44 protein-coding genes (2 of these 44 cut by a window edge) are annotated in these 57,671 nt (G+C 69.8%); 10 read left to right on the top strand and 34 right to left on the bottom strand.

Annotation, left to right across the window (positions count from 1 at the left end; all coding sequences use genetic code 11):
* A protein-coding gene (locus ACFPZ3_RS30575; RefSeq protein WP_379517735.1) for an acyltransferase crosses the window boundary here: on the top strand, positions 1-1,226 show its 3' portion. Its footprint begins 508 nt before the window's first position; only the last 1,226 of its 1,734 coding nucleotides appear in the window; its start codon lies beyond the left edge, outside the window; the stop codon is at positions 1,224-1,226.
* Here the strand turns inward: ACFPZ3_RS30575 and ACFPZ3_RS30570 are convergent.
* Genes ACFPZ3_RS30570 through ACFPZ3_RS30560 form a run of 3 tightly spaced genes read right to left on the bottom strand, consistent with a single transcriptional unit; the run spans position 1,214 to position 6,917 of the window.
* The gene (locus tag ACFPZ3_RS30570; protein WP_379517734.1) at positions 1,214-2,581 is read right to left on the bottom strand and encodes a GDSL-type esterase/lipase family protein; all 1,368 of its coding nucleotides are present in this window, start codon (positions 2,579-2,581) and stop codon (positions 1,214-1,216) included. The two genes, ACFPZ3_RS30575 and ACFPZ3_RS30570, sit on opposite strands and share 13 nt — an antisense overlap.
* Positions 2,572-5,214: an alpha-L-rhamnosidase gene (locus ACFPZ3_RS30565; RefSeq protein WP_379517733.1), complete on the bottom strand. Its 2,643-nt coding sequence runs from the start codon at positions 5,212-5,214 to the stop codon at positions 2,572-2,574. The genes ACFPZ3_RS30570 and ACFPZ3_RS30565 overlap by 10 nt, the downstream gene beginning before the upstream one ends.
* A complete protein-coding gene (locus tag ACFPZ3_RS30560; protein ID WP_379517732.1) occupies positions 5,211-6,917 on the bottom strand; it encodes a glycoside hydrolase family protein in 1,707 nt (568 codons plus the stop codon). The genes ACFPZ3_RS30565 and ACFPZ3_RS30560 overlap by 4 nt, the downstream gene beginning before the upstream one ends.
* Before the next feature lie 135 nt (positions 6,918-7,052).
* Here ACFPZ3_RS30560 and ACFPZ3_RS30555 point away from each other — a divergent pair, with 135 nt between their 5' ends.
* The gene (locus ACFPZ3_RS30555) at positions 7,053-9,101 is read left to right on the top strand and encodes a glycoside hydrolase family 127 protein (protein ID WP_379517731.1); all 2,049 of its coding nucleotides are present in this window, start codon (positions 7,053-7,055) and stop codon (positions 9,099-9,101) included.
* A gap of 97 nt (positions 9,102-9,198) precedes the next feature.
* On the opposite strand, the gene ACFPZ3_RS30550 is transcribed toward ACFPZ3_RS30555, so the two are convergent.
* The gene (locus ACFPZ3_RS30550; RefSeq protein WP_379517730.1) at positions 9,199-9,651 is read right to left on the bottom strand and encodes an ATP-binding protein; all 453 of its coding nucleotides are present in this window, start codon (positions 9,649-9,651) and stop codon (positions 9,199-9,201) included.
* A complete protein-coding gene (locus tag ACFPZ3_RS30545) occupies positions 9,648-10,040 on the bottom strand; it encodes a hypothetical protein (RefSeq protein ID WP_379517729.1) in 393 nt (130 codons plus the stop codon). Before ACFPZ3_RS30545 ends, ACFPZ3_RS30550 begins: the two co-directional genes overlap by 4 nt.
* Positions 10,041-10,143: 103 nt before the next feature.
* Here ACFPZ3_RS30545 and ACFPZ3_RS30540 point away from each other — a divergent pair, with 103 nt between their 5' ends.
* A complete protein-coding gene (locus ACFPZ3_RS30540) occupies positions 10,144-10,908 on the top strand; it encodes a GntR family transcriptional regulator (RefSeq protein ID WP_379517728.1) in 765 nt (254 codons plus the stop codon).
* Between the two features lie 244 nt (positions 10,909-11,152).
* Here the strand turns inward: ACFPZ3_RS30540 and ACFPZ3_RS30535 are convergent, their stop codons facing one another.
* The 21 genes from ACFPZ3_RS30535 to ACFPZ3_RS30435 form a co-directional block, all read right to left on the bottom strand.
* Entirely contained in the window at positions 11,153-12,466 is a 1,314-nt protein-coding gene (locus tag ACFPZ3_RS30535) for a glycoside hydrolase family 28 protein (RefSeq protein ID WP_379517727.1), read from the bottom strand.
* A complete protein-coding gene (locus ACFPZ3_RS30530; protein WP_379517726.1) occupies positions 12,463-14,622 on the bottom strand; it encodes a hypothetical protein in 2,160 nt (719 codons plus the stop codon). The genes ACFPZ3_RS30535 and ACFPZ3_RS30530 overlap by 4 nt, the downstream gene beginning before the upstream one ends.
* A 5-nt stretch (positions 14,623-14,627) precedes the next feature.
* Positions 14,628-15,632, bottom strand: a complete 1,005-nt coding sequence (locus tag ACFPZ3_RS30525; protein WP_379517725.1) for a DUF5605 domain-containing protein — start codon at positions 15,630-15,632, stop codon at positions 14,628-14,630.
* Positions 15,632-17,005 (bottom strand): DUF5060 domain-containing protein, encoded by a 1,374-nt coding sequence (locus tag ACFPZ3_RS30520; RefSeq protein ID WP_379517724.1) that lies wholly within the window; start codon positions 17,003-17,005, stop codon positions 15,632-15,634. The genes ACFPZ3_RS30525 and ACFPZ3_RS30520 overlap by 1 nt, the downstream gene beginning before the upstream one ends.
* A gap of 14 nt (positions 17,006-17,019) precedes the next feature.
* Positions 17,020-18,453, bottom strand: a complete 1,434-nt coding sequence (locus tag ACFPZ3_RS30515) for an ABC transporter substrate-binding protein (protein WP_379517723.1) — start codon at positions 18,451-18,453, stop codon at positions 17,020-17,022.
* On the bottom strand, positions 18,450-19,541 hold the full coding sequence (locus tag ACFPZ3_RS30510; protein WP_379517722.1) for a sialidase family protein: 1,092 nt from the start codon (positions 19,539-19,541) through the stop codon (positions 18,450-18,452). Before ACFPZ3_RS30510 ends, ACFPZ3_RS30515 begins: the two co-directional genes overlap by 4 nt.
* An 86-nt stretch (positions 19,542-19,627) precedes the next feature.
* Entirely contained in the window at positions 19,628-20,683 is a 1,056-nt protein-coding gene (locus ACFPZ3_RS30505; RefSeq protein ID WP_379517721.1) for a sialidase family protein, read from the bottom strand.
* Positions 20,680-21,726 carry an ABC transporter ATP-binding protein gene (locus ACFPZ3_RS30500; RefSeq protein WP_379517720.1) on the bottom strand — a complete coding sequence of 349 codons (1,047 nt, stop codon included), beginning with the start codon at positions 21,724-21,726 and terminating at the stop codon, positions 20,680-20,682. The genes ACFPZ3_RS30505 and ACFPZ3_RS30500 overlap by 4 nt, the downstream gene beginning before the upstream one ends.
* Positions 21,723-22,718, bottom strand: a complete 996-nt coding sequence (locus tag ACFPZ3_RS30495) for an ABC transporter ATP-binding protein (RefSeq protein WP_379517719.1) — start codon at positions 22,716-22,718, stop codon at positions 21,723-21,725. Before ACFPZ3_RS30495 ends, ACFPZ3_RS30500 begins: the two co-directional genes overlap by 4 nt.
* Positions 22,693-23,829, bottom strand: coding sequence for an ABC transporter permease (locus ACFPZ3_RS30490; protein ID WP_379517718.1), 1,137 nt, complete (start codon positions 23,827-23,829; stop codon positions 22,693-22,695). Before ACFPZ3_RS30490 ends, ACFPZ3_RS30495 begins: the two co-directional genes overlap by 26 nt.
* A gap of 6 nt (positions 23,830-23,835) precedes the next feature.
* Positions 23,836-24,834 carry an ABC transporter permease gene (locus tag ACFPZ3_RS30485; protein WP_379517717.1) on the bottom strand — a complete coding sequence of 333 codons (999 nt, stop codon included), beginning with the start codon at positions 24,832-24,834 and terminating at the stop codon, positions 23,836-23,838.
* A 9-nt stretch (positions 24,835-24,843) separates the two neighbouring features.
* Positions 24,844-26,829: an ABC transporter substrate-binding protein gene (locus ACFPZ3_RS30480; RefSeq protein WP_379517716.1), complete on the bottom strand. Its 1,986-nt coding sequence runs from the start codon at positions 26,827-26,829 to the stop codon at positions 24,844-24,846.
* Positions 26,830-26,848: 19 nt separating this feature from the next.
* Positions 26,849-29,191 carry an Ig-like domain-containing protein gene (locus tag ACFPZ3_RS30475; protein WP_379517715.1) on the bottom strand — a complete coding sequence of 781 codons (2,343 nt, stop codon included), beginning with the start codon at positions 29,189-29,191 and terminating at the stop codon, positions 26,849-26,851.
* Between the two features lie 250 nt (positions 29,192-29,441).
* Positions 29,442-30,374 carry a sugar-binding transcriptional regulator gene (locus tag ACFPZ3_RS30470; protein ID WP_379517714.1) on the bottom strand — a complete coding sequence of 311 codons (933 nt, stop codon included), beginning with the start codon at positions 30,372-30,374 and terminating at the stop codon, positions 29,442-29,444.
* Positions 30,375-30,438: 64 nt separating this feature from the next.
* Positions 30,439-31,929: an FGGY family carbohydrate kinase gene (locus ACFPZ3_RS30465; protein ID WP_379517713.1), complete on the bottom strand. Its 1,491-nt coding sequence runs from the start codon at positions 31,927-31,929 to the stop codon at positions 30,439-30,441.
* On the bottom strand, positions 31,916-32,866 hold the full coding sequence (locus ACFPZ3_RS30460; protein ID WP_379517712.1) for a transketolase family protein: 951 nt from the start codon (positions 32,864-32,866) through the stop codon (positions 31,916-31,918). The genes ACFPZ3_RS30465 and ACFPZ3_RS30460 overlap by 14 nt, the downstream gene beginning before the upstream one ends.
* On the bottom strand, positions 32,863-33,825 hold the full coding sequence (locus ACFPZ3_RS30455; protein ID WP_379517711.1) for a transketolase: 963 nt from the start codon (positions 33,823-33,825) through the stop codon (positions 32,863-32,865). The genes ACFPZ3_RS30460 and ACFPZ3_RS30455 overlap by 4 nt, the downstream gene beginning before the upstream one ends.
* Positions 33,815-34,711, bottom strand: coding sequence for a sugar phosphate isomerase/epimerase family protein (locus ACFPZ3_RS30450; RefSeq protein ID WP_379517710.1), 897 nt, complete (start codon positions 34,709-34,711; stop codon positions 33,815-33,817). Before ACFPZ3_RS30450 ends, ACFPZ3_RS30455 begins: the two co-directional genes overlap by 11 nt.
* Positions 34,712-34,836: 125 nt before the next feature.
* Positions 34,837-35,733, bottom strand: a complete 897-nt coding sequence (locus ACFPZ3_RS30445) for a nucleoside hydrolase (protein WP_379517709.1) — start codon at positions 35,731-35,733, stop codon at positions 34,837-34,839.
* A gap of 50 nt (positions 35,734-35,783) precedes the next feature.
* Positions 35,784-37,028, bottom strand: a complete 1,245-nt coding sequence (locus ACFPZ3_RS30440; protein ID WP_379517708.1) for a hypothetical protein — start codon at positions 37,026-37,028, stop codon at positions 35,784-35,786.
* A 20-nt stretch (positions 37,029-37,048) separates the two neighbouring features.
* Positions 37,049-38,476, bottom strand: coding sequence for a pectinesterase family protein (locus tag ACFPZ3_RS30435; protein WP_379517707.1), 1,428 nt, complete (start codon positions 38,474-38,476; stop codon positions 37,049-37,051).
* A gap of 178 nt (positions 38,477-38,654) precedes the next feature.
* Here ACFPZ3_RS30435 and ACFPZ3_RS30430 point away from each other — a divergent pair, with 178 nt between their 5' ends.
* From ACFPZ3_RS30430 to ACFPZ3_RS30410, 5 genes are all read left to right on the top strand, one after another.
* A complete protein-coding gene (locus ACFPZ3_RS30430) occupies positions 38,655-39,920 on the top strand; it encodes an ABC transporter substrate-binding protein (RefSeq protein WP_379517706.1) in 1,266 nt (421 codons plus the stop codon).
* Positions 39,917-40,840, top strand: a complete 924-nt coding sequence (locus ACFPZ3_RS30425) for a carbohydrate ABC transporter permease (RefSeq protein WP_379517705.1) — start codon at positions 39,917-39,919, stop codon at positions 40,838-40,840. Before ACFPZ3_RS30430 ends, ACFPZ3_RS30425 begins: the two co-directional genes overlap by 4 nt.
* A gap of 5 nt (positions 40,841-40,845) precedes the next feature.
* A complete protein-coding gene (locus tag ACFPZ3_RS30420; RefSeq protein ID WP_379517704.1) occupies positions 40,846-41,664 on the top strand; it encodes a carbohydrate ABC transporter permease in 819 nt (272 codons plus the stop codon).
* 21 nt (positions 41,665-41,685) lie between these two features.
* A complete protein-coding gene (locus tag ACFPZ3_RS30415) occupies positions 41,686-42,549 on the top strand; it encodes a nucleoside hydrolase (protein ID WP_379517703.1) in 864 nt (287 codons plus the stop codon).
* A gap of 80 nt (positions 42,550-42,629) precedes the next feature.
* Positions 42,630-43,928: a helicase-associated domain-containing protein gene (locus tag ACFPZ3_RS30410; protein ID WP_379517702.1), complete on the top strand. Its 1,299-nt coding sequence runs from the start codon at positions 42,630-42,632 to the stop codon at positions 43,926-43,928.
* 98 nt (positions 43,929-44,026) lie between these two features.
* On the opposite strand, the gene ACFPZ3_RS30405 is transcribed toward ACFPZ3_RS30410, so the two are convergent.
* On the bottom strand, positions 44,027-45,049 hold the full coding sequence (locus tag ACFPZ3_RS30405; protein ID WP_379517701.1) for a LacI family DNA-binding transcriptional regulator: 1,023 nt from the start codon (positions 45,047-45,049) through the stop codon (positions 44,027-44,029).
* Positions 45,050-45,180: 131 nt separating this feature from the next.
* Between ACFPZ3_RS30405 and ACFPZ3_RS30400 the strand changes: the two genes are divergently transcribed.
* Complete coding sequence (locus tag ACFPZ3_RS30400) at positions 45,181-46,713, top strand: alpha/beta fold hydrolase (protein WP_379517700.1); 1,533 nt, start codon at positions 45,181-45,183, stop codon at positions 46,711-46,713.
* A 33-nt stretch (positions 46,714-46,746) separates the two neighbouring features.
* Here the strand turns inward: ACFPZ3_RS30400 and ACFPZ3_RS30395 are convergent, their stop codons facing one another.
* The 7 genes from ACFPZ3_RS30395 to ACFPZ3_RS30365 form a co-directional block, all read right to left on the bottom strand.
* Complete coding sequence (locus ACFPZ3_RS30395) at positions 46,747-49,707, bottom strand: glycosyl hydrolase (RefSeq protein WP_379517699.1); 2,961 nt, start codon at positions 49,705-49,707, stop codon at positions 46,747-46,749.
* Between the two features lie 92 nt (positions 49,708-49,799).
* Complete coding sequence (locus ACFPZ3_RS30390; protein WP_379517698.1) at positions 49,800-51,620, bottom strand: right-handed parallel beta-helix repeat-containing protein; 1,821 nt, start codon at positions 51,618-51,620, stop codon at positions 49,800-49,802.
* The gene (locus ACFPZ3_RS30385) at positions 51,617-52,384 is read right to left on the bottom strand and encodes an RraA family protein (RefSeq protein WP_379517697.1); all 768 of its coding nucleotides are present in this window, start codon (positions 52,382-52,384) and stop codon (positions 51,617-51,619) included. Before ACFPZ3_RS30385 ends, ACFPZ3_RS30390 begins: the two co-directional genes overlap by 4 nt.
* 29 nt (positions 52,385-52,413) lie before the next feature.
* Positions 52,414-54,321 (bottom strand): DUF8034 domain-containing protein, encoded by a 1,908-nt coding sequence (locus tag ACFPZ3_RS30380; RefSeq protein ID WP_379517696.1) that lies wholly within the window; start codon positions 54,319-54,321, stop codon positions 52,414-52,416.
* A gap of 2 nt (positions 54,322-54,323) precedes the next feature.
* The gene (locus tag ACFPZ3_RS30375; RefSeq protein ID WP_379517695.1) at positions 54,324-55,130 is read right to left on the bottom strand and encodes a carbohydrate ABC transporter permease; all 807 of its coding nucleotides are present in this window, start codon (positions 55,128-55,130) and stop codon (positions 54,324-54,326) included.
* Entirely contained in the window at positions 55,127-56,056 is a 930-nt protein-coding gene (locus ACFPZ3_RS30370) for a carbohydrate ABC transporter permease (RefSeq protein WP_379517694.1), read from the bottom strand. Before ACFPZ3_RS30370 ends, ACFPZ3_RS30375 begins: the two co-directional genes overlap by 4 nt.
* Complete coding sequence (locus ACFPZ3_RS30365) at positions 56,053-57,324, bottom strand: ABC transporter substrate-binding protein (RefSeq protein WP_379517693.1); 1,272 nt, start codon at positions 57,322-57,324, stop codon at positions 56,053-56,055. Before ACFPZ3_RS30365 ends, ACFPZ3_RS30370 begins: the two co-directional genes overlap by 4 nt.
* Positions 57,325-57,485: 161 nt before the next feature.
* Between ACFPZ3_RS30365 and ACFPZ3_RS30360 the strand changes: the two genes are divergently transcribed.
* Positions 57,486-57,671, top strand: partial view of an FCD domain-containing protein gene (locus ACFPZ3_RS30360; protein WP_379517692.1) — the beginning only. 891 nt of this gene lie beyond the right edge of the window; only the first 186 of its 1,077 coding nucleotides appear in the window; the start codon lies at positions 57,486-57,488; its stop codon lies beyond the right edge, outside the window.

Raw genomic sequence — 57,671 nt, 5'->3', positions numbered from 1 at the left:
GGGCCATGGTCGCCGGCAACCCGGCCCGACCGCTCCGCGACCGCCGCACTCCGCGGTCCACCGCGGGTGAGGCGCGTCCCGCCCACGATGAGGTGCTGCCCACAGAGGATGGGGTGCTGTCCACGGTGGGTGGGCCGCGTGCTGGTGCGGGAGGAGATCTGGAGGCGCGGCTGGCGGAGTTCGCCGGGCGGGCGCGGGAGCAGGCCGGGCAGGTGCTGGCGCGCTGCTGGACCGGCGAACGGTACGTGGACCGCCCCGGCGCCGAGCCCACCGTACGGGCCTGGGCCGACGCCGTCGAGATCGCCGACCTGCTGCTCGGCGGCCCGCCCCCGACCCCGGCCCGCGAGGAGATCATCGCCTTTCTCCGCGACCGCCAGGACCCGATCACGGGCCTGGTCCCGGAGATCGGCGCCCCCGGCTCACCCGAAGCCGCCGACGGCGGGCGGCCTGAGCTGGAGGGGATCAGCGCCTACCACATCCTGTCCGTCGGGTACGCGCTCGACCTGCTCGGCACCCGCTTCCAGCACCCGATCCGCGCGGTCTCCGACCTCGCCCCCAAGGACCTGATCGCCATGCTCGACGGCCTCGACTGGGCGCGCGGCGCGTGGACGTCGGGGTCGGTGGTGGACGCGTTCGGCACCGGCCTCTACCGCAACATCGCCGACTTCGGCCTGAGCGGCGAGAACCTGGAGACCCTGTACGGCTGGCTGCTGACCCGGGTACGGCCGACCCACGGCATGTGGGGCGAGCCGGACTCCAAGTCCGGGTGGCTGATGGTGGTCAACGGCTTCTACCGGCTCACGCGGGGCACGTTCGCGCAGTTCGGGCTGCCGCTCCCGTACCCGGAGCTGGCCGTGGACACCGTGCTCACCCAGGCCCGCGACCCCCGCTACTTCGGCCCCGACACCGGCAACGCCTGCAACGTGCTCGACGTCATCCACCCCCTCTGGCTGCTCGGCCGCCAGACCCGGCACCGGCGCGCGGAGGGCGAGGCGTGGGCCAGGGAGCACCTGGAGCGGGCGCTCGGCGGCTGGCAGGCCGAGGCGGGCCTCAGCTTCGCCCTGACCGTGGGGAGCGGCGCGACCCGCACACCTGGGTTGCAGGGGACGGAGATGTGGCTGGCCATCATCTGGCTCCTGGCCGACTACCTCGGCATCTCCGACACGCTGGGCTACCGGCCCCGGGGGGTGCACCGCCCGGAGCCGGCCCTCCACTACCCCGGCTGAGGGATGCGCCGCAGTGAACGCACGTCGATCGCCGCGGCCATCGCCTGGTGGCCCGCGGCGCTCGGGTGCAGGTGGTCGCCGGAGTCGTAGCGGGGCAGCAGGCGGCCGGGGTCAGCGGGGTCACGGAGGGCCACGTCGAAGTCGGCGACCCCGTCGAACACACCGGTACCGGCCGGCCCGCCCGTCGCGCTGCCGTTGTGTTCGGCTCGCCTGTCGGATGCGCGGCTGTCGTGTTCGGCTCGCCTGTCGGATGTGCGGCTGTCGTGTTCGGCTCGCCCCTCGGATGTGCGGCCGTCGTGTTCGGCTCGCCCCTCGGGGGAGACGTTTTCGCGGACGAAGGCGTTCACCGTCTGCCGGGCGCTTTCCCTCTCGGTCGTGTAATACTCGGCGCCGCCGAACGGGGTGATCGTGCCGCAGACGATGCGGACTCCGGCGGCGTGCGCCGTCGCGGCGATGCGACGGTAGGCGGCGATGAGGTCCTCAGCCCGCGCGTCCGCACCGAGGTCGTTCAGTCCCGCCTGAAGGATCACGGTCTCGATGCCCGGCTTGGTCAGCACCTCGGCGGTCAGCCGTTCCTCGGCGGGACGTCCTGTCCCCGCCGCCAGCACCTTCCCGCCGGACACACCTTCGTTGACGACGGCGAGGTCCAGGCGGTGGGCGAGGTGGTCGGCCCAGCCATGTCCGGTCTCCGAGCCGACGCCGGTGGTGAGAGAGTCCCCGAGCGCCGCCACGACCGGCACCGGCTCGGCCGTGACGACGGTGAGCGCGTCCAGCCAGTGCCAGACCGCCACCTCCTCGGTGTACGCGCCGCCACTCTCGTCAGCGGCATGGTCCCCAGGAAGCGACCGGTACCCAGGCGACAAGGCAGGCTCCCACCGGGCGAGCGTCGCTTGGGCGGACGTCGCTTGGGCGGACGTCGCATCAGCGGTCGGCGGTGGGTAGGCCGAGGGTGGTGGGGTGGCCAGGGGTGGGAATGCCGGGGCGGTGGCGCGGTTGCGGCCGGTCAAGGTGCCGGCCTCGCCGCGCACGTAAACGCTCACCGCGAGCCGCTGCCGGGCCTCCACACGCCCAGGCAGCGGATCGCTGAGCACCGTCGCCCCCGGAGCAAGGCTCACCTCGGGTGACCCGCCGAAGGTCACCATCCGGTTCGAGCCCGGCTCCAGCACCGCTCCGGCCCGGGGTACGCCCACGTACACGTGCCCGAACCTCACCACCCGATCCCCGAACGCGTTCGTCAGCCGCACCCGGAGCCCGGTCCCGCCCACAAGAGGGCGCACCACGTTCCGCACCGTCAGGTCGCGCAGTGAGCCGCCGAGTCGTTCGGACGCGGCGGCCCAGGTGGTCGTCAGCCCCATGCCGAAGTGAAGGAGTAACTCCCGGACCCCACCCTGCACACCTGATCGACGGGCGTGCCCGACTCGCGTACCGACGCGGGATCCGTGGTGGGGACGTGCACGGTCGCCTGGGCGCCGGGCGGGATCTGGACCTCCAGCCGCAGCATGCCCCCGTCCAGTTCCCACCGGCTGGCCAACCGCCCCAGCGGCGTCTCGTACGCGGCGGAGGCCCACCGCAGCATCCCTCCGACCAGCGGCCGGATGAGCGGCCGGCGGTAGCCCACCGAGCCCTCCTCCTGCCCCAGCCCGGCGACCCCGCCGTACAGCCAGGCACCGACCGAGCCGAGCGTGTAGTGGTTGAAGGAGTTCATCGCGACGGGCCCGAAGCCGGACTCCTCCGTCCAGCCGTCCCACCGCTCCCAGATGGTGGTGGCGCCACGTTTGATCGAGTACCCCCAGGAGGGGTAGCGGTCGTCGTGCAGCAGCGCGTACGCCAGGTCGGCGTGCCCGTGAGCCGACAGGACAGGACCGAGCAATGCCACCCCGGCGAACCCGGTGGTCAGCCGGCGCCCCCGCCGTTCCAGGTCGGACACCAGGTGGGCGACGGCGGCGGGTACGAGGTCGTCGGGGAGGAGCCCGTGGGCGAGTGCCAGCAGGTAGGCGGTCTGCGTGTCGCCCGTGATCCGCCCGTCCGAGGACACGAACTCGCGGACGAACGCCTCCCCGATGCGGGTACGAAGCCCCGCGTACCGCTCATAGGAGGGGTCGCCCAGCACCTGCGCGGCCTTGGCGGTCAGGTCGGCGCTCAGCGCGAAGTACGCGGTGGCCATCACCTCGCGGGAGGTCGTGACCCCGGCCTGGAGCCAGTCGCCGTAGTGGCTGCCGACCTTGTTCCGCCAGATCAGGTCCGGGTTGTGGCGTTCGACGTGGTCCACCCACCGCCGCATGCTGGGCAGGCTGTCGCGCAGGACGCGCTCGTCCCCGTACACCTGGTAGAGGTGCCACGGCACGACGGTCGCGGCGTCGGCCCAGCCGGGGGCGCCGTTGCGCTCGGTCATGACGTGCGGCACCACGTCCGGCACCGCGCCGCCGACGGCGTCCTGCGCACAGCGCAGGTCGGCGAGCCAGCCGGTGAAGAACGCCGCCACGTCCGCGTTGTAGCAGGCTGTCGGCAGGAAGACCTGCGCGTCCGCCGTCCAGCCGAGCCGCTCGTCCCGCTGCGGGCAGTCGGTCGGCACGGAGACGAAGTTGTCGCGCTGGCTCCACCGGATGTTGCTCATGAGCTGGTTGACCATGGCGTCGGAGGAGGAGAACTCGCCCGCCACCGGCGTGTCCGAGTGCATCGCCCGGCCCACGACGTCGAAGTCGGCGTGGCCGCTGACCTCGACGTACCGGAAGCCGTGCACGGTGAAGCGCGGCTCGAACGTCTCCTCCGGCAGCCCCGCCGCCACGTAGTGGTCGGTCGCCTCGGCCGAGCGCAGGTTCTCGGTGTAGAGGTCGCCGTCGGCGGTCAGCATCTCGCCGTGCCGCAGCGTGACGCGGGCGCCCGGCTCGGCCCCGCGCAACGTCAGGCGGATCCGGCCGGCGATGTTCTGGCCGAGGTCCACGATGGTACGGCCGTCGCGCGCGATGGTCTCGACGGGCATGAGGTCCTGCGTCACCCGTACGGGCTCGGCCACGGACGGCACCAGCACGCTGTGGTCGGTGTCCGCCACCCGCGCGGGAGCCCAGGTGGAGTCGTCGAAGCCGGGCAGGTCCCAGCCGTCGTGTTCGAGGCGGGCGTCGTACGACTCGCCCATGAGCAGGTCGGCGTAGCGCAGCGGGCCCGTCGTCTCCCGCCACCGCCCGTCCGTGCCGATCACCGTACGGGAGCCGTCCGCGTGCTCGGCGACGAGCTGGAGGAGGAGTTGCGGGGTCTTGCCGTACCGCTGGGCCTGCTGGCGGCCGTCCCAGCCGAGACTGCCCGACCACCAGCCGTCCGCCAGCACCGCGCCCACGCACAGCGGCCCGTCCCCGACCAGGTCCGTGACGTCGTACACCTGGTAAGGGACGCGCTGCCGGTAGTCGGTCCAGCCCGGGGTGAGCTCGCCGTCGCCGACGCGGTGGCCGTTGACGCGCAGCTCGTACAGGCCGCGTGCCGTGCAGGCGATGCGGACGGCGGTGGCCGGGCGCAGGTCGACGATGCGGCGGAAGTAGCGGGGGGCGGGGAGGGAGGACGTGCGGATGGTGCGGGGCTCGCGGTCGTCCTTGGGGGGCTCGAAGGGCGGCTCGGTCTCGGGGTCGTGGGCGATCCAGGCGGCGGCCCACTCGTCGGGGTGCAGGACGCCGGTGTCGAACCACGACTGGGCCGACTCACCGTCACGTACCTCGACCTGCCAGGTGTAGCGGGTGAACGAGGTCAGGGGCGCGCCGCCGTAGTCCACGCTCACGTCCTGGCCGTCGATCCAGCCGCTGTCCCAGGCCAGTACGTCCCCGTTGTGAACCTTGACGCGATGGCCGGTGGGGGCGTCGCCGCGCCGGTCCGAGGCCAGCCGCCAGCTCAGCCGGGGCACGGGCACGCCGATGCCCGACGGGGTGGCCAGGTGCTCGCAGCGCAGGTCGTAGGGGGTCAGCTTCTCGGCGGAAGGGGATTCCGCCAGGGTCCAGTGGTTCACCAGGCCCACTCCGTGGCCGGGCGGGCCAGCGTGTACTCGCGCCGGGGTGCCGTGGGATGTGTCTTGCGCCCGCTGTACATCGGCCGTGCCGTCCCCTCGGGGCTGATCCCGATCACGTCGTCGCCGCGCCACCTCACCTGGTACTCGCGGCCCGACGCGATCTCCGTGCTCGTCGTCTCCGGCACGGGGAAGGTGACGGTGACCCGCTCGCCCTTGCGTGGCGCGGGGATCGACAGGTAGCCGTCGGGGGCCCACACGCCGGTCTGGGTGCCGTCGAGGTCGCCGCTGGCCCGGGAGAGGCGGACCTTGGCGTACCCGGCCCAGTCGGGTATCCGCATCCGCAGCTCCGGCAGGTCCTCGTGCACGTCGAGGTCCACCCGGCCCTCGTGAGGGAGGTGGCTGAGCACGGTGACCTGGCGGGTGGCCCTGGTGAGGAGCAGGTTGACGCGGGTCACCCGGTCGTCTGCGGTGACGATGGAGTTCCAGCCCCAGAACAGGCCGCGCACACCGGAGCCGACGCAGCACGCCTGCACGTCGGCGGTGTGGCCACGGCCGAGTTCGATGTCGCAGACGTAGTCGTTGGGGGCGCCGTACCCGGCGAAGGCGCCGAGGACGCGCTCGCCCACCCGTACGTGCGTGCTCCAGCCCGGCTCGTCGCCCGAGGTGTCGGTCGCGGACTCGACCCAGCTCAGGTCGAGCAGCTGCGACTCCACGAGGTGGTTGCGCAGGAACCGCTCCACCACGCCCCAGTACGCGGTGTGCCCCGACCCGGCCAGCGTGGTGCCGGTGCCGATCAGGTCCACCAGGGAGCAGCTCTCATGCTCGTAGCGCTGGTCGGCGAGGTCGCCGGGGGTCCAGCCGAACGCCGTGGCCTGGGTCAGGGCCCAGTCGTAGCTTTTGCGGACGAACGCGGTCAGCTCGTGGTCGCCGGTGTGGCGGGCGTACCGGGCGAGCCCTTCCAGGGTGCCCAGGCGGGTGTGGAAATGGCCGCTGCGGTACGCGCGGGCCGGGTTGAAGCTCCCGTCCTCGTTGTACACGCCGCTCTTCTCGACGATCAGCTTGGCGAACCATCCGCACAGCTCCAGCGCGTCCTCGTTGCCGGTCGCCTGGTGGTAGCGGAGCAGCGGCATGATCAACCGGCCGCTGAACGAGGCGGGGTCGGGGGCCAGGTGCAGCGCGATCGCGTTGGGGGAGGGCCAGCCGCCGGGGGTGTACTCGGAGGCGGGGTAGAACCACACGTCCCGCTCCTTGATCGCGATCCGCTTGAGCGCGGCCACGTGCCGGTCGGCCAGCTTTCTGGCCTCGGGGTCGCCGTCGGAGACGTACCAGGTGGTCAGCGACAGGAGCACGGCGCGCTGGTCGATGAGGTTGGCGTGCGCGGGCCAGTCCCTCTCGGGCCGGGCCTGCCGGTAGCTCAGTCCGTCCGCGCCGAAGAAGCCCGCCAGCCTGGTTCTGAAGCCCCGCTCGACCTCCCGCCACGTGTCCTTGCCCGTCATCTGCCTGGCGAGCAGACTGGCGTCCAGCAGCCGGCCGTGGCTGGAGCCCCAGTCCCAGTCGCCGTGCCGCAACACCGCAGGGCGGGCCAGCAGGTCGGCACTGAAGTACGGAATGCCGCCCATGTCGTCGTCCGGCAGCCCGGCCACCGCGTTCATCGCCAGCTCAGCCCGCTCTTCGAGCAACACCGTGTCAGGAATCTCCGGCATGTACGACCTTCCTCATAGATATTCACACCTGCATAAAGACTCCTTTTAGCCTCCTTCGCCCCGACCGCCCCGTCAAGGTGTCGCATAGATATTCGTATCTTGTTGGATATGTAACGCTGAGGCAGGATGGCTCTTATGAGCGATGATGCGGTGGTTCGGCCGCGCCCTGAGGCGGCAGTGACCTTGAGGCCCGCCGCTGGAGGGCGCATCGAGGGCGGCTTCTGGGGCGCGCGGCAGCGGGTCAACCGCGAGGTAACGATCCCGTTGGGTCTTGAGCGGGTACGCGAGTCCGGCGCCTTCGCCAACCTGGAAGAGGCCGCCCGCGGTGCCGGAGGGGAGCACCGTGGGAAGGTCTTCGCGGACTCCGACGTGTACAAGTGGCTGGAGGCCGTGGCCTGGGAACGCGGCCGGGCCGACTCTCCCGCCCTGGCCGCCGGCTATGCGGAGGGGGCCGCCCTCGTCGCCGCCGCCCAGGCGCCCGACGGCTACCTGCACACCCACACCCAGCTCACCGGCCGCGCACGCTACTCCGACATGGCCTCCGCCCACGAGCTCTACTGCGCAGGACACCTCATGCAGGCCGCCGTCGCGGGCTCGCGCGCCGTCGGAGACGACACGCTGCTGCGCGTGGCCGGGAAGTTAGCCGACCATCTCGTCAAGGATTTGCCCGCCGACGCGCTCGACGGGCATCCGGAGGTGGAGACGGGGCTGGCCGAGCTGTACCGGGAGACCGGCGTGCGGGCGTACCTCGACCTGGCCACCCGCATGATCGACGACCGCGGCCACGAGCGGCTCCCGCTCAAGGGTCACCACGGGCCCGGCATCCGCCAGGACCGCGTGCCGCTGCGCGAGGCCACCACGGTCGAGGGGCACGCCGTCCGCGCCGTGTACCTCGCCGCCGGGGCCGCCGACGTCGCCGCGGAGACTTCCGACCAGGGGCTGCTCGACGCGCTGGAGCGGCAGTGGGCCGACATGGTGGCGACCAAGACGTACCTGACCGGGGGGCTCGGTTCCGTATGGTACGGCGAGCAGTTCGGCGGGCCGCACGAGCTGGCCCCCGAGACCGCGTATTGCGAGACCTGCGCCGGCGTCGGCAGCGTCCAGTGGGCGTGGCGCATGCTCCTGGCCACCGGGGCCGCCCGGTACGCCGACCTCATGGAACGCACCCTGTACAACGCCGTCCTGCCCGGGATCTCCCTGAACGGTGACCGCTTCTTCTACGTCAACGCGTTGCGGGTGCGCGCCGGGGCCAACCCCGACGACCGGCGCGCCGCCGCCCGGGGGCGCGAGGAGTGGTTCGGCACCGCCTGCTGCCCGCCCAACGTGATGCGGCTGCTGTCCTCGCTCGGTCACTACCTCGCGACCCAGGACGGGGAGGGGATTCAGCTCCATCTGTACGCTTCCGGTGCGGTTAGGGCCGGGGACATTCTGCTGGAGGTGGAGACCGACTACCCGTGGGACGGGCGGGTCGAGATCGTCGTCCGGGAGGCCCCCGACCATCCGTGGACGTTGTCGGCTCGCATTCCGTCGTGGGCTGATGGTGCGGTGGTGGAGGGCCTGTCTGGGACGGGCTCGGAGGCGTGGGCAGGTTCGGCTGACGCGGAGGTGGACGCGCGGCTGGGTTCGGCGGAGACGCGGTCCGGTCTGGCGGAGACGCGGTCCGGTTCGGCGGAGGCCGGGCCGGGATCGACTGAGGTGCGGCCGGGTTTGGGGGAGGCCGGGCCGGGTTCGGCGGAGGTGCGGCCGGGGTCGTACCACCGGATCCGGCGCACCTGGCGGCCGGGGGATCGGATCACGCTCGACCTCGGCGTCCGGCCCCGTCTGACCGTCGCCGTACCCCGCCTGGACGTGGCCCGGGGTCAGGTCGCCGTCGAGCGCGGCCCTCTCGTCTACTGCCTGGAGCAGGCCGACCACCCCGGCGTCATCGTGGACGACCTGTGCGTGGCGTCACCCGACCTGCGCGACGGGACCCCGATCAACGGCCTGCCCGCCGAGGTGGTGCCGGTCCTGGCCCGCGGCCGGGTCCACACGCACCGCGAGGAGGACAGCGGCTTCCCGTACCGCACCGCCGCCACACCTCAGGAACCCGAGCACACGGGCCCGGTCGATCTCACGTTCGTGCCGTACTACACCTGGGCCAACCGCGGCGCCGGCCCCATGACGATCTGGGCGCCGATGCACTGATCCCGGCCCCAAAAGCATGGTCCTCGCAACAGGGGCGCTTCGCGCAAAGAGATCTCGGGCTGTGCCATCGGGGGGCACAGCCCCCCGAACCCCCGGTTCACAAGCCGCTTCGCCGATTTGTCGGCCGAACAGCCGAGCTGGGCGAGGATTCCTCCACCGTGAGGACTTCAGCCCATACCGTGGTGCCGAGCAGGCTTGGCCGCGTGCCCCAGCAGGCGGACATCGCCTCGACCAGACACAGGCCACGACCGTGATCTTCATCATCCTCCGATCGCCGGGGACACGGCACGGTCCGCGCCCCCGCGTCGGTGACCACGACGCGCACCAGCCCTGCGCCGATCTCGGACACTTCCACGGCCACCAGACCACCAGGCTCTCTTGAGCGGGTGTGGATCACGGCGTTGCTCATTAGCTCGGTGAGGACGAGACGTACGCGCTCCAGGTCCTGGTGTCCCGCCGCTGTCAGCATCAGCGTGACGTATTGCCGGAGGAGCGGCACCGAGGACGCGTCTCCCGGCACCACCATTTCGGCGAGAAACCGCTCGCTCACTGCACCGCCTCCCCGGCCAAGGAGTGGACGCGCTTATGAAAGGCCGCGAGAGCTGCGACCTTGTCATCGAGAACGAGCACCTGACATCCATGTCGGCGCGTACGCTCGGCAACGATCGCCTGCCTGTTGACCTCGTCGAACACGGCAGCGATCTCGACCCCCGGCCATCTCGCCGACGCGTGACGGTCTCTCCAGGCAAAGACGCTGTCCACTACCTGCGTCCAGAACGCGCCTTCCGCAGCCTCAGAGCTGCCGTATTCGAAGCCCTGCGGCACATTGTCGGAAATGAGAATTACGCCGGGACGAGGCCGGTCGAGAAGATGCCAACGTTCGTCACGCCATCGGAAGGTGAGGCGAGCGCGCGGTGTCGGGTCGTGCGGGATGGGCATCGCGGCTCCAGCAAGATCGTATACTGAGCTGTCGATTTCGTATACGAACTCGCACTCACGTGTACGCTCTTGTCAAGCGTTATACGAGAACTGGAAGGTGGCTGTGGCGGAACGGGAACCTGCCTACGAGCGGATCGCTAATGAGCTCCGCCGAAAGATCCGCTCCGGTGATCTGCCCCCTGGCGCCCGCCTTCCTTCCCATCGCCTCATAGCCGAGGAGTACAGCGTCTCGGACATCACCATTCGCCAGGCCATCGATCTTCTCCGGACGGAAGGACTGGTCGAGACCAAACGCGGGTCAGGCACCTCGGTGCGGCCACGCCCGGCGATCCGCCGCATATCCATGGACCGTTACCTGGCCGACAAGGGAGCCCAGACGATCCCCCAGACGTCGTTCACCAGGGACCAGGGGATCGCCTGGTCGCAGTACAGGCTGGACAAGCGGTTCGCGTGGATCGAGGCCGACGAACGATTGGCCGGGCTGTTCGATGTGCCGGTCGGCACGCGCGTACTGGAGCGGCAGTTCGTGTTCTATGCCTCCGGCGTACCGAGTCAGTTGAGCCGTTCGTGTCTGCTCGCCCGCGATGTCGAAGGAACCCCTGTGGCCGATCCTCACAACGAGCCTTGGCCAGGTGGCAATATCGGCCAGCTCCGCTCCCTGGGCATCGAGGTCAATGGCGACATCGTCGAAGAGACCGCCGTTCGCATGCCGACGCGGGAGGAGACGGAGCTACTCGGCGTCGGCGCCGGCACGCCCGTGTTTTCGATCACTCGCTTGATGTTCTCCCACGGTCGCGTCGTGGAGGTTGCCGACCCGATCGTGATCCCGGGTGATCGTGCCGTTCGAGTCGATCGGATCTCGATCTAGGCGTATCGCGTGATCTGGTTGCGTCTTTTGAGCGCGGGCGCAGCCACCGAAACCTGGTTGTCGGGAGGCCATGCGTAGCGGGCGGGCCAGATACACGCACTTCAGCAGCATGTCGCCACTGGGATCGCCGCGCACCACGAACGTCCTGCCGCATCGGTTGGGCAGTTTACGGAGCTGTTCGAGCTGAAGCCCCGATGTCTCCGCGACCCACCTCACCAGCATGTACGAAGCCCCTCCGCAGCGCCTATGTGACCTCGCCGACCGCGACGCCCGTGACGGAGAGGCCTTCCACGTCGCTCACCACGTTCGCCCGCTGCACTCGCGCGAACGAGCTGTCCCTGATCGAGATCCCGCGCAGCGGCTGCTCGGGATACCCCCGCAGCAGGTACGCGCTACGCGTGCGATCACTGCGCACCCCCGCCACGTGGATGTTGCGGATCGGTGGCGGGTCGTCGCCGTTGTGCCCGTCCCCGTGGTAGAGGTCGATCGACACGGCCTCCTTGGTCAGCTCGCTGATCTCGACGTCCTTGACGAAGACGTTCTCCACGAAGCCGCCGCGCACCGAGTTCGTCTTGATGTAGAGCCCGAAGTACAGGCCGGGACCGCCCCACCGGCAGCGGCGCACGAACACGTTCCTGATGCCTCCGGTGGTGTCCGTGCCGATGGCGACGGAACCGTACCGATAGCGCATGTCGCAGTCCTCGATCAGAACGTCCTCGCACGGCACCCCCACCCGCCGCCCGTCAGGGCCGCGCCCCGCCTTGATGGCGATGCAGTCGTCGCCGACGTCGAACACGCAGCCGGAGATGACCACGGACTTGCACGACTCGGGGTCGCAGCCGTCGTTGTTGGGCCCGCGCGAGTAGATCGAGACGTTCCTGACCAGCACGTTCTCGCACCGTACCGGGTGGATCTCCCACATGGGGGAGCGTACGATCCGCACGCCCTCCACCAGCACGTTGCGGCACAGGTACGGCTGGATCATGTTCGGCCGCAGGTAGTGGCCGGCGCCGAAGACGCGCTCCTCGACCGGCACCCCCTCGACCGCCATGCGCTGCAGCTCGGCCCAGTCCTCATCCTCGTACGGCGTGCCCTCCCGGTAGCCGAACTCGGGCGTGCCCACCCAGGGCCACCAGTGATCAGGACCGGCGGCGCCGTCGAGCGTGCCGCTCCCCGTGATGGCGATGTTCTCCTGGCCGTAGGCGTAGATGAAGGGGGAGTAGTTGTAGCACTCGATCGCCGAGAAGCGGGTGTAGACGGCCGGGAGGTAGTCGGCGGGGTCGGTGCTGAACAGGATCGTGGCGCCCGCCTCCACGTGCAGGTCCACGTTGCTGAGCAGGTGGATGGCGCCCGTCTGGTACGTCCCCGGCGGCACCCGTACGTGCCCGCCGCCCGCCTCGTGGCAGGCCAGGATCGCGGCGCGGAACGCCTCGGTCCACTTCTCCCCGTCCCCGTAGGAGGTGAGGTCGAACCAGCGGTCAGGGAACTCCGGCGGGCGAACCCGGGCCCGGAGCTCGTCGGCGTACCGCCAGGCCTCTTCCTCGGTCTTGAAGCTCATGACACCTTCCTCATGCGCAGCGCGTGGTAGAGCGGCAGGGCGATCACCCACGACGGGTTCCACGTGTTCGCCTCGCCCTTGCGCTGCCAGTTGGTCTGGAAGAAGCCCTCGCCCTGCTCGCCCGGCGTCTGGAATCCCCAGTCGCCGGGCTCCTGGCAGATGCCCTGGCCCATGGCGTGCAGGATGCGGTCGGCCTGTTCGGCGTAGTGGGTGCGGCCGGTCCGCAGGCCGAAGTCCCGTAGCTCGGAGGTCGGGAAGAACACGTCGAGGTGGTGGTTCTGCACGCTCACCGATGGCCAGCCGGCCGCCTTGAAGCCGCGGCGCTCGAACGTGCTGCCCGTGTCGAACTCGGGCGACCACACGTACACGAAGGTCAGCAGCCAGTCGGCCGCCACCTCCGCCCACTGCGCGTACATCTCGCGCCCGGTCAGCTCATACAGCTCGTACGCGGCCAGGAAGTAGTACATCCCGGCCTCCTTGTCCTCCCCGGAGGCGTCCAGGGTGGCGTGCGCGAACGGCCGCTCGAACGTGGTCGCGTGCACCCGGTGGTAGCGGCTCAGCACCTCCTCGGCGCGCATCAGCCAGACGCGTTCCCCGCTCAGCCGGTACGCGCCCAGCATCGCCTGCACGCATGCGATCCCCGCCGCGGTGACCATCGAGCTGACCGCGGCGCCCGTCGGGGTCCAGCCCAGCGGGACGACACCCTCGGGCAGCCGTGAATGCCAGAAGAGCGCGGCGGCGTCCTCCACCGCCTCCTGCCACTCCGGCGGCGTCTCCAGGCCCGCGTCCCTGAACTGGAGCGTGAGCGCGGCCAGGTCGGCGATCGTCTCGCCGTGGGCGCGGCTGGAGACGAAGTCCGCGTCGTCCCTGCGGAACATCGCCCAGGTGCCGTCGTCCACCAGGTAGCGGGCGTGGCGCAGGCCGCGTACCGGGGTCGTGCTGCCCTCGACGTAGAAGTCCGCGGCGCGGCGGGCGCGCTGGAACCGCTCAGACCCGCCGAGGAGGGCGTCGCAGCGGGCCAGTTTCATGCACTGGCCGGTCCACCCGTACAGGTACGAGCGGGGCCGGCCGTGCCTTGTGCCCTCGTAGGCGAGGTAGCCGTCGCCGTTCCAGCGCGAGTCCATGGCCGTCGTCTTGAGCCGGATGATCTCGTCGCGGGTCAGCGGTCTGGCGCCCTCGTCCTGGTACAGCTTCGTGTGCACGAGCTGCCTGAAACCGAAGCCGCGCGGCTCGACCGGGCCCCAGTCGAGGGTGTGCCGGGTGGTGATCGACGCGCCGGGGGCCAGGTCGCGGTAGCCGACCGGCAGGTCCGCCACCTCGGCCTTGCTGACGTAGCAGACGTCCGGCTCGCCGTCGAACATGATCACGCCCGTCATGGCCGCCACCGTGAGGCCCGGCAGGATGCCGAGCGAACCGTAGGTGACCTTGCCGTCCCGGTCGCGGGTGGCCTCCGGATGGGCGAACAGGCTGACGTACCGGTCGTCCCAGGCGGCGTTGACGGCGGGGATGGGCAGGCGGTGCTCCTCGCCGACGAATCCGACGCGGGGAACCTTGCGGTTCGGGTCGGACGAGGGGTTGCCGTTGTACAGGACGCCGGGCATGGTGACGTGGGCGTCGTCGGTGGGCAGGGGCAGCAGCAGCCCGGCCGCCACGTCGGTGATCTCGGCGTCGGAGTCGTTGCGCCACGTGGTGGTGAGGGTGAGCAGCCCGTCGGGGGAGAAGGCCAGCTCCAGGTACGCGCTCAACGCCCCGGCCAGCGCCGTCACCACCAGGGTCCCGCCCATCCCGCCGGCCTCGCCCTGACTGTCGGCCTCGCCCGTTCTGTCGGTCCTGCCCTGACTGTCGGTCCCGCTCTGACTGTCGGTCCTGCCCTGACCGCCGGTCCCGCCCTGACCGGCGGCGCTCTCCTGACGCAGGTGGACGGTGCCGGGCTCGGCGGGCGTGATGCGCCACGGGCGGCCCGCCGAAGCGGTGAGCAGGCCGCGCAGGGGCGCCCGGAGGTGCGGGCCCTCGGCGCCGCGACGGCCGAGCCGCACCTCCGGCCCGCCGGGGCCGGTCGTCACCTCGACGACCTTCCCGCCGGGCTCGGAGATGGCGGCCAACACATCTGCGGCGTCGATCCGGTCGCTGGATCGTTGGTTCGGTGATTCGCGCACCGATGTCACGGCAGCCGCCGCAGTCGGATGGCCTGGCCGACCGTGCCCGGCAGCGAAACCGTCACCGTCTCGCCCTCCTGCACCTCGCACCGCGTGACCGTCATCTCCCACGTGTCGATGACCTCGACCTCGTACCGCCCGGCGGGCACGTCGTACTCCCGCTCAGGAAAGCGATGCTCCCCGCAGAACTCCAGGTAGAACTCGCCGGGAACCTCCAGCAGCGGCGCGTCCCGATCCCGGTACCGGGCCTCGGCGGGCGTGGTGGCCAGGACCTGGCGCAGCAGGTCGAGCCGCCGCACCGCGTCGCCGACCAGGGTGCCGCCGTCCGACGACCAGGTCAGCCCCTGGTCGTCCGCATAGGCCTCCCCGTGTGTCACGTGACGCCGCCGCACCGCCCCGTCCCACGCCAGGTTCACGACTTCCGCAGCGGTGAGGCTCAGCCACGGGTCGGCGGCGTCGCCTTCGTACCCGCACATGTCCATCCGCACCGGCTTGTAGTGGTCCCGCGTCTGCATCCACGCGTCCCGAGGGCTGCGCGCCCGCACACTGCCGTGCGTGAACGATCGCCGCCACAGCAGCGGCGACCCGGCGTCCACGGTGATGGACAGCGGGTGGTGCCCGGGGTCCTCCTCGGCCACCAGGCCGGCCAGCCGCACCCAGTCGTGCTCCGACAGGCCGGGAAACGCCAACGGGTCAGCGGAAAGGGACCACCACACGTTGGGGTAGGCGGCCAGCCGTGGCACCACCTCGGCCACGTACCGGGCCGCCGACTCCACGTCGGTCACCCCTTCGCCGGGATGCAGGAGCACCAGCTCGGCCGTGACGCCGATCGCGCCCAGCTCCGCCACCCGCTCCTCCAGCGAGTCGAGCGAGCATCGGGTGGCCAGCGCCGCCATCCGCACCCGGTCGAACGGCGAGGACTCCAGCGTGGCCAGCGTCTGCGCCCGCCGCTTGTCACCGTGCAGGTGCCAGCCGAGCGCGGTGGTCGCCATCCCATCGATCATTGCCATCAAACCCTCGTCATCCGCAGTGCCAGGTAGGGCCTGCGCGGCAGCCCGACCCGCACCCGGTCCCGGTGCACCCCCTCCACGGGGGTGATCGTCATGTTCCAGGCGTCGATCAGCTCGACCCCGTACTCGGCGTCCCCGGGCAGCTCCACGGTGACCGAGGCCGCCTGCCGCCGCCCCAGGTAACGCAGCGAGACGCCGTCCCGGCGAGCCTCCATGATCTGCCGCAGGAAGGCGATCCTGGCCGGGCTCTCCCCGTAAAGGCCGCCGCCGTTGCCGATCCAGGCCCGTTCCTGGTAGCCGGCCAGCGACTCGCCGTGCCCCACGTAGCCGCCGCGGGACATGCCCTCCCAGAACCGGTCCACCATCTCCTCGCCGGTGACGTTGCCCCAGCGTTTGCCGATGTTGCCCTCGTAGGAGATCTCGTCGATCACCACGGGCTTCGGGCAGTCCCGCAGCCAGTCGGAGGTCAGGGTGGCGTCCCAGTGCTGCACGCTGTGGTGGGTCACCCAGGGCTTGGCGTTGTCCCACAGGGTCGCGACCTCGTACATGCGGGTCCCGTTGTGGATCGAGAGCAGATGCTCGTACGGGTCCAGCCGCTTGATCGTGTGCAGGATGTCGTCCCAGTCCGCGACGGTCTTGGACTTGTTGAAGTCGTACTCGTTGGCGGCCGACCACCACACGTTCCGGTAGGCCGCCAGACGGGCGATGACGTGGCGCAGGTAGGCGTGATCGACCTCGCGGCCCATGTCCTCGATGCCGCGCACGCCGCCGTCGTAGGGGTGGAAGAGGATCACGTCCGCCTCGATCCCCAGCTCCAGCAGGTCCTGGATCCGGGCTTCGAGGTGGCGGAAGAACACCGGGTTGAACCGGGTCTTGTCCAGCCCGTCCGGGTCCTTCCCGGCGAACGGCACCTCGGGCGGTGACATCGGCCCGGTCGGCAGCACGCACATGCGCAGCTTGTTGAACGGCGAGTCCGCCAGGGTCGCCAGCGTCTGCCGCTCGCGCTCCTCGTTCAGGTCGTGCGTCCAGTGGTACGCGGTCGTCCCGAACGGCAGGTAGGGAGTCCCGTCCGCGTACTCGAAGTCGATCCCCACGGCCCGCACGGGCCCGTGGTTGGCCGGAGAAGCGGCCGTCACGGAGAACTCTCCGGTCAGGCCGTCCAGCTCAGTCACATTACTGACGGTGGTGTAGCTCCACGGACCCACCGCGTCCGGCATGAACCGGACGCGGTAGACGCCGTCGCCGTCGTAGAAGCCTTCGGCCTCGACGATGCGATTGCGGAACTGGTACCGGGCCGACAGGCGAACCTCAGCGAAGGGGTTACCGTCGGACGGCCCGGCCAGTTCGATCTCGTGGACGCCCCAGCGTTCCACGATGGGGGACAGTGTTACCAATCCTTCCCGGAGGCGGCCTGAGCCTTGATGTAGTTGGGGATGTCCTGCTGCTGGGAGAGGGCGAGCGCCTGCTCGGGCGTCCCGCCGTCACGCAGGATGTGCTGGCGGTAGACCGACCACAGCGGCAGGTCCCAGTACTCGGTGTTCTGGTAGTTCGAGATCGCGGCGTTCTCGCCGTAGTAGACGGCCGAGGTGTCGATCTTGGCCAGCTCGGGGATGGCCTTGCCGAAGCTCTGCACGACCTTGTCGGTCTGCAGGACCGCCTTGACGCCGTGGCTGGAGAGCTCGGTCTGGCCCTCCTCGGAGACCAGCCACTTCACGATCTGCAGCGCCTGGTCCTTCTTGGCCGAGGACGGCGGGATGAACGCGGCCCGCGTGTTCGGCTGGTAGATCGTCTTGGAGCCGCTCTTGAGCGCCGGGATCGCGCTGACGCCGATGTCGACGCTCTTGGCCTGCTCCGCGAAGGCGGCCTCGTCGCCGTCCTCGATGAACAGCTCGCTGCCGGCGTACATGCTCAGCCGCGACAGCGTGTCGACCGCCATGGCCAGGTGGCCCGGCTGGCTCATGTCGCCCTTGAAGAAGTCGGTGACGGTGGTGAAGTCGTTGCGCGGGATCTCCAGGAAGCGGTACAGGTTGTCCACGTACTGCTTCCAGGCGTCACCGCTGATGTCGACCTTGACCTCTTCGGGCTTCGGCTCCTCGCTCGCGGTCGGCTGGAACGGGTAGAGACCGGCCTGGTTGAAGTCCAGGTACTGGTCAGGGTGCTGCATGTAGCCCTTGTAGTGATCCAGGCCGTCGTCCCTGGTCAGCTGCTTTGCCTTCTTGTACGCCTCGTCGTACGTCATGCCGGGCTTGGGGTACTTCACCTTGAACTTGTCGAAGATCTTCTTGTTGTAGAGCAGCACGTGCTCGTCGATGAACAGCGGCACGCCGTAGATCCCGCCGTCGGAGCGCGACTTGGTCAGCTCCACCGCGGCCTTGTTCAGCGTGTTCAGGTCGATGCCGGCCTTCTGCAGGTCGGGCGTGAGGTCACCGACCCAGCCCATCGGCTCGAGGTCGCGGTCGATGCGGTTCTTCGGGTCCTCGATGATGATGTCCGGGGTGACCCCGGCCTTCTTGAGGTCCTCGTACCGCACGGGGTAGTCCCACGTCGCGTACTTGATCTTGACGTCGGGGAACGCCGCGCGCAGCTTGTTGCCGATGAGCTCGTCGAAGACCCTGGTCGCGGCTCCCTGCTCATCCGCGACGGTCGCCTCGAGCGGCTTGTAGTTGGCCGCGAAGATGAACAGCTCGTCGTCGCAGACGCTGAACGGCAGGTTGTACTTGTTCCCCACGTCCTTACAGGCGGCAGCCGAGGCGTTGGCCGGGACGGCGGTGACACTCAGTGCGAGCGCCAGCAGAGCTACACCACGAACCTGGTTCCTCATGAGTTCCCCTTAGCAGGCGCGTAACTGCACTGACGCACGACATTCCGCCGGACGCCGTTCTTGAATTCGGTGATGGTGTGCTCGGGCCAGTTCGACAGCAGGCCCACGGAGTCGCGGAGATATTCCTCGTTGAACACGACGTGCCGAATGTTGTTGCGGTTGTAGGAATACACCATGTGAATGAAGCCGTCAGCGCTCTGCGTCAGCACCGGATAGGTGAACTGCGGCCCCGACTGCGCCTCCACGTCCACGGTGTTCGCCCACGTGTGCCCCTTGTCGGGCGAGAGGGAGAGCCGCATGGGGGAGCGGTGCTCGACCCAGGGGTTGTAGGCCAGCACGAGGTTGCCGTCGGCCAGCTTCAGCGTGGCGACGCGCGAGTTCGGGTTGCCGATGGGCTCGGCCACCGGCGCGCTCCACGTGCGGCCGAAGTCGGTGGACTCGCTCCGGTAGATCGCCTGGTCGCCGGTCCTCAGGTACGCGACCAGCCGCCCCGGCTCCACTTCGGCCACCGTCGGCTGGATCGAGCCGTTCGGCGTGCGGATCCAGCTCCCGGTGTCCTCCGGGTAGGCCTTCCACGTGCTCATGTCCTGGCTGAAGACGTAGAACCCGGACCTGGACTCCGACTCGTCGTAGATGGGCAGCAGCACCTCGCCGTTCGACATGCGGATCGGGTTGGTGCCGACCATCCACCCCCACTCCTTGCGGATGTAGGCCGGGTCGCTCCAGGTGTGCCCGCCGTCGTCGGAGGTGATCAGCCGGATGGGCGCCTGCTCCCAGCCGTGTCCCTCGATCGTCACGAAGAACAGGTAGAGGCGCTTGCCGTCCGACCACAACACCGGGTTGCCGTCGGCCTTGCCCGGCTCGTCGAACACCACTTCGGGCTTGGACCAGGTCTTCTTGCCGGCCGCCAGCCGCGACATGTAGAGCGCCTGGTCGGGGGCGCCCTCCGAGGCGCCGCCGTAGTAGACGGTCAGCATGTCGCCCTGCGGGGCCTGCGCGATCGCGGCGGCGTGCACCTTGGGCACGTTCGGGTCGGGGGCGGCGACGTCCTGGCGGCAGGCGTACGCGCCGGTCGGCTCTACTTTCACATTGTCGTCTTGGTCACCGGCCAGGTACGACGGCACGGCCACCGCCGCGGCCAGAGCGCCGTATAAAATGCTCTGCCGGATTTTCATCATGCGCCAATCTGTAGATACTTGATGGTCTTCCGCAGATAGGAGAAGGCGACGTCCAACCGTCCGTCGCCGCCGTCAATGACACTCGGATACGAATATCCGATCTCGTTCTGCCAATATTCGGAGTCGGAATCCTGCAGGACCCGCCGATGCGGCCAGTTCGCGCCGCCGTCCTCGGAGAGGGCGACGACCAGCGGGGTGCGCAACGCCTTCTTGCGCCGTTCCCCGTCCTTGGTCACCCATCTGAACTGTTCGCGCTCCAGGCTCGCGTCGTTGTAGACGAGCGCGAGCCGGCCGTCGCCGAGCCTCGTGAGCTGGACGGAGGAGTTGTTGTTCGGCAGTTCGGTCCGCTCGGGCGCGGACCAGGTGCGGCCGTCGGAGGAGGTGGAGGAGTAGATCCGCCTCGCCAGCCGGTCGCGGAACATCGCCAGCAGCCCGCCGTCGGGCCGCCGCGCGATCGTCATCTGCACCAGGTCGGCACTGTCCGGGACCTGGTGCTCGTCCCAGGTGCGCCCGCCGTCGGCGCTGATCTCGACGACACTGCGGTCGCCCGAGGCGCCGCAATGGTAGGCGGGCAACATCCACGTCCCGTCGTCCAGGTAGAGCGGCGGGTTGCGGATGAAGGTGCCCGGCTCGGACAGCAGCACGCGCGGCTCGCTCCACGTACGGCCCGCGTCGGCCGAGGTGCGGGCCACGACGTGCGCCGTCGTCTGGTCATAGGGCTCCATGGAGGTGTGCAGCAGCCAGATCAGCCCGTCGCCTGGCTCGAACAACACCGGGTTCTGCTCGCTGCGCTCCGGGTCGGAGGCCACGAGCAGCGGCTGCTCCCAGCCGTCGCCGGACAGCCGGGAGACCACCACGTTCGTGCCGGGGTTGCCTTCCTCGGGACCGCTGAACCAGGTGCACAGCAGCTCGCCGCCGCTCGTGCGCAGCAGGTTGGCGGCGTGGTTGTCGGGCCCGTGCGGCGCCGGCAGCAGCGCCTCGCGGGCGCCGGGCAGCACGGCGGACGGGCGGACGAGGCCGTCGAAACGCGGGTCGGATCGCACGTCGGTCATGCCGTCACCTCTTCGATACGGGCGTCGGGGTCGGGGACTCCGCGCAGGTCGAGCTCCTCGGCGAAGTGGCAGGCCACCTGCCGCCCGTCGACCTGCCGCAGCGGCGGCCGTTCCGTACGGCACGTGTCCTTGGCGTACACGCAGCGAGGGTGGAACGGGCATCCGGCCGGCACGTTCGCCGGGTCCGCGATGTCGCCCAGCAGCTTGATCCGCTCGCGGTGCCGCTTGGCCGCCGGGTCCGGATCGGGCACCGCCGACAGCAGCGCCTCGGTGTAGGGGTGCCGGGGCCGCTGGTAGAGCTGCTCGGTGGGGCCCTGCTCGACGACCCGGCCCAGGTACATGACCGCGACCTCGTCCGCGACGTGCTCGATGATGCCCAGGTCGTGGCTGACGAACAGGAAGCCGAGCCCGGACTCCTCCTGCAGGTCCATCAGCAGGTTCAGGATCTGGGCGCGCACCGACACGTCCAGGGCGCTGACCGCCTCGTCGGCCACGACCAGCCGGGGCGACAGGGCCAGCGCCCGCGCGATGCCGACCCGCTGCCGCTGGCCGCCGCTGAAGGCGTGGGGATAGCGGCCGGCGTACTCGGGGCGCAGGCCCACCCGTTCCAGCAGCTCGCCGACCCGCGCGTCGATCTCGTCTCTGGTGCCGTACTCGTGCACCCGCATCGGCTCGCCGATGATCTCGCGCAGCGTCTTGCGCGGGTTGAGCGACGAGTGCGGGTCCTGGAAGATCATCCGCACCTCGGCCCGGTACGACTTGAGCTCCTTCTCCTTCAGCCCCGCCACGTCGATCACCGAGCCGTCGGGCCGCCGGTAGAGCATGCGCCCGCCGGTCGGGTCGTGCGCCCGCACGATGCACCGGCCCAGCGTCGTCTTGCCGCAGCCGGACTCCCCGACCAGGCCGAGCGTGGTGCCCGGCGCGATGTCCAGATCGATCTCGTCGACCGCCTTCACCGCGCCCACCTGCCGGCCGAGCAGGCCGCTGCGCACGGGAAAGTGCTTGGTCAGCCCCTCGATCCTGAGAAGGGGTTCCGTGCTCACTTGACCTCCTCGTACAGCAGGCAGGAGACCTCGCGGTCGTCCACCGGGATCAGCTCCGGCACCACCGCGTCGCACCGGCCCTCCATGACGCGGTCGCAGCGCGGGTGGAAGGTGCACCCGTCCGGCCGCGCGTACGGCGGCGGCACCATGCCCTTGATCGCCGTCAGGCGGGAGCCCTTGGCGCGCCCCAGCCGGGGCATCGAGCGCAGCAACGCCTGCGCGTAGGGATGGCGGGGGGCGGACAACACCTGCTCGGCGGTGCCGTACTCGACGACCTTGCCCAGGTACATCACCGCCATGCTGTCGGCCACCTGCGCCGCCACCCCGAGGTCGTGCGTGATCAGCATGATGGCCATGCCGAAGTCGTCCTGAAGGTCCCGCAGCAGCTCCAGGATCTGCGCCTGCGTGGTCACGTCCAGGGCCGTCGTCGGCTCGTCGGCGATCAGCAGGCTCGGCCGGCACGACAGCGCCATCGCGATCATCGCCCGCTGCCGCATGCCGCCGCTCAGCTCGAACGGATAGGCGTCCACCCGCCGCTGCGGCATGGGGATGCCGACCCGGTCGAGCATCTCGATGGCGCGTTTGCGGGCGGCGGCCTTGCCGACGTTCTCGTGCAGCCGGACCGCCTCGACGATCTGGCTGCCGATCGTGTGCACGAGGCTCAGCGAGGCCATCGGCTCCTGGAAGACCATCGCGATGTCGTTCCACCTGATCTGCCGCAGCAGCTTGGTGTTCGCGCCGACCAGCTCGACCGGGCCGCTCTCGCGGTGCAGCGTGATCTTGCCGCCCTCGATCTGCCCCGGCGGGTCCACCAGGCGCAGGATCGAGCGTGCCATGACGCTCTTGCCGCACCCGGACTCGCCGACGATGGCCAGCGTCTCGCCCTTGCGCACCCGCAGGTCCACGCCGTCCACGGCGGAGACCACGCCGTCGTCCATGAAGAAGCAGGTGCGCAGGTCCTCGATCTCAAGCAGCACGTCGTCTGCGCGCACGGCGGCTCACCTTCCTGTTCCCGTACGGGTCCGCGGCATCCCGCAACCCGTCACCGAAGAAGTTCATGGCGACCACGACGATCACCACCGCGACGCCCGGCGCCAGCAACCACGGGGCGTTGGCCACGACGCGCACGTTCTGCGCGCCTTCCAGCAGCACGCCCCAGCTCACCGCGGGCGCCTGGAGACCCAGGCCGAGGAAGCTCAGGCTGGTCTCGCCCAGGATCATGCCGGGGATGGCCAGCGACAACGAGGCGATGATGTGGCTGGCGAACGAGGGGATCATGTGCCGGAAGATGATCGACAGCCGGCCCACGCCGTCCAGCCGGGCGGCCGTGACGAAGTCTTCCTCGCGCAGCGACAGGAACCGGCCGCGCACGTCCCGGGCCAGTCCGGTCCACCCGATCAGCGACAGCAGCACCGTGATGGCGAAATATCGGGTCAGCGGCCCCCAGTCGGTGGGCAGCGCGGCCGACAACGCCATCCAGAGCGGCAATGTCGGGATCGCCATCAGGAACTCGATGACGCGCTGCACGATGTTGTCGACAGCACCACTGAAATATCCGGATATGCCGCCTATCAGCATGCCGAGTAAGAAGCTGGCCAGCACTCCCACCAGCCCGATCGACAACGACACCCGGGCGCCGTGGATGAGCCTGGACAGCAGGTCCCGGCCGTTGGCGTCGGAGCCCAGCAGGAAGAACGGCTCGCCCTTCTTCACGGGGCCGATCAGGTGGATGTCGGACGGGATCAGGCCGAGCAGCGCGTACTCGTCGCCGTGCACGAACAGCCCGACCTCGGAGACCTTGGCCGGATCCTCGGTGTAGGTCTGCGCGTACGACGTCGGGTCGCGCTCGGTCTTGTACCCGTACACGTGCAGACCGTGCTCGCCGGAGAGGTGCAGGACCTGCGGCGGCGCGTACGTCAGCGAGGTGTTCGCCGTCGAACTGGACATCGGCGCGAAGAACTCCGCGAAGATCGCCACGAAGTACACCGGGATCAGGATCGCCGCGCCGATCATCGCGAGCCGGTGCTTGCGGAACTGCCGCCACATCAGCCGCCACTGCGGCAGCGTCCCTACTTCCTTCGTCGTGGGTCGCCTGAGAAACATGTGGCGCTACTCTCTCTTGTACCGTTTGCGAATTCGCGGGTCCCACCACGCCAGCGCCAGGTCGCTCACCACGGTCCCGACCACGGTCAGCACGCTGAGGATCATGACGAAGCTGCCGACCAGGTACATGTCCTGGTTCATGACGCCGCTGAGCAGCAGCGGGCCGCCGGTGGGCAGGCTCATGACGACCGAGACGATGGTCTCCCCGCCGATCAGGCCCGGCAGCAGCCAGCCGATCGTGCTGAAGAACGGGCTGAGCGACATCCGCACCGGATACTTCAGCACCAGCTTCCACTCCGGCAGCCCCTTGGCCCTGGCGGTGTGCACGTAGGGCCGGTAGAGCTCGTCGAGCAGGTTGGCGCGGGTCACCCGGATCATGCCGGCGGTGCCGGAGACCCCGATGACCACGATCGGCACCCACAGGTGGCCGAGCAGGTCCAGGACCTTGCCCAGGTTCCAGGCGGCGTCCTGGAACTCCGGTGAGAACAGCCCGCCCACGCTCGCCCCGAAGTAGCGGAACCCGATGTACATGAGGATCAGCGCCAGCATGAACTCGGGGACCGCCATCCCGATGAAGCCGAGGAAGGAGAAGCCGTAGTCACCGATGGAGTACTGCTTGACCGCGCTGTAGATACCGATGGGGAAGGCGATCGCCCACACCATGAGCAGCGAGCTGACCGACAGGAGCGCCGAGAGCAGCACCCGCTCGCCGATCAGCGTGGAGACCGGCTGCTTCCAGGCAAACGATTGACCGAAGTCACCGTGGAGAACGATGGCGGAGATCCAGCGCCAATACTGGACGAGGAGCGGGTCGTCCAGCCCGTAGCGCAGCCGGAGGTTGGTGATCTGCGCCGGAGTGAGGCTCTCTCCGCCCGCCTGCGCGTTCGCGATCACCGTCGAGACGTAGTCGCCCGGTGGCAGGTTGATGATGACGAACGTGACGATCGAGATCGCCCACAGCGTCACCACGACGTAGACGAGGCGGCGGCCGAAATAACCCAGCACGTCAGCCCCTCAGAAGGAGTACTGCTCGGGCATGGTCGGCCCGGGAGTCACCTGCGCGCCGGCCATGGAGTCGGGCACGTTCTTGACGGTGTTGGAGACGATGCCGTACTCGTTCGGGTACGAGCTGATCCCGATCGCGTAGAACTGCTCCTTGGCGATGCGCACGACCTCCTTGGCCGACTCCAGCGCCTTGTTGAAGTCCGGCTCGTTGCGCATCGTGGTGAACGCTTCGAGCTGCTTGCGCACCTCCTCCGGCGGCTCCTCGCCGTTCTTGCCCTTGCTGCCGTACCACAGGGCCCAGCGGATGGCGTAGCGGGCGCTGCCGGAGTTGCTCGGCACGTAGTAGTGGTCGCCGCCCGTGCCGGTGACGATGTCGAAGTCGCTGCACGTGTACGTGGACGCCTCCGGGTTGTTGCCCATCGTGCGCTCGGTGTAGAGCGTGGCCGCGACCGGATCGACCCGCAGCCCGACCCCGACCGCGTCCCAGTGCTTCTTGACGAACTCCAGCGCCTGCACGTGGTGCGGGTAGTCCGTGTTGGACATGATGGTGATGGTCAGCGGCTTGCCGTCGGGGCCCAGGCGCTTGCCGCCGGCGTCCTTCTTCGTCAGCCCGGCCTTGTCCAGATACTCGTTGGCCTTGGCGACGTCGTACTCGGTGTGCTGCTTGGCGAAGTCCGCGTCGTAGAGGGCGTTGCTCTTGGAGGGCGCGGCCTGCCAGGGCTCGCCCTGGCCCGCGTAGACACCGTCGATGATCTCCTTGCGGTTGATCGCGTACGACAGCCCGATGCGGAAGTCCTTCTTCCTGTACAGCTCGCGCAGGTCGTCGTCGGCGATCGTCTGGTTGAACTGGATGATCATCGTGTTGCTGAGCCGGCTCGGCACGTCGAAGATCCGGTACTTGCCCTTGGCCGCGTTCTGCGCGACCAGGGGTTTGTTCTCCGGGGTGTTGAAGTTGCGGAGCTGCAGGTTGAGCTCGCCGTTCATGAGCTTGAGCAGCTCCACCTCGACGTCGCCGAGGACCTCCGATCGGAACCGGTCGATGTAGGGGAGCTGGCGCCCCTGCTGGTCGACCTTCCAGTAGTACGGGTTCCGCTCGGCCACCACCGCCGTGCCGCTGCCGAGGGCGTTGCTGATCTTCCACGGGTGCAGCGTGGGCATGTCGGCGTTGTGCGGGACGTCGTTCTTGTTCATGAACAGCTGGGTCCAGTCCTCCAGCTGCTGCTCCTTGGCGAGCTTGTCGGCGTCCGGGTTGTGCTTCTTGTGGAACTGCTTGAGGTAGTGCTTGGGCAGCAGGAGTCCGCTCGCCCCGCCACGCTCGAAGGTGGAGACCGCGATCTGGAACAGCAGGCCCGCCTTCGGCTCCTTGTAGAGGTAGCGAACGGTCCGCTCGTCCACCTTCTCGACCTTGGCCTTCTCGGTGAGGCTGCCGTTCTCCAGGAAGAGGTCGTAGATGCCGGTCGTGTGCAGGTCGTGGTAGGTGGTCACGTCCTCGAAGGCGAAGATCATGTCGTCGGCCGTGCAGGGCTGCCCGTCGGACCACTTCAGGCCCTCACGCAGCTTGAAGACGTATTCCCGGCCACCGTCCTTGACCTCGAACTCGGCCACGTTCGGGATGATGTCGTCCGGGCCCTTCTGCCCGTTGGTGCCGGGCTTGAGGCGGACGAGGGGCTCGTAGGCGAGCGTGTAGTACAGCCAGTCGATGTCGTCCTCGCCCACCATGGCCGAGCTCCAGCTGCCGCCGTACGCGCCCGGCTCCTTGAGCGGGGTGACGACCAGCGGGTTCTTGGGCAGGCGCTGCTCCAGCGGCGGCAGCTTGCCGCTCTTGACCAGCGCGGCCAGCGCCGGCGCCTCCTTGGCCGACAGGTCGGCGGCCTGCGCGGCGCCGCCGCCCGTGTCGGGGCTGGTGTCGAGGAAACTGCAGCCGCCGGCCGTGGCCAGCATGAGCAGTCCCCCGCCGCGGAGCAGGCTCCTCCTCGTCAAAGGGTGCTGTGTCATTGGTGCTCCGTTTCCGGGTCTAACGATTGACCTTGACCTGGCTGAAGGTCGCCGTGGTGTAGACGTGGACGCCGTTCGCCTCCTGGTTGCCGTCCACGGCGAAGCCGACGTAGAACCTGCCGGTCCGCATGACGATGCGCTCGTAGCCGATGCGCTCCCAGTTGAGCGAGTTCTCGGAGAGGAACGCCTCGAACTCGGTGTCCCCGCCGGTCGGCAGGCTCCGGCAGACCAGGCGCAGCCAGTACGGCTTCTCGTCCAGCGGATCCTCGCTGGTCGCCGGGTACACGCCGACGCTCGGCGCCGTGCCGTTGGAGGCGACTCTGATCGCCTTGGCGCGCTTGTGGGAGCCGTCCTCGTTGCTGGCCGAGTATCCGATGCCGGCCATCATGAACGGCGAGTTGGGCTCCAGGTCCTGCCGAACCATGATCCCGGACACGGCGTCGATGTGATTCTTGCTCACGCTGTCCACCCGAGCGGTGATCTCGAGGACCTCGCCGCGCTTGCTGAACCCGACCGCCTTGTAGGCGAAGTGGAAGGAGTCCTTCCACCCGGCGATCTTGCCGGACCCCTTGATCGTGAACACGCCGTCCTTGAGCGCCGTGTTGCCGGGGATCGGCACCTCGCCGATGTCCTGGACCTGCCACCCGGAGTGCGTCCTGGTGCGGTTGACGTGGATCGGCACCAGCGAGGAGGTGGTGGCCGAGCCCGTGCTGTCGATGGCCCTGGCCGTCAGGAAGTAGGTGCCGTCGGTGACGCCCGTCCAGGTCGCCTGGTACGGCGCCGCCGCCGACTCACCGATCAGCTCGTCGCCGTGGAAGAACTCGACCTTGGCGATGCTCGCCCCGTCGAGGGCCTTGGCGTCGGCCGTGATCGTGACCGGCTGCTTGTCCTTGTTCGCCGCGAACACCTGGTCGATCTTGGGGGAGGTGATCGCCACCTCCGGGTTGTGAGCCCCGGCCCGCTGGATCGAGTTCAGGTACCGCTCCAGGTTGGTGTACCCGTCGCCGCCGACCGTCTTGGCGTCGTCGGCGTTGTTCGGGTCCAGCCCCTGCGCGGTCTCCCACTCGTCCGGGATGCCGTCCTTGTCGGTGTCGGCCGGCGCGGCCACCTCGGACGGTAAGGGCAGGAAGCCGCCCACGTCCTTCTGGGAGTTGATGTGCCGGCCCGTTCCGTCGCGCGCCTCGGTGACCAGCCGGGCGTCGATGGCGTCCCGCCGCGGCAGAGTGGCCCCCGCCTGCTCCAGGACGCTCGCGTACGCCTGCTGCGGGGTCTGCTCGGTGATGCCGTTCGCGAACTCCACCGGCTGCGGCAGCAACGTGATGCCGCCGACCGGGTAGGTGATGCCGAGCGTGTTGTCGGCCGTGACGTCGGCGTGGCCCACGATCTCGTTGCCGCTGAGGTGCCACTGGCCGAACCGGCCGGGGGCCACGAGCTCCCTGGCGATCTTCGGCAGCGTGTTGGGGCCCGGCTTGTAGTAGTTCCCGACCAGGTTGATGCCGTTGGACCACTCGCCGCCGTAGCAGGAGGTGATGCCGTGGTTGTAGATCACGTTGTTGCGGTGGTCCACCAGCAGGCTCATGCCCTCGGTGAAGCTGAAGCGCGGGTTGCGGGCGTTCTCGTGGATGAGCAGGTTGTGGTGGTAGGTGATCGTGTCACCGCCCCACAGGCCGCCCATGCCGTGCCGGCCCTTGTCGTGCACCGAGTTCGTCAGGCCCTCGGAGATGATGCACCACTGCACGGTCACGTTGGTGTTGCCGTAGACGGAGAAGCACTCGTCCACGCCCCAGCTGAAGGAGCAGTGGTCGATGATGATGTCCTTCACCGCGCGGGCGCCGAACGTGTCGATCGGGGTGCCCATCACGTCGCCGCCGCGGAAGCGCAGGTAGCGAAGGATGATGTTGTTGCCCTTGATCTGCGACTCGTTGCCGGTGACGGTGATGCCGTGGCCCGGGGCGGTCTGGCCGGCGATCGTGAGGTTGGACCCGGTGATGTCGAGCCCGCCCTTGAGCTTGATGTTGCCGGCGACGCGGAAGACGATCGTGCCGTCCGACTTGGCGCAGGCCTCGCGCAGCGAGCCCGGCCCGTCGTCGTCGAGGGTCGTCACCTCGTAGACGGCGCCGCCCCGGCCGCCGGTCGTGTACATGCCCGCGCCCTCGGCGCCGGGGAAGGCCGGGATCTTCTTCGCCGCGGTCGCCTGCGTGCTCGGGGCCGGCGACGGTGATGGCGTGGGCGCCGAAGCGGCGGCGGCCTCACCCGCCTGCCCGGCCAAGGCCACGGCGGGCGTGGCTAATGCCGCCGAACGCACGAAAGTGCGGCGGCTGAATTCTGATTGCTGGGGATCGAAGCCAAGGGCCTCGGTCATCGAACGCTCTCTTTCCGCCCCTGGAATAGGCAGGGCTGTGCCAAAGCTCGGCACACTCCGGACCACGCTGTCGCTTGATGAGAATTTTTATTCAGCCATGAATGGAGTGGATTCATCACATCGTGAACGACCCGCATGTCAGTGTCAAGAGTGGTTTTCGGGAGATGACGCCCAAGTAAACTCTCAGGGCCCGTCCAGGAACGGCGAAGGCCGCCGTGCGGCACGCACGACGGCCTGGAAGAAGCGCGGGTCAGTCCTTGAGCAGTTCCTCGGCCACGCCCACGTCGGTGATGAGCGTGTTGACCCACCCGCCCTTGAGCGCGGCCCTGATGGCGGCCGTCTTGCGCCGCCCCCCGGCGATCGCGATGCGCCGCGGCACCCGCAGCAGGTCGGCGGCCGCGATGCCGAGGATGCGCTCCTCCAGCGGCGAGTCGATCAGCCGGCCCTCGGCATCGAAGAAGCGCAGGCACACGTCACCCACGGCGCCGAGCCCGCGCAGCGCCTCCAGCTCCTCCTCGGAGATCGCGTTGCCGCTCTCCTGCAACAGGGGAGAGGGGTTCAGGCTGCCGATCCCCACCAGCACGGTCGTCAGCCGCGACCACGCGTCCACCACCTGCCGCACCACGTGGTCGTCCGACAGCGCCTGCCGCGCCACCGGCGAGCCGACCAGGCCGGGCGCGGGCAGGAAGACCGGCTCGGCGCCGGTCAGGTCGGCCAGATGGGCGGCCAGCCTGGTCGCCTGCACCTGCGCGGAGCCCTTGCCCACACCGCCGATGAGCTGCACGACCTCCTCGGCCACCCGCACCGGGCGGCGCTGCATGGCCTCCACCGTGGCCAGCAGGCTCGCGCTCCACGAGGAGATGCCGAGGTGCTCGCCGCCGATCAGCGTGGCGTCCAGGTAGGTCGCCCCGGCCGAGCCCAGCGCGGCCACCACGTCGTGGTTCTCGCCCGCGGCGTCCACGACGATGATCTGCTCCACGCCATATTTGCGCTCCAGGTCCTCCTCAAGCAGCGCGTGCACGCCGCTGGGCACCACGACCACCGTGCGCACGATGCCGATCTCCGCGGCCTCCTTGAGCAGCCGCGACACCCGCGGCTGCGAGATGCGCAGCTGCGCGGCGATCTGCGGTTGCCGCACGCCGTGCTCGTGGTAGAGCCGCGCGACGCGCACGAGCAACCGCATGCGCTCGGACTCCTGACCGAGCCGGCGACCGCCGAATCCGGTGCGGCCCCTCTCGAACTGACTGTCAGCTCCCACGATCGCTGGCCTCCGCTTCGGCTCCGCCGCTCCTGCTGGTCCGGTGGCGAGCCCGGGCCACTGCCGAGTGCCATTCTGCTAGCGCGCGGCTGCGCTCGCACACCGGCAGAACCGGTGTGTAGCGCCGGCCGTGGCGCGGCAGCTCGGACAACTCCCCGCGGGACCAGACACCGCCGGCCACGCCGGCCAGGTGAACGGCCCCCAGCGCCGACAACTCCGGCCGCCGCGCGACCCGCACCGCGCGGCCGGTCACGTCGGCCTGCCACTGCATGAGATCGGCATTGGCGGTCGGCCCGCCGTCGGCCAGCAGCTCCTCGACGGGGCCCGCCACGCGCTCCATGGCCGACACGACGTCGCCGACCTGCAGACCGATCGAGTCGACAGCCGCCCTCGCCACATCTTCCCTACGACTGTCCAGGCCGAAGCCCGTCATGATCGCTTCTGCCCGGTCGTCCCACCACGGTGCGCCGAGGCCACCGAACGCTGGCACGATGTGCAGCCTACCCCGGCGGCCACGCGTCGCGAGCCGCGCCAGGTCCTCGGGCTCCGTGCCCAGAACACCGGCCAGCCAGGCGATCGTCGCGCCGGTGGACAGGATGTTGCCCTCCAGCGCGTACGCCGGCGTGCCGTCCTCCCAGCCGATCGTCAGGCATAACCCCTCGGCCTCCGCCACGCCGGGGTCCGCCAGGCCCATCACCGACGAGCCCGTGCCGTAGGTGACCTTGACCCGGCCCGGCCGCCCCGCCGCGTGCGCGTACAACGCGGCGTGCGAGTCGCCGAGCACCGCCGAGACCGGCACCCCGGCCAGCGACGGATGCAGCCCGCCCGCGTCGGCGTGCGTCCCGGTGGACGGCACCACGAGCGGCATCGCCTCCGCCGGCACGCCGAACAGATCGAGCAGCTCCGGGCTCCACGTCCGCCGCCGCACGTCCAGCAACTGCGTACGGGAGGCGCAGCCCACCTCGGCCACGTGCCCGCCGCCCAGCCGGTAGAGCAGCCACGAGTCCACCGTGCCCAGGCAGCAGCCGCCGCCGTACCGCTCGACCAGCCAGGCCGCCTTGGCCGCCGAGAACATCGGGTCCAGGGGCAGGCCGCTGATCCGGCGTACCAGAGGGGCCGCACCGTCGGCGGCCAGCCGGGCGCACAACTCGGTGCCCCGGCGGTCCTGCCAGCTCACCAGCGGTCCCAGCGGCGCGCCCGTGGCACGGTCCCAGGCGAGCACCGACTCGCGCTGCACGCTCAGGCCCACGGCCGCGATCCTGCCCGGCGGCGCCCCGGCCAGGCAGCCGGCCACCGCCTCCAGGATGCCGCGCCACAACTCCTCGCCGTCCTGCTCGACCAGGCCCGGCTCTGGGTGCCGCCTGGCCAGCGGCGCCGAAGCCTGTGACACCAGCTCGCCCGAGGCGTCCACGAGGATCGCCTTGGTCGCGCTCGTGCCCTGGTCCACGCCCAGGACGAGAGGGCCGCTAGGCGTGGTCAAGGCCCAGCACCTCCAAGGCCGACCTGGCGATCCCGTCGGCGGTGAGCCCGAAGTGCTCCAGCAGGAACTCGGTCCCCCCGGTCGGCGCGAACGTACGGGGACCGAGCAGCCGCATCGGCACCGGCCGCGTCTCCAGCACGACCTCCGCCACCGCCGCCCCGAGCCCGCCGGTGGGCACCGCCTCCTCGGCCGTCACGATCGCGCCCGTCTGCCGGGCCGCCGCCATGATCTCCTCCCGGTCGAGCGGGGAGATGGTGGACATGTTCACCACCCGGGCCTGCACCCCGTGCTCGGCCAGCAGTTCCGCGGCCTCCAGCGCCCGGCTCACCAGCGTTCCCGTGGCCACGATCGTCGCGTCCACGCCCTCGCGCAGGCGGGTCGCCCGCCCGTAGGTGAAGGCGGCGCCGCCCTGCGGCGAGACGTCCGGCACCGGGAACCTGCCGATCCGCAGGAACACCGGCCCCACCATCTCGGCCGCCCACTGGATCGCCGCGCGGGTCTGCGCGGGATCGGCGGGCACGACGACCGGCAGGTCCGCGATGGCGCGCAACCACGACAGGTCCTCGGTCGAGTGGTGGGTCGGCCCGAGGGCCCCGTACGAGAGGCCGGGGCTCATCCCGCACAGCTTGACGTTCGCCAGGCTGTAGGCCACGTCGGCCTTGATCTGCTCCAGCGCCCGCGCCGTCAGGAACGTCGCCGCCCCGCACACGAACGGCACCAGCCCCGCGTTGGCCAGCCCGGCGCCGATCCCCACCATGTCCTGCTCCGCGATGCCCACGTTGATGAGGCGATCGGGGAACTCCTTCGCGAAGCCCGTCAGCTTGCTCGACCCCACCGAGTCGTTGCACACGGCCACGATCCGGTCATCGGCGCGCGCCAGCCGGACCAGCTCCTCGGCGAAGGCGTCTCTACAGTCGTGCGTCTGTTCGAGGATCACCGCAGTTCCTCGAGCGCCAGGCGGGCCTGCTCGGCGTCCGGCACCTTGTGATGCCACTCCACCCGATCCTCCATGAACGAAACCCCTCGCCCCTTCACAGTCCTGGCGATCACGCAGCGCGGCCGGCCCGCGCCGTGCGGCGCGGTCACGGCGTCCAGCAGCGCCAGGTGGTCGTGGCCGTCCACCTCGACCGCCTCCCACCCGAACGCCCGCCACTTGTCGGCCAGCGGCTCCAGGTCGTTGGTCGCGCTGGTCCGCGCGCCCTGCTGAAGCCCGTTGCGGTCCACCACGGCCGTCAGCGACGACAACCGCCGATGCCCCGCCGTCATGGCGGCCTCCCAGTTGCTGCCCTCCTGCAGCTCGCCGTCGCCCAGCACCACCACGGTCCTGGCCGCCGACTTGCGCAGCGCCAGGCCGACCGCCACGCCGACGCCGACGGGCAGCCCGTGCCCGAGCGGGCCCGTGCTGGTCTCGATGCCGGGCACCGCCCTGCGGCTCGGGTGGCCGTTGAGCGGCGACATCGGGGCCGCGAACGTGCTCAGCTGCTCCGCGGAGAAGAAACCGCAGGTCGCGAGCGTGGTGTAGAGGGCGACCGAGCAGTGCCCCTTGCTCAGGATGAGCCGGTCGCGGTCCGGCCAGTCCGGGTTGGCCGGATCGACGCGGAGCACGGCGCCGTACAGGGTGGTCAGGATGTCGGTCACCGACAGGTCGCCGCCGGTGTGGCCGAGGCCCGCACCGGTGATCGTGGAGATCACGGTGCGCCGGATCCCGCCGGCCAGCGCCACCAGCGCGGCGGCGGTGGCCGGACGGTCGGCGTGCGCCAGCCGCTCCCGCAGCCGCCGCCACTCGGCGATGGCGTCGTGGTCGGGGAGCAGGCCGGTGACCCTCCGGGCGGGCGGCGCGGCCGTGCCCGCCGCACCGCCGACGGCCGCCGTGATCGTCGTCTCGCTAGGTCGCACGTGCGATCCCGATCGCCGACCAGAGGAGTTGCTGCGCCGCGAGGGCGTCCTGCCGCTCCTGCGCGTCCTTGAGCGCCTCCAGGTCGATCCGGTCGCACACCTCTTCCAGCGCCCGGATGGTCCTGATGCTCTGCGACAGGGCGCGTACCGGGTCCTCCCTGAACGGGAACTGGTCGAGCAGGACCGGTGCGCTCCACCCGATCCGGCGCACGGCCAGCAGGTACTCGATCGTCTCGAACAGGTGCACCGACGCGACCGGCAGGTCGTCGTCCCAGCCGCGCCAGTTGTCGTTCAGCTCGACCGAGACCAGCTTGCCGCGCCGGTGCACGAGCTGCACCGCCTCGGCCGGCGTCTCATTGGCCAGCAGGGAGTGGCCGAAGTCCATGACGATGCCCACGTTGGGCTGCCCGGACTCGTCGATGGCCAGGAGCGTACGGGCCGCGTCGGCGAGCGTGATGCGCACGCGCGGCTCCTTGGCCTTGTACTCGATCGCGAACCGCACGTCGGGGTGCGCCGAGGCGAGGTCGCGGATCGCGCCCACCGTCAGCTCCCACAACTGGGCGTAGTCGGCCTGGCCCGGCAGGTCGAAGCCGTCCTGCCCCGGCCAGAACTTCACGTAGTCCGCGCCCAGCTCACGTGCCACGGCGACGGCCTCGTGCACGCGGTCGGCGGCCTGGCGGCGCACCTCGGGGTCGGGGTTGGTGAAGGCCCCCTTGACGAACTCCCTGGTGTACAGGTGCGGCGTGATCGCCCTGGCCCGCAGCCCTCGCTCGGCCAGCGACTGCGCGAGGTCCGACGCCTTGGAGATGCCCTCGGCGAACGGCACGTTGATGTCCAGGCAGTCCAGCCCGTCCACGGACGCCGCCATGTCCAGCATTTCCGTCATCGACCTGGTGGGCCCGTAGCCGTCCGTCGCGTACCTGTCGACGATCTGCCCGAATGCCCATATACCAGCGCCGAACGTCAGCGCACTCATGGTGCATCGCCTCCTGTTTGATGGGGGTGGTGGGTCTAGTGCCCGGCGAAGGCGCGCAGCTTCGCGAAGAAGTCCTCGTGGATGAAGCGCGCGTCGATCGAGTCATAGGTGCGGATCGGCCGGTTGGCGACCGAGAAGTCGAGCGTGCCGTCGTAGCGGAAGTTCGGCGCCGGCCGCTCCACCCAGGTGCCGCAGTCCGGGTGCAACATCAGCCCGATCGCGGGGGAGTCGCCGAGCACGCGGAACTCGATCGACCCGCCGTGCTGCCGCTCGTTCCACTCGACGAGCTGGCGGACGAGGTATTCGCCGATCTCGCCGTACGGCGCGACCTTCGCGTCGAGTTCGGCGTAGCCGACGGCCATCATCCGGTACGTCGGCGCCGGGATCTGCCAGACCTTGAGCGCCGAGGAGAAGACGATGTTGGCCGCCACGATGTCGTTGGACAGATTGAACTCGGGCCGTCCGTCCTGCGGGCCCCTGCCGTCATATCCGCCGCCGCCGATCCAGATCACGGTCACGTCCCGCTCGGCGATGCGCGGTTCGAGCATCAGGGCCGAGGCCATGTCGGTCAGCGGGCCGAGGAAGGCCACGTAGAGCGGCTCGGCCACGTCGCGCATGGCCTCCTCGACGATCAGCTCGACGCCGTCGGCGCGGACCGGGGTGCCGGCGTCGGGCAGCGCGTACGGCACGCCGTCCGCCACCGGCACCTGGCCGTCGAGCTTCATCAGCCGCAGCAGCAGCTCGATTTCCGCCCGGCTTTCCTCCAGGCCCTCCCTGGTGCGCCGGTTGCCGAAATGCGCGGGGATGAGCCCGCGAATGTCCAGGCTCGGGGAGAGCAGGGCGTGCACGATGGCGAATTGGTCGTCCGCCTCGTTTTTCGCATCGGTGTTGACGATCACTCGGCGCCGATGGGAAAACGTCCTGCCCGCCATGCGATTCTCCCTACTGAATATCTATTCAGTGATGTATCTATATTCCGATATTAGGTTGTGACATTTGCGGTGTCAAGATCCCAGAGGATCACGGAGAGGGCGTGCGGGGAGATGGTGTGGTCGTCGTGCGTGGCGTCCTCCAGCAGGTCCCACCGCCCCTGCTCGGGCCGTCCACCGGCCAGCAGCCGCACCCGGTCCCGCAGCGGGGCCTGGTAGACGCGGTGGCTCACCCCGTTGAAGCAGCACTCGTCGAACCGGTTGAGAATCTGGAGCTGCCCCCGGTTCTCGCCGATCGAGGCCATCACGTACATGTCGAGGTAGTCGTCGGAACTGCCGGAGTAGAAGCCCGGCAGCGCCGCCTTCGTCTGCTCGAAGTCGCCGATCGTGGGGCTCGGCTTCGGCGAGGCCGGCCGCAGGAAGAACGGCAACGACCCCGCCACCGGGTAGCTGCGCGTGACACGCGGGTCGAGCGCCGGGTAGACGGTCGTCGTCCAGCCGCCGCCCGACAGCCCGATCATCTCCACCGAGGCCGGCCGATAGGTCTTCTCGGCGTGGTTCAGCGTGATGGTGAGCGGTTCGAGGAAGAACGTCAGCGCGGAGAACCCCTCGCTCTCCCAGGCGGGCAACTCCTTGTGGGAGGGGCCGGGGAGCATCTGACCCGGGTTCTTCGGGTCCTCGATGCCCTGCGCGTTCCAGTGGAAGAACGGCATCGCGTACACCATGACGCGGTAGCCCCGGTCGAGCATGGCCTGGGCGACGCGGATCATGCTCTCCGGGGGCTCGCCGTGGCCGTTGTGGTAGAGCGCCAGGCGGCGGTTCCAGCCCTTGCGGGGGAGCAGGTCGTACACCTTGGCCGTCACCTGGTACTTGAGCGGGACCGTCAGCAGGTCGATCCTGCGCACGCCGGTGAGGTCCTTCAGTTCGGCCGGGGCCGGCACGCCTGTCTCGACCGTGGGCAGCGTCGCAGGCCGGCCCGCGCCCTTCCAGATGTAGTCGATCATGAGCTGGCGCCGGGGCTGGATGTCCTCGGCCTTCGCGATGCCGATCAGCGGCTCGATGTCGACGCCCGCCACGGCGGGCGGGAGGGTCTTGTACTCGGGGCCCATCTTGGCCGCCGACTCCTGGTTCACGGGGGCCACGGGGCGAGGGGCCGGCTTGCCCCCGTGCGCCGTCGTGGCCACCGTCGCCGCCGCTGCCGGAGTCGCCGTCGAGCCCGCGACGAGCGCGGCGCCGATCCCGCCCAGCACGCCGCCCAACATCGTCCGCCTGCTCGCGCCCGCGTCCACGTCCGTCATTTCGTCACTCCGTCCGTTCTTCAAGACTCCGGATCCCAGCCGCCCAGAACGAACGCGGGGTCGCTCCACTGCGCGGCCTCGGCGTCCGTGAGCTGGCGGGAGCAGGGCAGCCGTTGCGAGGTGTCGATCGGCTCGCCGTCCAGGTCGGTGCTCTTGTACTCCCAGAACGAGGCCGACTGGGCCTGCGCGCAGTCGTTCGGATCGATCTGCCAGCCCACCGGCGCCACGTGGGCGTCCATCTTGGTGTCGATGAACATGGCCTGGCTGTACAGGAACCGCCACACCGCGCTGCGCCCCAGCACCACGGAGGCGTCCGGCACCCCGGCCGCCCGGGTCAGCTTGGTGCGCACGAACACGTAGCCCGGCCGCGTGTTGTCGCTGCGGCTCTGCGAGATGTAACCGCCGTTGGTGGACTCCAGTACCGAGTCCTGGATGAACACCGTTCCCGTGCCCCAGATGAAGTCGGTGTCGCCGGCGATGTGGCTGTCGGTGACGAAGCCCTTGCCCTGCAACCGCAGCGTGTCCTGGTTGCTGAGCAGGTCCACCCGCTCCAGCGCGATCCGGTCGTTGTTGCCGCGGAACGCCTCGGCCTGCGAGCCGCCGTCGGGCGTCGTGTTGTGCACGGTGAGGTCTTGGAGGCGGAAGTCGGCCGCGTCCACCCCGAACGCCTGCCGCCAGCAGTTGTGCCGGTCGGACTCGTCCAGCACGCGCCGCGGGCACAGGTCCGCGGGACCGCCGTTGCTCAGCGCCTTGTCGCCGTTGCGCAGGTCGTTGTTGGGGTACTGGATCACGGTACGCCCCGCGCCGGCGCCCTTCACGGTGAGGAACGGCCGGTCCTCGCGGACGTAGACGATCTCGGTGTAGACGCCGGGCCTGACGTCGATGGTCACCGGCCTGGTGTTGCCGGTGGGCACGGCGTCGATGGCGCCCTGCACCGTGCAGAAGTCCCCGGTGCCCTTGGCGGCGACCGTGAGGCGGCGGGGGTCGCGCGGCGCGTGCTTCCTGGTCGTGAACCGCCAGTCCTTGACGCCGTCCCAGCCGGGGAAGACGCCTGGGTCGACGGTGACGCGGTATTCCTGGCCGTACTCCAGCTGGTGGTGCGGATAGACGGAGGCGGTGTTGCCGTCGATCATGATCGATTCGTACGACCAGTCGTGCGGCAGCCCCGTGTCGGAGATCGCACTGCCGATGTTCTTCTTGTCCGTCTTGGCGGTGGCCGCCTCGACGCGGTCGGCGAGCGACCCGTCCTTCTTGCGGATCTCGATCGCCCCCTCGGTGCCGAGGGTGGGCGGGGAGCCGGGGAAAGTGATGGTCAGGGGCGCGTCCACGCAGGTCCCGCCGCCTCGTTCCGGCACCGAGAGCCGTGGTCCGGCCTGTGCCGTGGCCGTGGCCGGCGCGCATAAGGCCAGCGCTGCCGCCGTCACGAGAACCGTGATCGTTGCCTTCACATTCGGCCTCTCTTGAGCGAATGGATAGTTGGCTGTGAATATATATGTAGACCGCCTAACAAGATCGGTCAAGACCTGTGAGCCTTGTACGCATGCGCGGGTTCGTGGCATGCTGTCGGCCAGCTCGGGCGGGTGACACGTGTAGACCCGGGCCTGACCTGGTCAGAGGAGCAAAGCCATGAAGAAACGCCTGGCCCTCGTGAGCCTCCTGGCCGTGCTCGCGACCGGCTGCGGAAGCGGCGACGCGGACACCGACACCCTGAAGTTCCTCGGCCCAGAAGATCCCAAGACGTTCCAGCCGGTCATCGACGGGTTCCGGGCCAAGCACCCGGGAGTCCAGGTCGAGTACACGCAGATCCCGTTCGACCAGCTCAACAGCACACTCCAGCAGCGGCTGGCCGCCAGGGACACCACGATCGACGTCTACACGGTGGACCAGCCACGCGTCTCCGCGCTGGCCGCCCGGGGGTTCCTGACGGACCTGAGCGACTGGAAGGACCGGGTCAAGCAGGCGGCCCTGCCCGCCCAGTACGACGTCAACGAGCGCGGCGGCAAGCTCTGGTCGGTCCCCATCTGGACCTCCGACCAGTTCCTCTACTACAACAAGACGCTGCTCAAGAAGGCCGGAGTGGCCCCGCCGCCGAGCGACCCGGCCAAACGCTGGACGTGGGAGCAGACCGTCGCGGCCGGTAAGGAGGCCCAGGCCAGGGGCGGGGCGCAGTGGGCGCTCATCCCGGAGCAGATCGAGCAGTACTACCAGCTCCAGAGCCTGCCCGAGTCCCTCGGCGGCGGGTCCGGCATCACCGGGCCCGACATGCTCACACCCGCGCTGACCACCGACGGCTGGGTCAAGGCGATGACCTGGTACCGCGACCTGTTCGCGGGCGGGCTCGCCCCGCGCGGGGTCGGCTCGTTCCAGACCTCGCCGCTGTTCACCGAGGGCAAGGTCGCCTTCCTCGCCGGCGGGCCATGGGACGTCGGCACGTTCGCCGCCGCCAAGGACCTGGACTGGGGGGTGGCGCCCTACCCGTACTTCGCGGGGGGCGAGCAGGTCACGCCGACCGGCTCCTGGTCCTGGGGCATCAACCCGGCCTCCAAGAACCAGCGGCTCGCCCGCCAGTTCCTCGAGTACGCCGCCCTCGACCCCGAGGGCAACCTGCTCACCACGAAGGCCACCACGATCATCCCGTCGAACCGGGCGGCCTTCGAGAAGTACGTACCCACCCTCGACGCGCTCGGCGGCGACAAGAGCAAGGGCGCGGGCGAGATCCTCACCTACGACGCCGACCACACCGCCGTCGCGCGGCCCCGGTCGGTCGGATACATCCAGTTCGAGGACATCATGACCAAGACGTTCGCCGACATCCGCAACGGCGCCGACCCCAGGACCCGGCTTCAGCAGGCCACGCAGGAGGTCACGACCGCCTGGAACCAACTCCGATGAGCACCCTGTCGAACCACCGCGCCGTCACCGGAGCCGCACCCGCCACCAAAGCCCGCACCAGGGTGGGGCGCCCCGTGCTGGTCTCCCTCGCCTTCCTCGCCCCCGCCCTCGTCGCGCTCCTCGTCCTCCGCCTGATCCCGGCGGGCATCGCCTTCGTGAGCAGCCTCAACCACACGAGCCTGCTCACCGGCCAGACCAGGTTCGTCGGCCCGCGCAACTACGCCACCCTCTTCGCCGACCCGACGTTCCTGCAGAGCGTCCGCGTCACCCTCCTGTTCAGCCTGATCGTCAACCCCCTGCAGATCGCCGCCGCCGTCGCCCTCGCCGTCCTGTTCACCAGGCGGTTCGCGGGCGTGCGCGTCCTGCGTGTGCTGGTGATCCTGCCGATCGCCGTGCCCCCGGCCGTCTCGGCGGTCATCTGGAGCGTCGCCTACCGCCCGGACGGCCTGCTCAACTCCTTCCTCACCGTCCTCGGCCTCCCGCCGCAGCCCTTCCTCACCTCACCCGGCCAGGCCCTGTGGGCGCTGATCGTGCTGCTGTCGTGGATCGGCGTCGGCTACTGGATGATGTTCCTGATCGCCGGCATCCAGGACATCCCGGCCAGCCTGTACGAGGCCGCCGCCATCGACGGCGCCTCGGCCTGGCGCAGGTTCTGGCATGTCACGCTGCCCCTGTTGCGGCGCCCGCTGGCGTTCGTCCTGGTGGCCGACACGGTCTCGAACTTCCTCGTCTTCGCCCCTGTGCAGATGCTGACCAACGGCGGCCCCCAGGGCTCCACCAACGTCACCATGTACGACATCTTCACCCGCGCCTACACCGTGGGCGACCTGAGCCTGGCGCAGGCCGAGGTGATGCTGCTGGTGCTGCTCGTGCTGGCCGTGGTCATCGTCCAGTTCCGCCTCCTGCGCGGGAAGGACTGAGCCCCGTGTCCAGACGCCTCTACACCCTGCTCGCCACGCTCATCGGCCTGGCCTTCGCGCTGCCCCTGCTCTGGGCGTTGTCCAGCTCGCTGCGCGGCGGCTCGGAGATCTTCCAGCACATCTCCCGCCTGTCCTGGGAGACCTTCGTGCCCGGGGATCCCACCCTCGCCAACTACGCCGCCCTGGCCACCGGCGACTTCGGCCGCTCCATCCTCAACTCCATCCTCGTGGCCCTGGTCACGGTCGGGCTCGGCCTGCTCATCTCGGCAGCCGCCGCGTTCGGGCTCTCCGCACTGCGCTTCAGAGGCCAGGGAGCCCTGTTCGCCATCGTCGTGCTCAGCTTCCTCATCCCGTTCGACGCGATCGCGATCCCGCTCGCCACCCTCTTCCGCGACTGGGACCTGACCAACACCTACGCCGGCCTCATCCTCCCCGGGCTGGGCCACGGCCTGGCCATCTTCCTGCTGCGCCAGTTCTTCCTGGCCATCCCCGGCGACCTGGTCGAGGCCGCCCGCATCGACGGCCTGGGCTGGTTCGGCGTGTTCGCCCGCATCTACCTGCCGCTCTCACGGCCCGCCCTGGTGAGCGCCGGGCTGACGCTGTTCATCTTCCAATGGCAGTCGTACGTCTGGCCGCTGCTCATCGGCACCGACGCCGCCCACCAGCTCGGACCGATCGCGCTGGCCAACATGCGCGGCCAGTTCACCATCGACTACGGCCAGGTCTTCGCGGGGTCCATCGTCCTGACCGTCATCCCCCTGCTGATCATCCTGCGCTTCCAGCGACACTTCACCCAGTCCATCGCGACCACCGGCCTCAAGTAGCAGCCTTTCAGAAAGGTCACCATGCACGTCATCTTCGACACCGACATCGGCACCGACGTGGACGACGCGCTGGCGCTCGCCGTCCTGCTCGGCTCGCCGGAGGTGGACCTGCTCGGCTGCACCACCGTGTACGGCGACACGCTCCTCCGCGCCCGCCTGACCAAGCGCCTGGCCCGCCTGGCCTCCCGGTCCCTGACCGTCCTGCCAGGCTCCGCCGAGACCCTGACCTCACGGGAGGTCTGGTGGGCCGGGCACGAGGGCCGGCTGTTCCCCGACCTCTCCTCCGAGAAGGCGGATGAGGGGGACGCTGTGGCGTACCTGGTGGACCAGGTGACGAGCGCGCCCGGGGAAGTGGACGTCGTGGCGGTCGGGCCGCTCACCAACATCGCCCGTGCCGTCACCGCCGCGCCGTCCTTCGCGCGGGACGTCCGGCATCTCTGGATCATGGGCGGCCGCTTCGACGACCCCGCCCCCGAACACAACCTCAAATGCGACCCGGAGGCGGCCGCCGTCGTCTTCGGCTCGGGCGCCCCGATCACGGTGACCGGCCTGGAGATCACCACGACCGTACGGATGGACGCCGACGACGTGGCCGCCATCGCCGAGGCCGGGCCCCTGGGGGAAGCCCTCAAAGCGGAGATCGAGCAATGGTGGCGGTTCTGGAAGTCGGAGTGGAACTGCCCCCACGACCCGATCACCGTCCTGACGATGCTGGTCCCGGAGCTGTTCGCGTTCAGCCCTGAGGGCCGGGTCGTGGTGGGGGAGGACGGATCCAGCACGTTCGAACCAGAGGGCGGGCGCACCCGGATCACGACCTCCGCCCCGGTGCGCCAGGTCGCCCAGGAGATCGTCCGCCGCATCGCCGCCACGGGGCAGGTGAGCTGAGCGGCCGTTACCGCGCACCTTGGCCGGTCTCCGAGGGGATCATGGCATCGACGACCGCGCCTTGTGTCTACAGTCGGCGTGTGAAGTTCGACGATGACGCGGCAACGGTACGGATGACCGAGGCGGAGGCCCAGGCCAACCTGCGGGCCGTGCTGCAGCTCTGCGTGGCGGGAAAGTTGCGGTGCGGCGAGAAGACGCGGCGGCCGGGCGCGGCGACGGTGACGGCCGTGGCCTCGGTCCTGGCCGAGGGTGACTTCTACGCGGGGGAGGCGATCGCGGCGTTCGCCTGGCCGCTCTTACTGCAGGCCGGCGGACTGGCCACGCTGACAGAGGGCAAGTTGCGGTTGACCGTACGCGGGCGTGCGGCACTCACCAAGCCCACCGCGGAGACCATCAGGGATCTGTGGCGACGCTGGGTGGGCAACGCGCTGATCGACGAGTTCAGCCGGATCGAAGAGATCAAGGGTCAGCGCGGCAAGAACGTTCTGACCGCGGTGAAGTCACGCCGGCAGAAGGTCGCCGCCGCACTGAGGTTGTGCGAGCCGGGCGAGTGGGTGGCGATCGACGACCTGTTCGCTCTGATGCGCGGGCACGGGCTCGATCCGGTGATCGCGCGCAACGCACGGGCGATGTGGAAGCTGTACCTCCTGGACCCGCAGTACGGCAGCCTGGGATACGACGGCTTCGGCGACTGGCCGATCCTTGAGGGCCGCTACACGCTCGCCGTGGCATTCGAGTACGCCGCGACGCTCGGCCTGCTCGACGTGGCCTACGTCGAGCCCGAAGGGGCGCGAGAGGACTACCACGGCAACTGGGGATCCGATGACCTGGAGCGGCTGAGCCGCTACGACGGGCTGCGAGCCATCCGGCTCAACGGCCTGGGCTCCTACGCGCTCGAGCTCAGCGACACCTACGACGCGCCCGAGACCACGACCGACCGGACGCTCAAGGTGCTGCCGAACTTCGACGTCGTCGTCACCGGCACCCTGCCGCCGGTGGATCGGCTGACCCTCGACGCCTACGCCGAGCAGACCTCCGACCGCGTCTGGACGCTGTCGGCCCGATCACTCCGGGAGGCGCTCGGCAAGGGCGACGACCTGGAACGACTGCGGACGTTCCTGGCCGAGCGGAACGGGCAGACACTGCCCGACACCGTGGCCACGCTCCTCAAGGACGTGGAGCGCCAGGCCCGCCGGGTACGGGACCGGGGACTGGTACGCCTGATCGAGGCCGACGACGCGGCGACCGCGGCCCTCGTCGCGGGCGACCGCAAGGCCGGCAAACTGTGCCGCCTCCTTGGCGACCGTCACCTCGTCGTGTCCCCCGAGAACGAGGCCGCCTTCCGCAGAGCGGCGAAGTCCCTCGGCTACGTCCTGTAGACGAAATCACTCGCGTAGGTCGCGGATGCTCCAGGTGGCCGTCCACTCATGAGCTCGGACAGGTCGTCACCGACGATTCCGGCCACCTGCTGCCGGACCTAACCACGGCCCCGGGGTTCGGGGCAGCCGCAGGAGCCGCGGGGCACCAGGGTGGCGGAGAAGATCTTGATGAGGGGTGCCGCGTTCTCCTGCTCGATGGCTCCGACCAGGGTCTCCGTGGCGTGGCGGGCCATCTCGTCGATCGGCTGGCTGATCGTGGTCAACCCCGGCACCGTGTACGCGGCCTCCCTCGCCCCGTCGAACCCCACCACCGCCACGTCCTCCGGCACCCGCAGCCCGAGGTCGGCGGCGGCGCGCATGGCGCCGATGGCCTGGTCGTCGATCGAGGCGAACAGGGCCGTGGGGCGGTCGGCCGAAGATCGCAGGAGGCGCAGCGCGGCGTCGTAGCCGCCTTCCAAACTCAGCTCCCCCTCCGCGACCGGCCCCTCCCCGGTGAGCCCGGCTTCTCTCAGCGCTCGGCGCCGGCCTTCGGCCCTGAGGCCGACGGGGGTGATGTCCAGCGGGCCGCCGACGAAGCCGATGCGGCGGTGGCCGTGTTCGAGGAGGTGACGGGTGGCCTGGTAGCCGCCCTCCTCGTCGTCAACCGCCAGCCGGGAGAAGTGCGGCGGTGCGGAGTGGTCGATGGTGACCACCGGGACGCGGCCGCGCATCTCCTCGGCGCGGTCGGGCGAGACCGGGACCCGCATCAGGACCAGCCCGTCCACCTGATGCTCCATGAAGCGCCGCACATAGCCCTCCGCCCGCGCCGGGTCCTCGGCGGAGTTGCCCAGCAGCACCGAATAGCCCCGCTGCCAGGCCACCTCCTCGCAGGCCCGGGTGAACTGGCCGAAGAATGGGCTGGTGCCGCCCGCGCTGTCGGAGGCGATCACGCCGATGGTCCACGTACGCCGTGAGCGCAGCGACCTGGCCACCGCGTTGGGCCGGTAGCCGAGCTCCTTCACCGCGGCCAGCACCCGCTGCCTGGCCGCCGCGGAGACGGGCTTGGGCCCGTTGTTCATCACGTAGCTGACCACGGCGGGCGACGTGCCCGCCAGGCGTGCCACGTCGTTGCGCGTCACCACGCGCGTCTCACCCCGGCTCTCACGCAGACAGCTTACGGGCCTGCCCTCACCCCTTGGCCTACCGCTTTTCCGGCCTCCTCGGCGGCAGCGGAAACGGCAGGGAAACAACCACTGGGCTATCGATGGTCCGCATGACGTACAGAACAGCACTGACAGCGCTGGCGCTGGCGGCGGGGCTGGTGGCGCATCCTTCCGCGGTGAGCGCCAGCCCGACTGGGCCCGCCGTGGAGTGGAAATCCTGCCCGGCCTACTCCGATGAGGTGATCAGGAGCCTGGGCGTGACGGAGGAGCAGGTTCCGGCCTTCCACACCCTGATGAAGCGTCTGGAGTGCGGGACGGTCAGTGTCCCGCTGAATCACCGCGACCCCGGCGGGCGGGAGATCGACATCGCGGTGACTCGGCTGGCCGCCACGGACGAGGCCAACCGGCTTGGCTCCGTCGCCGTCCTGCCCGGAGGGCCGGGAAACAGCGGATATCTGGACCCGATCATGCGGTCCGCGCTCAGGAACGAGGAGATGGGCAAGCTCAACGAGCGATACGACATCATCGGCTTCGACCCCCGCGGGGTGGGGTACAGCACCAAGGTCGCCTGCCCGTCCCCGCTGGGAGGCCCGCAGCAGCCGGGCCCGCTGACCAAGGAGACGGCCAGGAAGATGCACGACGCCCAGGTCGCCGCCAACCAGAAGTGCGGCAGCTCCGACCCGGCCTTCCTCGGACAGCTCACCACCGACAACGTGGCCAAGGACCTGGACCTGGTACGGACCGCGCTGGATGAGCGCACGCTCAACCTGCTCGGCTTCTCCTGGGGCACCTATCTGGGCGCGGTGTACCGGAGCCTGTTCCCCGGGCACACCGGGCGAGTCTTCCTGGACAGCGTGGCGCCGCCGTGGACCCGTTTCGACAGGCACATCAAGGGGAGCGCGGAGGCGGCCGATCGCGACTTCGGGCGCATGGCCGCCTGGCTGTCCCACCGCGAGGAGACCTACGGCCTGGGCGCCACCGCCCGGCAGGTGCGCGAGCAGGTGGCCAAGATGGTCAGCGCGTACGACAGGAGCCCCAAGACCTACACCGACCTGCAGCGGCCGATCGACGGCTCGGCCGTCGCCGACCTGGCCATCCGGAACTCGACCGAGTGGGCGCGCGCGGGCAAGGCGCTGTCCGAGCTGCGGACGGCGGAGGGCGCCACCGCCCCGCCCGCCGTCAAGGAGTTGCTGGGCGCGCCAATGGATGGAACGCCCGTGCCCGGCGCGCCCGAGATGCTGAACAGGACCATGAACTGGGCGGTCGCGTGCAACGAGGACAGCAGCCGGGCCGGTTTCGACGCCTCCTGGCGTGCCTACCGGCAGCTCCTGAAGCGCCTCCCGGCGACCGGCCGGGCCTGGCGACCGGCCGATATGTGCTCCGGCTGGCCGCTGCCGGCGCAGCCCGGCACGCTGAAGCGGGTCAGCGGGTCACTGGTGCTGGCCGGGCACCTGTATGAGTTCATGTCCGTCTACGACTGGACGCTGCAGACCCGCCGCGCCATCGGCGGCACCGTCTACAAGGTCGCCGACGACGTGCACGTCTCGACCACCCGCGTGCCCGAGTGCGCCGCCGACGTGGTGAAGTACTTCGAAACGGGCCGGATCGACGCAGGTTGCCCGGGCATGAAGGTCACGGGCTGACCAAGGAGGCGGCCGGTCCGTGCTCAGCGGACGTTACCGGACCTGGGCCTCCCCGTACGGCACCAGCCTGACCGGGCCGAGTAGGCCGTACGGCTGGCGGGCCAGTCCGGCGTACACGGCCGGGTCCGCCACCCTGAGCCGGTTGCCCAGCGGCGTCGCCACCTCCACCTCGATGGTGTTGGTGCCGCGTCTGAGGTATGGGCCGAGGTCGATGACGGGGTGGATCTGGTCCACGGGGTCGAGGCGCCGGTCGTTGACGGTCACGCGGCAGGTGTCGGTGACCTCGCCCAGCTCCAGGTAGGCGCCCGTCCCGTCCAGTTCGACCGTGGTGGTGTAGGAGCCGATCCCTGACGCGTCGGCCAGCTCAGGGATCTCCGTCCAGGGGAGCAGCCGGTCCAGGGTCACGGAGTGCGTGGTCTTCGAGGGGGACCGGTCCTCCACCCGCAGCCGCCACGAGGAGAGCGGGACGGGGGAGGGGACGGGGCCGATGGCGGTGGTGAACGTGCGGCCGTCGGAGAGGGTGGTGGTGTAGGCGCCGGAGCGGGTGGCGCGGATGAGCAGGCGGCGGCCGGAGAATCTGGCGACGTCGGCGTCGGTGTCCGTGACATGCGCCCGCCGGCCCGCCTCGTCGCCGAACAGCCCGGGGCGGCCGATGGCCACGAGGTTCGCCTGGCCCGGCTGGAGGGTCACGCGCAGGCGGACGCCCTCGCCGTCCTCCGCGTACCGCGCGATCCGCGAGGCCCGTCCCGTCCAAGGGTCGAGGAGGTACGGGACGCCGTCATGGGCCGTGCGGGCCAGTGTGACCTCGTGGTCGATGGGGGTGACGGGCGGTTTGGCGTTCTCCTGGTGCTTGCCGTTGCACAGGTAGTAGTAGTCCACCTCCCCGTCCACGCGGCGCATGGTGAGCAGGGTGGACGGGGTGGCGTACCGGATGTCGGGGTGCACCCCGAGCGAGGCGAGGGCGGTGGGCACGTCCGCCGCCGCCGCGACCGTCCGCACCGTCGGCTCGGCCAGCAGGTCCGCGAGGAGGGCGCGGAGCCGTTCGTTGTCGCCGTCGCGGGCGACACCGGGCACCGAGGCCGATTCCCAGGCGCCGAGCAGCACGATGGGCAGGCCCGCCCGCGCGTACTCCAGCAGCCGCCCGGCCGTGGCGAGCGTCATCGTGCATTCGGAGGCGTAGAAGCGGTCGCCCTCCACGAACACCGCCTTGTAGGCGGGCGACCCCAGCCGCCCGCCTCTGACCCGGGCGCCGGGCAGGTCGAGCAGGGGGCCGCTGACGAACTGGTGGGTCCAGCCGCTCGGGATGCCGCTCGCGGTGAACCAGGCCGCGCCGATGCCGGTCTTGGTGTAGCCGGTCTGCCGGAGAACGGCCACATCGGCTCGCGGGGCACCCTGTCGCATGATCAAGTGAATTCGCGCGAAATATCCGGCAATGTCGTTGATGTGGTTCCAGGTGGGCTGGCGCGGGCCCCACGATTCCGAATAGCCCACCGTCCCGTTGTACGGCGTGAACGCCGCGAACCCCGGCCACGCCGCCCCGGGCGCGCTGGCGTACGAGAAGCCGTGCAGCACCGTCTGGTTCAGGCCCGCCGCGTAGGCTCCGCCCATCGTGCGCAGCAGCTTCTTCCAGGTCGTCGTGTACGCGCCACCCTGGTACGCCCCGGCCTCGCAGGACAGCACCTCGTGCCCGGCCATGTCCCGGCCCCCGGCCAGGCAGCGGTAGTCGTCGAGGTTCTTGAAGCCCAGCGACTCGCCCTCGGGCACGTCAAGGATGGCCGCCGCCTCGATGGCGTCGGTCTGCAGCCCGTACGGCTGCGCCCGCAACCGCAGCCCGAGCGAGTGCGCCCAGTCGCGCACCATCGTGAAGTGGTGCTGGTTGAACAGCTCGGAGACGGTGTCCCAGTAGTCCTTGCGGGCGTGCCGGGTCAGGACGGGGTCGAAGGCGAAGACGGGGTCCTCGTCCGCGAGGACGATCACCGGGAGGAAGGGCGCCAGCGCATACCCGCGCCGGCGCTCGAACTCGGCGGGCAGGCCGGGAGTCCAGGGGAGCGCGTCGCTCTCGATCTCGATGGAGTCCTCGAACAGCGCCCCGCCCGCGCGCCGCAGCAGCTTGCGGATGGCGGGGGTGAGCAGGTTCGACTCCCAGAAGTCGATCACCGCCTGGGTGCCCGCGCGGCTGAAGTGGTCCACGACGTACGACTCGGGCGCGGTGTGCGGGCCCGACTCTGGGCGCTGGCCGGAGCCGCGCTGCCAGTAGGAGATCAGCAGCCATTCGCCCTCGTCGGGCGCGGTCCAGGTGATCGTTGCGCCGGTCACGGGAACGTTCACGACGGAGGCGGGGTCGAGGCCCGTCTCGTCGCGGGTGTTGTTGGCGGGGTCGATCCTGGCGGCCTGGACGAGGAGCAGCTCGTGCTCGGGATGCCCGGCGACGGCCGGTGGCGGCACGGGGCCGGAGTAGGCGCCCGCGACGGTGACGGATCCGTGGGCCAGCTCCTTGGCGGCGGCCGGGCTGGACGGGGTGATGGTGGGGACCGCGGCCGGCCAGGAGGGGCCGATCGTCAGGTCGATGGTGATGCCACGTTCGGCGGCCTGGTCGAGTGCGGCTTCGACGGCGGTGTTCCAGGCGGGGGTGCCCCAGCCGTGGCCGGCCGGGTCGAGCACGGACTTGTCGCGGATGCTGTGGTGGACGGCCGCGATCTCCGCGCCGCCGAAGCCCGCGTCGGCGAGCTGGTCCACCTCGCGCCGGATCTCGGCGGGATCGACGTGCGCGTCGGGCCACCACCACCGCACCATCGGCCGCACCTCGGGACGCGGCCGGGCGAACCAGGCGGCTGAGGGCCGGGAGGCGGTGGAGGCCGCGGCGGCGGCGCCGCCGAAGGAGACCGTGGCGGCGGCAGCGGTCGCCGCGCCAAGCGCGAGAAAGCCACGGCGGGTGTGCGTGGGAGGGAGGTCGGTGTGCGAGGAGGGGAGGTGAGGGGGGTGGGGGAGGTTCACGGGCGCTCCAGGAAGCCGGTCCTGCAGGGGGGATCGCCGGTTGGTCGGGGCGCCGGACCACCAGGCCCGGCGCCCCGGTCAGAGGGGGCAGCTCAGGAAGTGCTGCCCGGGATCGGGTACGGGAACGCGCCCGTCACGCCGATCTTGTCGTACTCCATCTTGGACTTGTCGAAGCCGTCGGCCCAGTCGGCGTTCGTCACCTCGTTGCACTGGTACGCCTGGTAACTCTGGTCGCTGGTCTTGCCCACCTCGACGTTGGAGATGGCGAAGCCGCAGCCACCGGCGTCCATGTGCACACCACGCGTGCCGGAGTCCGGCATCGCGCCGGCCGGGTCGTTGATGACGTCGCCGATCACCATCTGGTCGACGTAGTTGTCGATCGGGTGCGGTTCGACGTTGTGCACGCCGTAGGTGTAGAAGGCGCCCATGTCACCGCTGTCGAGGCCGGCCTCCTCCAGGCGGATGTAGGAGAAGCGGTTGTTGCGGGCGTAGTTGTCCGCGTTCGCGATCTCGGGGCGGACCTCCAGGCTGATGCCGTAGCGGGCGCTGTGCTTGACCACCATGTTGGTGACCGTGTTGTTGCCGGTGCTCATCAGCTCCAGGCCGGACGCGTCACCGGGGACGAGCTCGCCGACGTGGTAGATGTAGTTGTTGCTGAAGGTGTGGTGCCCGGAGATGTCCCCTTCGCCGGGATAGCCGCCCTCCACCTTGATGCCGTCGCCGCCGATGTTGTCCAGCAGGCTGTCGGCCACCTTGACCCGCTCGTTGGCGAAGAGCATGAAGATGCCCGTGAAACCGCTGTCCGAGATGTGGAGCTTGGTCAGGTCGATGTCGCGGGTGTTCTCCAGCGTGATCATGCCGAACCTGTTGCGCGGCAGCTCGATCTGCCGGTCGTAGACCGGGTACTTGTGCGCGACGCCGGAGTCGCCCGAGTCGTTCCACCCGTAGCGGTACCAGTCGACGAAGTCGGAGTACTGCAGGGACAGCCCGTCGAAGGCGAGGTTCTGCACCCGGTGCTCGGGCGAGGAGCCCTTCATCGAGATGAGGGTCTTGACGGTGGGCGCCATGACCTTGTCGATCGAGGTCTTCGGCCAGTAGTAGACCTCGCTGTTGGCGAAGTCGAAGTAGTACTCACCCGGCTGGTCGAGGAAGCGCAGCGTGTTCTGCAGGAAGTAGCGCGAGCCGCTGCGGCTGTTGACCAGGGCGAAGCGGGAGGAGTAGTTGAAGGTGAAGAAGTTCTTGCGGAAGTCGGCGCCGCCCAGCGGAATGGTGTCGCTGAACCAGCTCCACGACCCGCCCGACCAGACGACGATCTGGGCGTTCTTGTCGAAGTCGGCGTCCCACTCGACGGGGACGTCCTTGGGGTCGAAGAACAGCCAGTTGTGCTGGGCCATGTACTCGCCCTCCGGCGTCACCGAGAACAGGTACGGCGACCAGAGGGAGTCGCTGGTCCTGTTCGGGTAGCGGGCGGTGGTGGCGCGCGCGCCGTCCTCGAAGAGGGTGTAGAAGTTCCGGTCGACCTTGGTCTTGTAGATGTTGTCCTTGTACTTCTCCCAGCCGGTGAGCGGCTTGGCGCCCAGCAGGCGGGCCTTGCCGGGGCCGTCCGCGCTGCGGTAGGTGATCTTGTGGCCGTTCTGGCCGGAGTCGGCCTCGGTGAACTCGATGGTCTTGTCGACCACGTAGTCGCCGGCCTTGACGTTGACCACGACGTCGCAGTTCTTGATCTTCTTGGCTCTGAGCTGGTCGCGAGCCTGCTCGATGGACTTCCACGGTTTCCTGGCACTACCGTCGCCCTTGTCGGTGCCCGACGGGGCGACGTAGTAGTCGCAGGTCTTACCGGCGGCCGCTGCCTGCGTCGGTACTGTCAGACCGCCCAGCAGTAAGACCACGGCGCCTATGGAGCGGAGGATCACTGGCTCTCCTTAATGTCCCGCCACCGTTCGTACTCGGCGCGGGTATCGGGGGTGAGTGGGTAGTAGTCGGAGAGGGTCGCGCCCTCCTCGATGCGGGCCCGGCTGAAGCGCTCCCACTGCTCGTGGTCGGCCGCGGCCTCCAGCACCGCATCGGCACGGCGCAGCGGCACCACCACGGCGCCGTCGTCGTCGGCCACGCACAGGTCGCCGGGCAGCGCGAGCGCGCCGCCCACGGCCACCGGCACGTCGTACGCCCACGGGAACAGCTCCGCCTGCGAGGCGTAGTGAGGCGTGGAGCCCGTGCTCCAGATCGGCACGCCGAGCTCGCTCACCCGGGGGGAGTCCCTGATCCGGCCGTCCACGACGATGCCGGCGCCGCCCCTGCGCTTGAAGTAGCGGACCAGCATGTCGCCGAAGCAGCCGGTGTACGCGCTGCCGTAGGCCTGCACGACCAGCACGTCACCGGGCTGGATGTCCTCCAGCACGTGCCAGAGGGCCGTGTGCCGCTCGACGTACTCCTGGCCGAGCCCGGAGGCGATGTCCTCGCGCTGCGGCATGAACTGCAACGTGCGCACCCGGCCGGCGATCTTCTGTCCTTGCGCGATGGGACGCGGCCCCTCGATGAAGGTGCGCCGGATGCCCTGCGCGTGCAGCTTGGCGCAGGCGGTGGCCGAGCTGATCCGGGACAGCCCCTCCACGAGGGCGGGATCCGGTTCGGCGGGCAACTCCCCGCGAACGGGCAGATCCCAGATGGCGTCGTCCATGTAACTCCTCAGTAGAACTGGGTGCGGTGTCAGAGGTGCTGGTGCGACGGCGGGCGGACGCGCGCGGTCGTGTGCAGGTCGAGCCGGATGCGGCGGCCGGGCGGCAGCTCCACCAGCAGGCGCGGGCCGTCCACCGTCACCTCCTGCTCGGTCTCGGTGATGGTGGGTGAGGTGTAGCCGCGCGGGTCGCCGGGGTAGTCGTCGCCGCTCGCACGGGAGACGACCGCGCGGTCGATGCGGTCCTCGCCGAACTGGCCCGCCTGCACCACGACCTTGCGGGTGCGGCTGAGGCTCAGGTTGACCAGCTCCACCGAGGCGCCGTCGGGGCGTACCGAGTCGACCAGCGCGGCCACGTCCTCCGGCAGTCCTGGCCGGTCGCGGTCGGCGTCGAAGTAGGCCAGCCGGGTGGGCAGCAGACCGCCGTTGTAGAGCACCTGCGGGGTGCCGGTGACGAGTTGCAGCAGCGCCTCGGTGACCACGGGGTTCAGCCGCTGCCAGTGGTGCACGTGGATGGTGGCCAGGTCGGCCTCGTCCGCGTCGATGAGCGCCATGCGGCGCTGCACCTGGCCGAGCGCGGTGGTGAGCATGCGCTCGGGGAAGGCGGGGTTGACGCCGCGCAGGTACTCCAGCCAGGGCGCCTCGTGCCCGGCCTCCTCCTTGTTGCGGAAGGGCCGCACGGTCGTCCAGTCGTAGCCCGAGCCGTCGCGCACCCGGTCGAGCCGGTCGGAGTCCGCCGTCCCCTGCGACATGTGCCAGAGCCAGATGGGCAGGCCGAGCTGCGGCGGCTGGAAGTCGAACCAGCCCTGGTCGTCGTGCCGGTTGGGCACCAGCATGGTCGGCTTGCCGGCCTCGTCGCCCAGCTCCGCCAGCCAGCGGTCGCTGATGCTCATCTCGGTCTCGGTCACGGCGGCCTGGGTGGCGCGGCCGTACACGATCTCCAGGGGGTCGCGGCCGATCGCGAGGGCGGCGTCGTCGCCGGTCAGCAGGTGGGCGTTGACCGCGGCGACCGCGGCGGCGGCGCCGACGCTGTAGAGGCCGTGCGGCCACTGCCAGCCGTAGTTGCCGCCGTACCAGCGGCCGCCGTGCAGCTCGCCGACCACGCCGGACGGGCCCACGTTGTCGGGCAGGATCCCGTCGTTGGCCTCGGCCCTGCGCTGCCAGGCGTCGATGTAGCGCAGCGCCCAGTCGCGGTAGCGGTCGTCGCCGTCGTACAGCCAGGCGTTGACGGTCAGGCTGGTCGCGGCCAGGTTGACGGCCACGTCGCCGCGGCCGATGCGCTCGCTCATCGCCGCGCCCATGCGGGCGGCGTTGTGCGGGTCGGCCAGGTCCTCCCACTGGGTGATGCCCGGCAGGTCGCGCAGCGGCAGGCCGAACGGCCGCATGCTGGTCAGGTCCGTGTGGTAGGAGGCCCACTCCCACTGCAGGCCGTAGCGGGGGCCGCCGCCGCCGTTGTGCGGGGCGCGGATGATGTCGTGCTCGGCGTCGTAGTTGGCCGAGCCGGGCAGGTACAGGTCGGCGAAGCGGCGGGCGCGCTCGCGGAAGCGCTCGTCGCGCGGGTCCGCGGCGCAGATGCCGTAGAACAGCAGCATCGACTCGCCCTGGTGGAACCAGTCATAGCCGCGCTCGTACTCGTCCACCAGGTAGCCCAGCTCGGTGAGCTGCGTGGTGACGCCCTCCCAGTGGTGCTTGGCGGCGTCCAGCAGGTCGTCGGCGCCGCCGAGCTGGTAGAGGGTGGGCCAGTTGAAGAACGCCTCGTAGAAGTCGTCGGCTCCGTCCCGGTCGGCGGCGGGCCCGTGGTAGACCAGCCGCCCGTCCGGGGCGCAGTAGCGGGCCGCGAACGCCCGCCAGGCCTCGTCGAGGGCGTCGAACAGCCGGCGCTCCAGCACCGCCCAGGCCGGCGGCACACCGAGTGGCACGGTCGCCTTGATCTCGCGCATGTTCACCCTTTCGTGGCCCCTGCTGTGAGGCCGCTGATGATGTGCCGTTGCATGAAGACGAAGAAGATCAGCAGAGGCGCGATCGCCAGCAACAGCGTCGGGAAGACCACCGTGTAGTCGGTGGAGTACTGGCTGACCGCCGCGTAGACGCCGGTGGTGACGGTGTAGAGACCGCTGCCGGGGCCCAGGATGATCTGCGGGTTCACGAAGTCGTTCCACACCGAGAAGGTGTTGAGGATGATCATCGTGGCGACCGCGGGCCGCATCAGCGGGAAGACGATCTGCCAGAACGTACGCAGCCGGCTCGCCCCGTCCACGGCCGCCGCCTGGTCGAGCACGGAGGGGATGGTGGCGATGTAGCCCGCGTACAGGAAGATCGAGAACGGGATCGTGAGCGTGGTCTCGAACAGCACGAAACCCTGGATGGTGCCCATCAGGCCGAGCGTCTTGAGCACGTACACGACGGGGATGACCAGCACCTGGCCCGGGATGAACGTGCCGGCCAGGAAGAACAGCATGAGGACGCGGAAGCGGCGCTTCGTGCTGCGCGCGATCACGTACGCGGCCGGGGCGGCCAGGCCCACCGACAGCACGTTGACGGCCACCACGAACAGCAGCGTGATCGCGTAGCCCTTGAACACGTTGAACTGCGGGTTCGTCAGCGCCCTGCCCAGCGGTTCGAGCGTCAGGCCGCCGAGGCCGAAGGGGTTGGCCAGGATGTCCTGCTGGCCCTTGAACGCGTTGGCGGTCAGGACGTACAGGGGGATGAGCATGAAGGCGACGGTCGCCCAGAGGAACGTCTTCTTCACTGGTGCACCGCCAGCTCGCCGCGCCTGCGCAGCTTGGTCACCACGAAGGCCAGCACCGCGGTCACGATCATGAGGATCACCGACTGCGCCGAGCCGAAGCCGAGGCGGGCGTCGTGGAAGGAGTTCCAGAGGATCAGGTAGGCGACGGTCTGCGTCTGCCCGGCCGGGCCGCCCGCCGTCAGCGAGACCACCAGGTCGTACGTCTTCAGCAGCGTCACCAGCGACAACACGATGTTCACGGTCACCGACGGCCCCAGCGCGGGCAGCGTCACGTTCCTGAACACCTGCCAGCGCGTGGCCCCGTCGATCCTGGCCGCCTCGATCAGCGAGTGCGGCACCGCCTGGAGGCCCGCGAGATACAGCACCACGTTGACGCCGAACCCGGCCCAGACCAGGACGGCGATCATGGTGACCGTGGCCCAGGTCGGGTCCGACAGGAACGGGATCACCTCGGCGCCCCAGGTCGTGATCAGGTTGTTGACCGCGCCGGTGGTGCCGAGGATGGCCGACCAGAGGAAGCCGACCACCAGGGCGCTGAGCACGTGCGGGTAGAACAGCACGATCCGGAAGAACGTGTTCGCCTTCGAGGCGCCGTTGACCAGGAGGGCGAAGCCCAGGCCGAGCAGGTTCAGCCCGGCCGTGCCCGCCGCCGCGACCAGCAGGGTGACCAGCGAGGCGCGTCGCAGCTCGGGGTCGCTCAGCAGGGTGACGTAGTTGTCGGCGGCGACGAAGGCCGGGTTGGCGCTGAAGCCGTCCCAGTCGGTCAGGCTCAGGTAGAGGGCCAGGACGACCGGGATGATCAGCATCACCACGTAGAGGATCGTGGCGGGGGCGACCATCAGGGTGTTGGCCAGCCCGTCCTGGCCTCTCCTGCGCTCCCGTATCGGGGGTTTGACGACGGGGGGCGCCTCTCGGGTGAGGGTCATGATCGTCCGGCCAGCCAGCGGTCCACGCCCTCGGCCACTTCCTTGGGGGACTTGCCCACGTACAGGCCCTGGACCTCGGTGTTCCAGGCGGCGTTGAAGCCCTTGGGGAGGGTGGCGTCGCCGTATCCCTCACCCTGGGGGACACCCTGCGGGGCCTTGTCCAGGATCTCCTGCACCTGCTTCTCCAGCGGGGAGAACTCGCGCTCGACGCCGGTGCGGAAGTTGCCGTCCTGCGCGAGCTGGCTCTTGACCGCCGCCGGGTCGGTGACCAGCCACTGGACGAGCTTGAGCGCCGCGTCCTTCTGCGGGGTGGACTTGAGGATCATGTACGGCGCCGCGAGCGTGGCCCCCTGCGGGCCGGGGTAGGTCTGGCCCTTGTCGACCGGGGCCGGGAAGACGCCGATCTCGAAGTCCTTCTTGGCCTTGGCCTCGGTGGCGGTGAACCAGCTGCCCATCACGTACATGCCGGACTTGCCGGTCAGGAACTGGGTCTCGGCGTCGGCGTACTTCATGCCGAGGGCGTTCTTGTCGACGTAGCCCTTGTCGATCCAGGTGCGGTAGCGCTCCAGGTAGGGCAGCAGCGACTCGCCCGCCTTGATCTTGCCGCCCTTGACGTCCTGCTGCCAGGCGGGGTGGGTCTGGGCCCGGCTCGGGTTGGACAACTGCAGGAGCTGCAGGCCGGTCAGGAAGTCGCCGCCGGTCTGCAGCGGCAGGTAGCCGGCGTCCTTGAGCTTGCCCATGGCCGCGTCGAGCTCGTCGAACGTGGCCGGCATCTCCTTGATCCCGGCCTTGTCGAAGGCGGCCTTGTTGTAGAAGACCAGCGACTGGGCCTGCACGCCGACGCCGACCGAGTAGATCTTGCCGCCCAGCTTGGCCTGCTCGGCCAGCGGCGTGTCCTTCGTCCACGGCTGGTCGGTCAGGTCGAGCATCTGCTTGGCCAGTGTCTCGTCCGCCATCAGCGTCTCGACCACGTCGGGCGCGTTGCCGGCGGCGAGCTGCTGCGGCAGCGTGTCGGCCACGCCCTTGCCGGTCGGCGCCTCGATCTTGACGTCGATGCCGGGGTTGGCCTGCTCGAACGGCTTGACCAGGCCATCCCAGTACGCCTGGGTGAGGTTCGGGCTGATGTTGACCAGCATCCGAACGGTGGCCTGGCCGCCCTCGCTCTGCTGCGCCTGGGAGTCGCCGGCGAAGCCGCCCCCGCCGCAGCCGGTGAGCAGGAGAAGACAGCCGAAGGCTGACAGGGCGAGGGATGAACGGGGGGAACGCATCGCACCTCCAAGGGGGCGAGATCTGCGACGCCTTTTAATGGGTCGATACTCGATTAGCGATTATTTAATACGTTGGTCACATGGGCCCGTCAAGGGGAAACGTGACGCTACAAATATGTGTCCAGCGGATTACTGAGTCATAAGTACGTTAAGGTGGGCCTGTGGCTGGACACGAAGACGACAATCGGCTGATATTGGGTGCGGAGGAGCTCTCCACCCTGCGGGAGCAGGCGGCGCCGGAGCGGGGCGGAGGCCTGGCGCTGCGCAGCCGCATCGTACTGGCCTGCGCCGATGGGCTGAACCGCAAGGAGATCGCGACCCAGCTCGCGGTGAGCCCGGCGACGGTC

It is taken from the genome of Nonomuraea insulae (assembly GCF_042656245.1).
The sequence above is the reverse complement of the archived record's forward strand: the minus strand, read 5'-3'. Positions and strand labels throughout refer to the sequence as shown.

Excerpts from the sequence above, each read along its gene's own strand:
- ACFPZ3_RS30425 (WP_379517705.1), top strand. The coding sequence starts at position 39,917 with ATGAGCACCCTGTCGAACCACCGCGCCGTCACCGGAGCCGCACCCGCC.
- ACFPZ3_RS30535 (WP_379517727.1), bottom strand. The coding sequence starts at position 12,466 with ATGAGCTTCAAGACCGAGGAAGAGGCCTGGCGGTACGCCGACGAGCTC.
- ACFPZ3_RS30545 (WP_379517729.1), bottom strand. The coding sequence starts at position 10,040 with ATGCCCATCCCGCACGACCCGACACCGCGCGCTCGCCTCACCTTCCGA.
- ACFPZ3_RS30560 (WP_379517732.1), bottom strand. The coding sequence starts at position 6,917 with ATGCCGGAGATTCCTGACACGGTGTTGCTCGAAGAGCGGGCTGAGCTG.
- ACFPZ3_RS30505 (WP_379517721.1), bottom strand. The coding sequence starts at position 20,683 with ATGACCGACGTGCGATCCGACCCGCGTTTCGACGGCCTCGTCCGCCCG.
- ACFPZ3_RS30470 (WP_379517714.1), bottom strand. The coding sequence starts at position 30,374 with ATGCGGTTGCTCGTGCGCGTCGCGCGGCTCTACCACGAGCACGGCGTG.
- ACFPZ3_RS30380 (WP_379517696.1), bottom strand. The coding sequence starts at position 54,321 with ATGCGCGAGATCAAGGCGACCGTGCCACTCGGTGTGCCGCCGGCCTGG.
- ACFPZ3_RS30490 (WP_379517718.1), bottom strand. The coding sequence starts at position 23,829 with ATGTTTCTCAGGCGACCCACGACGAAGGAAGTAGGGACGCTGCCGCAG.
- ACFPZ3_RS30525 (WP_379517725.1), bottom strand. The coding sequence starts at position 15,632 with ATGGCAATGATCGATGGGATGGCGACCACCGCGCTCGGCTGGCACCTG.
- ACFPZ3_RS30445 (WP_379517709.1), bottom strand. The coding sequence starts at position 35,733 with ATGGCGGGCAGGACGTTTTCCCATCGGCGCCGAGTGATCGTCAACACC.
- ACFPZ3_RS30430 (WP_379517706.1), top strand. The coding sequence starts at position 38,655 with ATGAAGAAACGCCTGGCCCTCGTGAGCCTCCTGGCCGTGCTCGCGACC.
- ACFPZ3_RS30515 (WP_379517723.1), bottom strand. The coding sequence starts at position 18,453 with ATGAGGAACCAGGTTCGTGGTGTAGCTCTGCTGGCGCTCGCACTGAGT.
- ACFPZ3_RS30480 (WP_379517716.1), bottom strand. The coding sequence starts at position 26,829 with ATGACACAGCACCCTTTGACGAGGAGGAGCCTGCTCCGCGGCGGGGGA.
- ACFPZ3_RS30370 (WP_379517694.1), bottom strand. The coding sequence starts at position 56,056 with ATGACCCTCACCCGAGAGGCGCCCCCCGTCGTCAAACCCCCGATACGG.
- ACFPZ3_RS30475 (WP_379517715.1), bottom strand. The coding sequence starts at position 29,191 with ATGACCGAGGCCCTTGGCTTCGATCCCCAGCAATCAGAATTCAGCCGC.
- ACFPZ3_RS30555 (WP_379517731.1), top strand. The coding sequence starts at position 7,053 with ATGAGCGATGATGCGGTGGTTCGGCCGCGCCCTGAGGCGGCAGTGACC.
- ACFPZ3_RS30440 (WP_379517708.1), bottom strand. The coding sequence starts at position 37,028 with ATGACGGACGTGGACGCGGGCGCGAGCAGGCGGACGATGTTGGGCGGC.
- ACFPZ3_RS30570 (WP_379517734.1), bottom strand. The coding sequence starts at position 2,581 with ATGGGGCTGACGACCACCTGGGCCGCCGCGTCCGAACGACTCGGCGGC.
- ACFPZ3_RS30400 (WP_379517700.1), top strand. The coding sequence starts at position 45,181 with ATGACGTACAGAACAGCACTGACAGCGCTGGCGCTGGCGGCGGGGCTG.
- ACFPZ3_RS30385 (WP_379517697.1), bottom strand. The coding sequence starts at position 52,384 with ATGGACGACGCCATCTGGGATCTGCCCGTTCGCGGGGAGTTGCCCGCC.
- ACFPZ3_RS30450 (WP_379517710.1), bottom strand. The coding sequence starts at position 34,711 with ATGACGGAAATGCTGGACATGGCGGCGTCCGTGGACGGGCTGGACTGC.
- ACFPZ3_RS30365 (WP_379517693.1), bottom strand. The coding sequence starts at position 57,324 with ATGCGTTCCCCCCGTTCATCCCTCGCCCTGTCAGCCTTCGGCTGTCTT.
- ACFPZ3_RS30415 (WP_379517703.1), top strand. The coding sequence starts at position 41,686 with ATGCACGTCATCTTCGACACCGACATCGGCACCGACGTGGACGACGCG.